The sequence below is a fragment of the Massilia solisilvae genome, from assembly GCF_024753215.1.
GTDB classification, from domain to species: domain Bacteria; phylum Pseudomonadota; class Gammaproteobacteria; order Burkholderiales; family Burkholderiaceae_D; genus Telluria; species Telluria solisilvae.
The window spans coordinates 342,636-387,144 of record NZ_JANUGV010000004.1; the positions used below are offsets into that span (position 1 = coordinate 342,636).

The following is a 44,509-nucleotide window of genomic DNA, read 5'->3' on the forward strand; positions in this document are numbered from 1 at the left end:
CCGGCCAGGCCCAGGAAGTGCATGGGAAAAAAGGTGACGTTCACCCAGATCAGCGAGTTCCAGAAATGGAACTTGCCGCGCCATTCGTTGTACATGTGACCGGTCCATTTGGGCACCCAGTAGTAATAACCGGCAAACAACGCAAACAGCGAACCCGCCACCAGCACGTAGTGGAAGTGGGCCACGACGTAGTAGGTGTCCTGCAGCTGGACGTCGATGGGCGCCACCGCCAGGATGAGCCCGGAAAAGCCGCCGATCGTGAACACCCAGAGGAAGCCGACCGCGAACAGCATCGGTGTTTCAAAGCTTAGCGCACCTTTCCACATGGTGGCCACCCAATTGAACACCTTCACGCCGGTGGGAATGGCCACCAGCATGGTGGTGTACATGAAGAACAGCTGGGCCGTGACGGGCATGCCGGTGACGAACATGTGATGCGCCCAGACGATGAACGAGACGATCGCGATGGCTGCCGTGGCGTACACCATCGACGCGTAGCCGAACAGGGGCTTGCGCGAGAACGCGGGGATGATCTGCGAGATGATCCCGAAGCCGGGCAGGATCATGATGTAGACCTCGGGGTGGCCGAAGAACCAGAAGATGTGCTGGAACATCACCGGGTCGCCGCCGCCGGCCGCATTGAAGAAGGTGGTGCCGAAGTGGCGGTCGGTCAGCACCATGGTCACCGCCGTGGCCAGCACCGGCATCACCGCGATCAGCAGGTAGGCCGTGATCAGCCAGGTCCAGCAGAACATCGGCATTTTCATCAGCGCCATGCCCGGCGCGCGCATGTTGAGGATGGTGGTGATGATGTTGATTGCGCCCATGATCGACGAGGCGCCCATCATGTGCACGGCAAAGATCGTCATGTCCATGCCCGGCCCCATCTGGATCGACAGCGGCGGGTACATGGTCCAGCCGCCCGCGGGCGCGCCGCCCGGCACGAAGAACGAGGCGACCAGCAGCAGCGCGGCCGGCGGCAGCAGCCAGAACGAGAAATTGTTCATGCGCGCGAACGCCATGTCCGACGCGCCTACCTGCAGCGGCACCATCCAGTTGGCAAAGCCGACGAAGGCCGGCATGATCGCGCCAAAGATCATGATGAGGCCGTGCAGGCTGACGAACTCGTTGTACAGCTCGGGATTGAAGAACTGCAGCCCGGGCTGGAACAGCTCGAGGCGGATCAGCATCGCCAGCACGCCGCCGACCATCAGCATCGTGACCGAAAAAAACAGGTACAGCGTGCCGATGTCCTTGTGGTTGGTGGCAAACAGCCAGCGGCGCCAGCCGTGCGGGTGGGCCGCTTCCCCTTCGCCGTGGACGTAATCGGGGGATCTGGTGGTGGTGCCGCTCATCGCGCTCTCCCGCAACTGGGATCGGAACTAGCGATGACTATAGCCGTGGCGCCGAAGGCACGATTGGGGCGGCCTTGGCTGTTTGACGCAGATCAAGTCAGGGGCGGGGCACCGGAACTTCGTGGATGGCGGGCGCAGCGGCATTGCCGCGCCCGCCGTGTGGATCAGTCGGACGAGGCGCAGCTCGGGTTGCTGCCGTACGGGCTCACGTAGCCCGGCGGCGGCACGTTCTTGTCCAGGTAATCCTCGGCGATGCCGGGCAGCGTCAGCGTGGTGCGCGCGTGGCCTTCGGTTCCGGTCACGGTGCCCGAGACCGCCAGCTCGGCATCGACCCAGACTGCGCGGTCGGCCGGGTAGCGCAGCAGTACCGTTGCCATGCCCATCTCGTCGGTCTTGCCGCTCACCGACACCGTCAGCGGCACGCCCGGGTCGAGCACCCCGTTGCCGTTGCGGTCGAGCGCCGCTTCGTAGATGCCGCGCCGCGCCAGGTCCTCGTTCGCGCAGGTTGCGCTGACGCCCACCGTCCAGCTGTCGCCGACCTTCAGCGGCGCCGACATGAAGCCCTTGCGGTAGGTGGTGGCCCAGGCCGACGCGCTGACCGTGACGTCCTTGACCGGATTGCCGGCGTTGTCAGCCACGAACACGGCGAATTCCTTTTGCAGCACGGCCGGCGAGATCCTGGCGGTCTTGTTCCCAGTGCCGACCTGGATCGACAGCGCCTTTTTGTTGACGGTCAGGCTGGCCGCGCCCGTGACCGTCGGCAGGTCGGCGAGCCGGGCCTGGATGACCGTGCTGCCGGCGCCGCCCGCGTTCGGCCCGGCAACGAAGACCACGCGCGCGACGCCGTCGCTGCCGGTCACCGCCGACAGCGGCGAGAGCAGGGCGCCGCCGCTGGGATCGGCCACGATCGAGAACTGCACGGTGACGCCCTTGACGGCGTTGTTGGCGGCCGTGCCGTCGCGCACCATCGCGACCAGTATGCTTTGCTCGCCGCTGCCCACCAGGGCCTGGTCGGCTTGCAGGTCCACGCGCGCGCCGGCCTGCAGGCTGGCGACGAATTCCACGCGGGTGCTGGCCCGCGTGCCGGAAGGCAGCGCGGCGTCGATGGTGGCCACACCGGCCGAGTCCGAACGCAGCCAGGCGCGCGTTGCGCCACCGGAATAGGAGAGCGCGCCGCCGAGCGGCTTGCTGCAGGCTGCGTCAAGGTAGAGCGTGCCGCGCGAGCTCGCCAGGTTCACCGTGCCGCTGGCCAGCGTGGTGCTGGTCGCGTCGACCGGGGTGCAGCTGCCCACCGCGATCTCCTTGAGTACCTCGGCGCCATTGGCGTCCGTGGCCACAGCCGGCGCCAGCGTGAGCTCGCCGCCGGTGACGGTGACGCTGCGTATCACGCTCGCGCCCGCCGCGCTGACGGTGAACTGTTCGCTGCCCCGCACCGATCCGTTCAGCTGCACCGGCACCTGGCCGCGGCTGTCGGTCAGGCTGGCCATGGCCGCGATCTGGTTGCCGTTTTTCGCGCTCACGCTGACCGGCACCCCGGCAAGCGGACGGTCGGCCGCGTCGAACACCGTGGCCGTGACGGTGGCGCTGCTGCCGGCGGCCAGGGTGGCCGGGGCGTTGAAGCTCAGGTGGGTGCCGCTGACGTTGACGACCGCGCTGCCGGCCTGGCTGCCGGCCTTGGCGCGCACCGCGATCTGGCGGTTGGCGGGCGAGCCGCCGGTGCCCAGGTTGGCAACGACCTTGCCGCTGGCGTCGCTCACCGCGTTGGCCACCGACAGGAAGCCGGAGTCGACCGAAAACTCGACCGGCACCCCCGCCACGCCGACATTGGCCGTGTTCCTGAGCAGGGCGGTCACCGTCACCTCGGTGCCGGGCAGCCCGCTGGAGGGCAGGTTGGCGCTGCTGGTGACCACGCTGACCGACGCCACGCTGGCGGCCGGATCGGCCGGCGGCGGGTTCGAGCCGGTCGGTGGCGGCAGGCTGCCGCCGCAGCCCGCCGCGCTGCCGAGCGAACAGCCGGCGCTGCCGGTGCTGCCGCCGCCACCGCAGCCGGCTGCCAGGATTGCAACGAGAAGCATGCATGCACTGGTGCGTTTCGTGTTCAAGGTAACCCCCCTAAAAGAAACCGGCTCCAAGTTCCTCAGCGTATCTTTTTGACGGAGGCAATTCTTGATAATCAGCAATAAGCAACGGCATCCATGCACGACGCGTGGACGCAACGGCTGGGCACGGAAGCGGCGGAATCTGGTAACATTGCCGCCCTTTTTGAAAGTCAGACATGGCCAAGGCTTGCGGCGTCGATTTCGGCACCTCCAACTCCACTGTCGGCTGGGCGCGGCCCGGCCTGCCGTCGCTGCTCGCGCTCGAGGACGGCAAGCCGACCCTGCCATCAGCCGTGTTCTTCAACGCCGACGACAATGAGGTGCGCTACGGCCGTGCCGCGCTGGCGGACTACCTGGAGGGCTACGAAGGGCGCCTGATGCGCTCGCTCAAGAGCCTGCTCGGCACCAGCCTGATCGACGGCCAGACCGAGGTCGCCGGGCGCGCGCTGCCGTTCCGCGTGCTGCTGTCCCAGTTCATCGGCGAACTCAAGCGGCGTGCCGAGCGCGAGGCGGGGCAGCCGTTCCGCCACGCCGTGTTCGGGCGCCCGGTGTTTTTTGTCGATGGCGACCCCGACGCCGACCGGCTGGCGCAGGACACGCTGGCCCAGGTCGCGCAAGCGGTCGGTTTCGAGGAGGTGGGCTTCCAGTACGAGCCGATCGCGGCCGCGTTCGACTATGAATCGCAGATCGCCGGCGAGGAACTGGTGCTGGTGGCCGACATCGGCGGCGGCACCTCGGACTTTTCGCTGGTGCGGCTGTCGCCCGAGCGCGCCCGCCTTGCAGAGCGCCGCGATGACATCCTCGGCAGCGGCGGCGTGCACATCGGCGGCACCGATTTCGACAAGTACCTGAGCCTGGCCGCGGTGATGCCGCTGCTGGGGCACGGCAGCATGCTGGTGTCCGGCGCGCAGGTGCCGTCCAGCTACTACTTCAACCTGGCCACCTGGCACACGATCAACCTGGCCTATACGCGCAAGAGCGCCGCGCAGCTGGCCGAGCTGGTGCGTGACGCCTGCGAGCCGGACAAGCTGGCGCGCTTGCACCGGCTGGTCGAAGACCGCGCCGGTCACTGGCTGGCCATGCGCGTGGAAGAAGCAAAGATCGCCCTGTCGTCCACGCCCGCGATCGCGCTCGAGCTGGACCGGCTGGACCCGCCCGCGCTGCTCGACCTGACGCGCGACGGTTTTGCCGACGCCATCGCGCAGGCCGTCGATGCGGTTGCGGCCACGGTGTCGGCGCTGCTGGCCGATGCCGGCATCGACGCCGACCGGGTCGATACCGTGTTCTTCACCGGCGGCTCGAGCGGCGTGGCGGCGCTGCGCGAGCGGATCGGGGCACTGCTGCCGCAGGCGCGCAAGGTCGAGGGCGACTTGTTCGGCAGCATCGGCGCGGGCCTTGCGCTCGACGCCGCACGGCGCTTCGGGTGAGCCATGAGCGTGTTTGACAAACCGATCGTGATGCTCGACTTCGAGACCACCGGCCTGTCGCCGGCGATGGGCGACCGCATCACCGAAGTGGCGGCCCTGCGCATCGTCGGCGCTCGCGTGACCGAGCGTTACGTTTCGCTGGTCAACTGCGGTGCCCGCATCCCGGCGTTCATCACCGCGCTGACCGGCATTTCGCAGGACATGGTGGACGCTGCGCCGCCGGCCAGCCGGGTGGTGCCGGAGCTGATCGATTTCATCGGCACCGACACGCTGGCCGCGCACAACGCCAGCTTCGACGAAAAATTCCTGAAGGCCGAAGGCGAACGCCTGGGCCGCCAGTGCGCGCACGCCGACCTGGTGTGCTCGCTCAAGCTGTCGCGCCGGGTGTTCCCGGGGCTGCCGAGCTACAAGCTGGGGCAGCTGTCGGGGCGGCTGGGCATCGGGTTTCGCAGCGCCGCCCACCGGGCCGAGGCCGACGCCGAAGTCGCGGCCGAGGTGCTGCTGCACATTGGCCGCCACCTCGGGCGCGAATATGGGCTGGGACAGGTCGAGCCCTCGCTGCTGGCCTCGCTCAACAAGGTGGCCGCGGCCAAAGTGCCGGCCTGGATGGGAAAATACATCGCCAGCCGCAGTGCCGGCGTGAGCGACGCGCCCGCTCGCGACGTTGCCATTTAGCAACTCCTCCCCGCGCCCGACGCGTTTTTTATGCGTCACGGGTCAGCACGATTGTGCGCAGTCAAACTCCCGGTCCCTTCGCACACTTAAAATTTTAGCAATACTTATGAGGCCGCTTGGCCTGGTCGGTCCGATTTTTCTGCGTTTGCAACGGCCCTGGGCCGGAGGAACAGATGAACCGCCAGAATCTCTCTCGCGAGGACTATCAGCAGACCTACGTATGGTTCCGCCAGGCGGCCGAGCGGGGCGATCCGTACGCGCAATTCAACCTGGGCCTGCTGTATAGAAAAGGCGAGGGTGTGGAGCGCGACGAGGCCGTGGCGTTCAAATGGATGCGCCAGGCCGCCCGCCAGGGGCTCGCGTTCGCCCAGAACCACCTTGGCGCCATGTACTACAACGGCCGTGGCGTGGACCAGAACGATGCCGAGGCCGCCTACTGGTTCCGCCGCGCCGCCGAGCAAGGGGACGCCTCGGCCCAGCAGAACCTGGGCCAAATGTACAAGAAAGGGCGCGGGGTCCAGCCCAACCCCGACATGGCGCTGGCCTGGTTCTACCGTGCGGCCGAGCAGGGCATCGCCAGCGCCCAGAACCTGCTGGCCGAATGCTACCTGCATGGGCAGGGGGCGGCCACCAACTACCCGCTGGCCATGGCCTGGTTCCGCAAGGCCGCCGTGCAGGGCAACGCGCCGGCGCAGCTCAACCTGGGTCTCATGTACAAGCGTGGCCTGGGGGTGGAGCCCAACGACGTGCAGGCGTTGTGCTGGTTCCGCCAGGCGGCCGCACAGGGCGACCCGGTGGCGCAGCGCCAGCTGGGCATGGCGTACGCCGAGGGGCAGGGCGTCAAGCCCGATCCGCTGCGCGCAATGGCCTGGCTGCAACGCGCAGGCGAGCAGGGCGACAAGGAAGCCCAGTTCGCGCTGGGCCTGATGCTGGCCAACGGGCAGGGCGTGGAGCACGACGAGGTGCGCGCCATGACGTGGTATCAGCGCGCGGCCGAACAGGGCCACGTGCTGGCGCAGTACAACCTTGGCAACATGTACGCCAACGGCCGCGGGGTGGAGCGCGATGCGCAGCGCGCGCTGGAGTGGTACCTGCGCGCTGCCGAACAGGGCGCGGCCAACGCCCAGTTCAACCTTGGCGTCATCTACGCCAACGGGCAGGGCGTCCCCAGCGACGAAGCGCGCGCTGCCTACTGGTACCAGATGGCTGCCGACCAGGGCGATGCCAGCGCCCAGAACAACCTGGGCGTCATGTACGCCAACGGGCAGGGCGTTCCGCACGACGACGTGATGGCCGTGTACTGGTACCAGAAGGCCGCCGAACAGGGGCATGCGCTGGCCCAGTACAACCTTGGCGGCATGTACGGCAGCGGCCGCGGGGTAGAGCGGGACAAGGTGCGTTCGTACATGTGGATGCTGCTGGCCGCCGACGCCGGAGACGAGACGGCCAGCGCCAACAAGAGCATCGTCGCGCGCCGGCTGTCGCCGGCCGAGATCGGCTGGGCGCTGGACATGTCGCGGCAGTGGCAGCTCACGCATCGCAGGCTGGACGGGGAAGCGAGTTAAGCCGACCGTGGCGCATGCGTAGGGTGGGCAGGTTTCCTGCCCACGCGTCCAACTGGCGTCGGCTTCTCGATGATTCCTCCCGCCACTGAGCGCGTGGGCAGGAGAACCTGCCCGCCCTGCATGAAACACCGCGCCCCCCCGGCCGTGATGCTCGCCCGCTCCAATTCGCGCTATCATGCCCTCCGGCATCGCCCCCGTTCAACGCCTCAAGAAAGAGAACAACATGCACCTGAGACACGCACCCGTCGTCGCCGGCCTGATCGCGGCCGTCGGCGCCGGCGCCACCACTGCGCAAACCTGCCCGCAGTACGGCGCACCGCTGACCTACCCGGTCACGAAGAAAGTTGACCAGACCGACAACTACCACGGCACCACCGTCGCCGATCCCTATCGCTGGCTGGAAGACGCCAACAGCGCCGAAACCCACGCCTGGGTCGAGGCCGAGAACCAGGTCACCCAAGCCTATCTGGCGCAGATCCCGCAGCGCGACGCGATCCGCCGCCGCCTGACCGAGCTGTGGAACTTCGAGCGCTACTCGGTGCCGCAGCGCGAGGGCGGCCGCTATTTCTACAGCCGCAACGACGGCCTGCAGAACCAGTCGGTGCTGTACACCATGAAGTCGCTCACCGACACCCCGCGCATGCTGCTCGACCCGAACACGCTGGCGGCCGACGGCACCGTGGCCCTGTCCGGCGCCGAGGTGAGCCCGGACGGCAAGCTGCTCGCCTACGGCACCGCTGCCTCGGGCTCGGACTGGAACGAGTGGAAGGTGCGCGACATCGCCACCGGCAAGGACCTGGCGGACCACATCAAGTGGGTCAAGTTCTCGAACACCGCGTGGACGCACGACGGCAAGGGCTTCTTCTACAGCCGCTATGACGAGCCGAAGGAAGCGACCAAGCTGGCCGACGTGAACTACTTCCAGAAGCTGTACTACCACCGCATCGGCACCACGCAGGATGCCGACCAGCTGGTGTACGACCGTCCTGACCAGAAGGAATGGGGTTTCGGAGCGCACACCACCGACGACGGCCGCTACCTCCTGATTACGGCGACCAAGGGCACCGCCCACAAGTACCGCATCTTCTACAAGGACCTGAGCCGCGCGGGCGCCAAAGTCGAGCCGCTGATCGACAACTTCGACGCCGCCTACGAATTCATCGACAACGTCGGCCCGGTGTTCTACTTCGTCACCGACCGCAACGCGCCGCGCCAGCGCATCGTCGCCATCGACACGCGCAAGCCGCAGGAAGCGCACTGGCAGCAAGTCCTGCCGGAGAGCGAAGACACGCTGGCGTCGGCCCACATGATCAACAACCAGCTCGTGGTCGAATACCTGAAGGACGCACGCAGCGTGGTCAAAGTGGTGGACCTGAAGGGCAAGCTGGTGCGCGAAATTGCACTGCCGGGCATCGGCTCGGCGGCGGGTTTCACCGGCAAGCGCGGCGACAGCGAGACCTTTTACTCGTTCACCGGCTTCACCACCCCGACCACCATCTACCGCCTCGACATGAAGAGCGGGAAGAGCAGCGTGTTCCGCCAGCCGAAGGTGCAGTTCAACCCGGACGACTACGAGACCCGCCAGGTGTTCTACACCAGCCGCGACGGCACCCGGGTGCCGATGTTCATCGTCTCGAAGAAGGGGCTCAAGCAGGACGGCAACAACCCGACCTACCTGTACGGCTACGGTGGCTTCAACATCTCGCTCACGCCCAGCTTCTCGCCGGCCAACCTGGCCTGGATGGAAATGGGCGGCGTGTACGCGGTGCCCAACCTGCGCGGCGGCGGCGAATACGGCGAAGCCTGGCACGAGGCGGGCACCAAGCTGAAAAAGCAGAACGTGTTCGACGATTTCATCGGCGCGGCCCAGTGGCTGGTCGACCACAAGGTCACCTCTCCAGCCAAGCTTGCGATCGGCGGCGGCAGCAACGGTGGCCTGCTGGTGGGCGCGGCGATGACCCAGCGCCCGGACCTGTTCCGCGCGGCGATCCCGATGGTGGGCGTGATGGACATGCTGCGCTTCCACAAGTTCACGATCGGCTGGGCCTGGACCTCGGACTACGGCTCGTCGGAGAACCCGGAAGAATTCAAGGCGCTGGTCAAGTACTCGCCGCTGCACAACCTCAAGCCGGGGACCTGCTACCCGGCGACGATGGTGACGACAGCGGACCATGACGACCGCGTGGTGCCGGCGCACAGCTTCAAGTTTGCCGCCACCCTGCAGGCCTCGCAGGCGGGCAGCGCGCCGGTCATCATCCGTATCGACACCAAGGCCGGTCACGGCGCCGGCAAGCCGACCACCAAGCAGATCGAAGAAGTGGCCGACCGCTGGGGCTTCCTGGCCAAGAATCTGGGTATGTAAGCCGTAGGGTGGGCAGCTCGCTGCCCACGCGTTCAAGCGCAGGAAGTGCCGACGCGGTGTTCTCGGGACTAGTTGAACGCGTGGGCGAGAAACCCGCCCACCCTACCGATTCTCGCCACGTATTGCGTCAATAAGGGTAGGGTGGGCTCTCGAGCCCACGCGGGCCCGCGCGCCGCCTGGTGTGACGCGTGGGCACAAGTGCCGCCTACGGAGGTCAGCGGTGCACCACCACCAGCAGCGCCTTCGCCTCGGTCTTGCCCGCATTGCGCACCGCATGACTCTGGTCCGCCGGATAGCGCGCGGTGCCGCCCGACTTCACCTTGCGCGTGCTCGACCCGACCTCGACTTCCAGCGTCCCATGCAGCACCGTCAGGTGCTCGCTGGTGCCCGGGTCGTGGGCTTGCGAAGCCAGTTCGCCGCCCGGCGCCAGCGTCAGCTCATACCACTCGTACTTACCCGCCAGTTCCATCGGCCCCAGGATGCGCAGCGCATAGCCTGCGTGATTGCCTGGCAGGGTAGGAGTCTCGTGCGCCTCCACCACGCGGATCGTTTCCACGTCGCGCGGCTCGGACGACAGCAGTTCGCCGATCGCCACCCCGAGCGCATTGGCCAGGCGCCAGGTGATCGCGATGGTCGGGTTGGCCTTTTCGCGCTCGATTTGCGACAGCATCGACTTGGACACGCCGGCGATGCGCGACAGGTCTTCCAGCGTCAGTCCGCGCGCCAGGCGCAGGCGCTGCAGGGTGGCCCCGACTTCTGGTGGCGCGTTGGTGGTAACAGTTGTTTTCATTGGCTACAACGAAAGGTGATATCTGATAGCCTGAGGAACTTGCCAAGTTCAACAGGCGGGCGTAAGATTCATTATATTGAATTCGCGTTCGACATAACGGAACGCGAACAGCAAGCCGAACTGCTGCAGGACTCGGCAAAACGGTACAGCATAGTACAACTGCCGGTCAAGCCGGCTTCCACGGACAAGGGAGATAGAGATGAGCGATCAAGCGTTCTACCAGCAGCTGCAGCAGAACCTGGCCAGCCTGCGCGAGCAGGGCCTGTTCAAGCCGGAACGCGTGCTCGCCTCGCGCCAGGGCGCGCAGGTGGTGTCGGAGGACGGCCGCACGCTCATCAACATGTGCGCCAATAACTACCTGGGCCTGTCGGGCGACCCCGAGACCGCGAAAGCCGCCGCCGCCGCGCTGGACAAATACGGCTACGGACTGTCGTCGGTGCGTTTCATCTGCGGCACCCAGACGGTGCACAAGGAGCTGGAGCGCGCGCTGTCGAACTTCCTCGGCACCGAAGACACCATCCTGTACGCGGCCGCGTTCGACGCCAACGGCGGCGTGTTCGAGCCGCTGTTCGACGAGAACGACGCCATCATCTCCGACGCGCTGAACCACGCCTCGCTCATTGACGGCATCCGCCTGTGCAAGGCCGCGCGCTACCGCTACGCCAACAACGACATGGCCGACCTGGAAAAGCAGCTGCAGGCCGCAACCGAGGCGGGCAAGCGCCACAAGGTGATCGTCACCGACGGCGTGTTCTCGATGGACGGCACCATCGCCCAGCTGGACAAGATCGTTGAGCTGGCCGAGAAATACGGTGCGCTGACCCTGGTGGACGACTCGCACGCGTCGGGCTTCATGGGCAAGACCGGCCGCGGCACGCACGAGCACTGCGGGGTGGTGGGCCGCATCGACATCATCACCGGCACGCTCGGCAAGGCGCTGGGCGGCGCCATGGGCGGCTTCACCTCGGGCCGCAAGGAAGTGATCGAGACGCTGCGCCAGAAGTCGCGCCCCTACCTGTTCTCCAACACGCTGGCCCCGATGATCGCCGGCGCTTCGCTCTCCGTGCTGGAGCGTATCAGCAAATCCACCGAGCTGCGCGACCGCCTGCACGAGAACACCGCCTACTTCCGCAAGGAGATCGAGCGTATCGGCTTCACCATCAGGCCGGGCACGCACCCGGTGGTGCCGGTCATGCTGTTCGATGCCCCGGTGGCGCAGAAATTCGCCGCGCGCATGTTCGAACTGGGCGTGCTGCTGTCCGGCTTCTTCTACCCGGTCGTGCCGATGGGCCAGGCGCGCGTGCGCGTGCAGCTCTCGGCCGCGCACACCCGCGAACAGCTCGACACCGTGCTCAAGGCCTTCGAGCAGGCCGGCCGCGAGCTGGGCATCATCAAACAATAAAACGATTTACACGAAAAAGCACATGGAACGCATCCTCATCATCGGCGCCAACGGACAGATCGGCAGCGAGCTCGTGACCGCGCTGGCGGACAAGCATGGCCTTGACAACGTGATCGCCGCCGACATCAGCCCTGAGAACCGCTTCGGCGCCCGCCGCTACATGCAGCTGGACGTGCTGGACAAGGCGCGCCTGAGCGCCCTCGTCGCCGCCGAAGGCATCACCCAGGTGTACCAGCTGGCGGCGCTGCTGTCGGCCACCGGCGAAAAGGCGCCGCTCAAGGCCTGGACGCTCAACATGGACGGCCTGCTCAATATCCTCGAGATCGCGCGCGAGCGTGGCGAGGCCGGCAAGCCGCTGAAGGTGTTCTGGCCGTCCTCGATCGCCGCCTTCGGCCCCAACACCCCAAACGAAGGCACTCCGCAGTACACGATCATGGACCCGACCACGATCTATGGCATCAGCAAGCTGGCCGGCGAGCGCCTGTGCGAGTACTATCACACCAAATACGGCGTGGACGTGCGCAGCATACGCTACCCCGGCATCATCAGCTTCAAGTCGCCCCCGGGCGGCGGCACCACCGACTACGCCATCGCGATCTTCCATGCGGCGCTGCGCGGCCAGACTTACGAGTGCTTCCTTGGCCCCGAGACCACACTGCCGATGATCTACATGCCGGACGCGATCCGCGCCACGGTGGAACTGATGGAAGCGCCGGCCGACAAGGTGAAGATCCGCTCGTCGTACAACGTGGCCGGGGTGTCGTTCAACCCGCGCGAGCTGGCCGCGGCGATCGCGCGCGCGCTCCCCGAATTCAAGATCGCGTACAAGCCCGACAGCCGCCAGGCGATTGCCGATACCTGGCCGCGCAGCCTGGACGACAGCCGCGCGAGCGCCGACTGGGGCTGGAAGGCCCGCATCGGTGTCGAGGAGATGGTCGCCGACATGCTCAAGAATATCGACGTCAGCGTCAGCGAAGCAGCATAAAACAGCAAAGCCGCACAGACGGCGAGGGCCTGCACAGCGACGGGCCAACCATAAACACATCATGGAGACAGCTCATGGACATGAGCGTATTTGACCTGTTCAAGATCGGGATCGGGCCATCGAGCTCGCACACCGTGGGGCCGATGGTCGCCGCGCGCCGCTTCCTTGTCGATGCCGGGCCGCTCGACACCGTGGTCGCGGTGGAGGCGCACCTGTATGGCTCGCTCGCGCTCACCGGCGTTGGCCACGCGACCGACAAGGCCGTGATCCTTGGACTGATGGGCGAAACCCCGCAGCACGTCGATCCCGATACGGTCGAGGACAAGCTCGCCGAGGCGGAGCTGGACGGCCGGCTCAAGCTGCTGGGCGAGAAGGACGTGCCGTTCACGGCGCGCGCCAATCTCATCTGGCACAAGACCGAGACCCTGCCCGAGCACCCCAACGGGATGCGCTTCGTGCTGCGGTACGCCGACGGCCATACGGCGGAAAAGATCTACTATTCGGTCGGCGGCGGCTTCATCACCGCGGCTGGCGAAACCCAGGCGGCGCCACAGCAGGCCGCGCGCTCTCAGGTGCCGTACCCGTTCGACACCATGACCCAGCTGCTCGCGCATGGCAAGCAGCATGGCCTGTCGATCCCGCGCATGCTGCGCGAGAACGAGTGCGCGCGCATGGGCGAACAAGACCTGGACGCGGGCCTGGACCGCATCTGGCAGGTGATGCGCGACTGTATCGCGCACGGGCTGGTCACGCACGGCCAACTGCCGGGTGGCCTGAACGTGCGGCGCCGCGCCGCCAAGTTGTGGAAGCAGGAGCAGGACGCCGCCGCATCGGGTGTGCACCGCAACGAGCTGCCGCATGACGCGCTGAACCACGTGAGCCTGTTCGCGATGGCCGTCAACGAGGAAAACGCGGCCGGCGGCCGTGTCGTCACCGCCCCGACCAACGGCGCCGCCGGGATCATTCCGGCCGTTCTGCGCTACTACGCGCAGGACTGCCGCCCGAGCGACCCGAATTGCGGCATCCGCGACTTCCTGCTCACATCGGCCGCCATCGGCATGCTCTGCAAGCGCAACGCCTCGATCTCCGGCGCCGAGATCGGCTGCCAGGGCGAGGTCGGCGTGGCCTGCGCCATGGCCGCCGCCGGGCTGGTCGCCGCACTCGGTGGGACGAATGAGCAGATCGAAAATGCCGCTGAAATCGGCATCGAGCACCACCTTGGCATGACCTGCGACCCGATCGGCGGGCTGGTGCAGATCCCCTGCATCGAGCGTAACGGCATGGGGGCCATCAAGGCGATCACCGCGGCGTCCCTCGCGCTCAAGGGCGACGGCACCCACTTCGTGAGCCTGGACGACGTCATTGAAACCATGCGCCAGACCGGTTTCGACATGCAGGCCAAGTACAAGGAAACCTCGCTGGGCGGCCTGGCGATCCATGTGGTTACGGTCAACCACGCAGCCTGCTGATAGCGCCGCGTACGCATGTTGCCCCCGCCCCGGCGGGGGCGCAACTGCCCCGAAAACGGCCCAGCCCCGGTCGAAGCACTATAATAACCCTCGACCTGAGCATCCCAACCCGATTTTCGACCCCTATGCAATACGTCTCGACCCGCGCGACCGCCGAATCGTCCGCCCGTAATCCGAACCACTTTTCCGATATCCTGCTGGGCGGCCTGGCCCCCGACGGCGGCCTGTTCCTCCCGGCCGAGTACCCCAGGGTGACCGGCGCCGAGCTGGACGCATGGCGCACGCTGCCGTACGCCGGGCTGGCGTATGAAATCCTGCGCAAGTTCGCGACCGACATTCCGGACGCCGACCTGAAGGCATTAACGGCAAAGACCTACACCGCCGACGTCTACCGCAACGCGCGCGCAGGCGACAATCCTGCCGACATCACCCCGCTGCGCGAACTCGAGCGCGACGGCGACAAGGTGCTGGTGCTGCAATCGCTGTCCAACGGCCCCACGCTCGCGTTCAAGGACATGGCGATGCAGCTCCTGGGGAACCTGTTCGAATACGCGTTGGCGAAGAACGACGACGAACTGAACATCTTTGGCGCCACCTCGGGCGACACCGGCAGCGCCGCCGAGTACGCGATGCGCGGCAAGCGCGGCATTCGCGTGTTCATGCTCTCTCCGCACAAGAAGATGAGCGCGTTCCAGACCGCGCAGATGTTCAGCCTGCACGACCCGAACATCTTCAACATCGCGGTCGAAGGCGTGTTCGACGACTGCCAGGACATGGTCAAGGCCGTGTCGAACGACCTGTCGTTCAAGGCGCGCCACAAGATCGGCACCGTCAATTCGATCAACTGGGCACGCGTGGTGGCCCAGGTGGTGTACTACTTCCGCGGCTATCTCGCGGCCACCACCTCCAACGACCAGAAGGTCTCGTTCACCGTCCCCTCGGGGAACTTCGGCAATATCTGCGCCGGCCACATCGCGCGCATGATGGGCCTGCCGATCGACCAGCTGATCGTCGCCACCAACGAAAACGACGTGCTCGACGAGTTCTTCCGCACCGGCCGCTACCGCGTGCGCAAGTCGGCCGAGACCTTCCACACCACCAGCCCGTCGATGGACATCTCCAAGGCGTCCAACTTCGAGCGCTTCGTGTATGACCTGGTGGGCCGCGACCCCGAGCGCGTGCGCGCGCTGTTCCGCAAGGTCGATACCGAAGGCGGCTTCGACCTGTCCGGCGCGCCGGGCAGCGACGGCGACGAGTTCGCCAAGGTCGCCGGCTACGGTTTCGCGTCCGGCAAATCGACGCACGCCGACCGCATTGCGACCATCCGCAATGTGTTCGAGAAGAGCGGCCTGACCATCGACACCCATACCGCCGACGGCGTCAAGGTCGCGCGCGAACATGTGCGCGCCGGCGTGCCGATGATCGTGCTGGAAACGGCGCTGGCCGCCAAGTTCAACGAGACCATCGTCGAGGCCCTCGGCCGCAATGCGGACCGTCCGTCCGGCTTCGAGGACATCGAGTCGCTGCCGCAGAAATACGTGGTGATGAAGCCGAACGTCGACGAGATGAAGACCTTCATCGCCGCACATACGGGACTGTAACCATGGCCGAACAACCAGCTCGCAAACCCATGCTGTCCGTGCGCGAGGCGCTCGATTTCCTGCTGTCGGCCGCAAGGCCGGTCGAGGGGATCGAGACCATCCCGACGCTTGAGGCGAACGGGCGCGTGCTGGCGCAGGACCAGGCGTCCACCCTCAACGTGCCGTCCGCCGACAACACGCAGATGGACGGCTACGCGGTGCGCGCGGCCGACTGCGCCAGCGGCAGCGCCCGGCTGCATATCGCACAGCGCATCCCGGCGGGCCATGTCGGCCAGCCATTGGCCAGCGGCTCGGCAGCGCGCATCTTCACTGGCGCCCTGATTCCGGAGGGCGCCGACGCGGTGGTGATGCAGGAACAGTGCGAGGCAGATGGCGAACATGTCATCGTCAAGCACGCGCCCAGACCCGGCGAATGGATCCGCCGCACCGGCGAGGACATCGTGGCCGGTTCAGTGATCCTGCCGGCGGGCACGCGGCTGCGCGCGCAGGAACTCGGGCTGGCCGCGTCGGTGGGGCTGGCGAGCCTGCCCGTGCGCCGGCGCGTGCGCGTGGCGGTGTTTTTCACCGGCGACGAACTGGCGATGCCGGGCGAGCCGCTGGCGCCAGGCGCGATCTACAACTCCAACCGCTTTACCCTGCGCGGCCTGCTGCAGAACTTCGGCTGCGAGATCAGCGACTTCGGCATCGTGCCCGACTCGCTCGACGCCACCCGCTCGACCCTGCGCGAGGCCGCGCGCGGCCATGACCTGATCATCACCTCCGGTGGCGTGTCGGTGGGCGAGGAAGACCACATCAAGCCGGCGGTCGAAGCGGAAGGGCGCCTGAACATGTGGCAGATCGCCGTCAAGCCGGGCAAGCCGCTGGCATTCGGCGAGGTGCGGCGCGAGGACGGATCGGCCTTCTTCCTCGGCCTGCCGGGCAACCCGGTGTCGAGTTTCATCACTTTCCTGCTGTTCGTGCGGCCCTTCCTGCTGCGCCTGCAGGGTGTGAGTAGACCGGTCGAGCCGCGCACCTATCCGATGCGCGCCGACTTCGACTGGCCCAAGGCCGACCGGCGCAACGAATTTCTGCGCGCCGGGATCAATGCCGAGGGCGGCCTCGACCTGTTCCCCAACCAGGGCTCGGGCGTGCTCACCTCGACCGTGTGGGGCGAGGGCCTGATTGACAATCCGCCGGGGCACCCGATTGCGAAGGGCGACACCGTGCGTTTCATCCCGTTCGCCGAACTGCAGCACTAGGAGTCGCATGAAGATCACTTTGCGTTTTTTTGCCAGCGTGCGCGAAGCACTCGGCGTGTCGCAGGAAAGCGTGTCGCTGCCTGCAGAGGTGTCCACTGTCGGCGCGCTGCGCGATTTCCTGATCGCGCGCGGTGGTGCGTGGGCCGAGGCCTTGTCTCACGAACGCGCGCTGCGCATGGCCTTCAACCAGGTCATGTGCGAGTCCGGCACGCCGTTGCGTGACGGGGCAGAGGTCGCGTTCTTCCCGCCGGTGACCGGCGGTTGAGCTCAGCTGGCCTGGCGTTCGATCCAGGCCACGATCCCTTCGATACTCCTGAATTCGGAAACCGAGCGGCACGCCAGGTCGGGATAGCGCGACCTGAACATGCGCGCCAGGGACGCGCCAGGCCCGAGTTCCAGTGCCACCGTGGCGCCCGCTTCGACGGCGGCGTCCATGCACGCATCCCAAACAATCGTCTGCGCGAGCTGGCGCGAGAGGTGCTCCACTGCGCGCGCCTTGTCGTCGACGCGTGATGCATCGATGCCTGACAGGACCGGGCAAAGCGGCATCCCGAACGGCGCGCCCTGCAGCGTTGCCGCGAAAGGCGCGACGGCGCCAGCCATCAGCGGCGTGTGCGATGCGACCGCCACCGGCAGCAACTGGCACCGTCCGCCGCGGGCCGCGGCCGCGCGCTCAACTTCCAGTAACGCAGTTCGACCGCCGCCGACGATGCAGCTGTCCCCGGCAGTGACGATGGCCACCGCGGCGCCATGCTGCTCGGCCAGCGCGCGCGCCTGCTGAACCGGCAATGCGCTCACGGCCAGCATGGCCTGGTCCGGGTGCGCTGCCCCGGCCTGGTCCATCAATCCCGCGCGCGCTGCCGCGAGCTCCACCGCCTGCCCGGCTGTGAAGGCCCCCGCGACCGCGTAGGCGGCCAGTTCGCCGATGCTGTACCCGGCCGCAAGCGAAGGTTGGGGAATGCGGTCGCGTAGCGCTTCCCAGATCGCCAGCGTTGCGGTGACGATCAAGGGCTGGGCCACACGGTTGTCGAACATGTCCGCCTCGGTGAACGCGGGAGCATGCCGGGCGATGAACTCGGCCGCGCGCTCGTCGGCGCGCGCGATGTCGAACATCGCCGGGCTCTGGCTGCCTTGGCCGGGACAGAGGATCAACAGACGCGTCGTCATGGGATTGGCTGCGTGGTGACGCTGTGGACCAGGCAGGTGGCCGCCAGCAGGTCGGCCGCGCCGCCAGGGGAGATGCGGCGGGCCACGAACTGCCGGTGGCAGTGCAGCGCCGCCTCCTTCCATGCCGGATGGGCGGTGCCGCCGAGGTCCAGAAAACAGCGCGCGCGTTCACGCACCAGCGCAGCGCCTTCGCTGCCGGCGCGGTGGAAGACGTTGGTGTCGCTCATGTGCGCCATCAGCGCGAACAGCGTGTCGATCCGCGCGCGGTAGTGGCCGCGCCCGGCCGCAAGTTTGCCGGCCAGCGCGGGCAGGGCGACCTCGAACACGGACGGGAATCCAAGCGCCGCTTCTTCGCGCGCACCGCTTGCGCCATGCAGGGCGGCGGCGCGCAGGCCATTCGAGGCGGCGCCGCATTCGGCGGTGTGGCCGGCCAACTCCGCGCCCCAGCTCAGCAGGAGCACGGCGCGCAGCGTCGAGGGAGTGAGCCGCATCGATTGCGCGCGCGCTCGTCCGATGGCGGCGCACAGCAGTCCCACGCTGAAGATCGCGCCGCGGTGGGTATTGATGCCGCCGGTGGCCTTGAGCATGCGCTTTTCGGCCTCGATGCCGAGCTGCTTGAGCCGCGCGAACGGCGCGCCGTCGATCCCAGCCTGGCAGATCGCGCCAAAGTAGCGGCGCAACGCGAACATGCTGCGCATGAAGGTGGCGGCGTTCATGTCGGTGTGGCTGCCGTTGTCCACCAGAGAGACCAGGCCCGGCTTTGGATAGAGGGCCAGCTCGGTGTACAGGCAGCGCACCGCAACGCGCGCGACCTCGGCGCATAAGCTGCGCTGCCAGAAAGGCGCGGCAGGCCAGGCGGCATGGTGGGCCGTTGCCAGGTGGGTCATCATGCTTCCAACGCCGCAGCCAGCTCGTCGGGCGAGACCAGCCGCACCTCGTCGATGCGTTTTGCCAGTACCTTGCGCCCGCTGCCGCGCGCATCGCGCCACTCCTTCCAGGCCACAGCGGCGCCGCCGGGGAAGACGACTTCGCCGTCCAGCGGCAAGCGTTCTGCCACATGGGACAGCAGCGCGATGCCCGCGTCCAACGCCACCTGATCGGTGGGCGCGAACAGCACGTCGATATCGGAAGAGGGCGTGAGGTAGTCCAGCCCGGTGAAGGCCTGCATCGCCAGCGAACCATAGACGCGCAGCTGCAGGTCGGACAGCAGGCCGAGCGCGGCCCGCCACCCGGCTGGCGCGGCATCGACAGCGCGTGCCAGCGCAAACGCGCCAGTGCGGCGGTCGATCGAGGACAAGCGCAGCCGCAGCGCAACGCGTGGCTTGATGCCGGTCTCACGGTCAGGCGGCAGCGGAATCCCGGCGCAGACGAAGCCATCTGCCAGGTTGGCATCGTTGCGGCGTACCACGGCGGGCCAGTTTGCACGCCGCCAGCGCTCGACCGGCGCGCGCAATGGCGCCGGCACTTGCGCCAGCGCCTCGCTCCATCCGTCCGGAGTCAGCCAGACAATGTCATGACGCGAGTACATCACTACCCGAGACGATTGCATCGGCGACCGGCTTGGCCAGCTTGCGCCCGCCGCGCCACAGGCCGAGGGCCGCGCGCTCGTCGGAGCGGTGCTCGGCAGCCATGGCTGTCTCGAGCTGCTCGGCCAGGTCGCCCGACCAGATCTCCTGAACCCCGCCCATGCGCAGGTAGTTTTCGGCGCCTGGCGCAAAGACCGGGTTGCTGCCCGCGAGCTCGACGAGGCGTTCTTCCGGCACCTTGGTGATGCGCGCCATTGCGGGCAGCGCCATCACGCGGATCGTCGATTCGGGCAGCGCGTAGCATGCGTCGGCCATCAGGCCGCTGGTGATGAAACCGCCCGACAGCGCCTGGTCGTACACCAGGCCGATCACCCGGTGCCCACGGCGGCGTGCGAAGTCCACGCACTTGCCCAGATGCGCCATGTAGCTGTTAATGCCCAACATCTCGTCGCGGTGCCGCAGCCGCTGGCCGACCGTGTCCACCAGCAGCATGATGGCCCGTCCCGGATGCTCGCGCACCGTCTGCAGGATGAAGCGGGCCTGCGCCAGCGCGATCTCCACGCCAATCGGCGCATGCCCGGTCGTGCCGACCACGGCGACCGTTTCGCCAGCCGCCTGCGCCGTCCCGCTCAGGAACAGGTCCTGCTCGCTGATCTCGTAACCGCCCGGGAAAAGCTGGTCCGCCAGGGTTTTCCAGTCCATCAGTTCACTCCCACCCTGGCGTTGGCGGCCAGTTCAACGAATTTTTCCGCATCCAGCATCGGCACCTGCTCTGGCTTGGCGATGCCGAGTGCGCGCCAGATCTCCATCGGTTCCGACAGCCCGCCAAAGCGCTCCAGCCGGTCCGCCAGCATGGCTTGCTCGCGTTCGAGCGCTTCCAGCGTCAGCTCGGCGCTCGCGCTCGCGTAGCGCGCCACGGCCGCAATGGCGGCGGCGCGAAAGGCGTCGGTGTCGTCCGCCACCAGCGCCTGGCAGTCGCCCAGCAGGTAGCGATGCTTGCCGCCCGTGGTGCGCCACACCAGCGCCCGGTCGCGCGAATCGAATTCTTCCACGCCGTTGGTGGTCTCGATGACCTCCGGCCCGGACATCGCAAGACGTCCTTCCTCCGACATGATGACCATGTTGGTGCAGCGCGCGACGATGCCCATGCCGCCGAAGCAGCCGTTGGCGCCGCCGACCAGTGCAATGACGGGGATGCCCGCGGCACGCGCATCCAGCACCGCGCGCATCACCTCGGAAACCGCGACCAGGCCGGCGTTCGCCTCGTGCAGGCGCACGCCTCCCGATTCGAGCAGCAGCACCACGGCTGCCGGCCGCTCGGCAATCGCGCGGCGCAGCAGGCCGGTGAGCTTGGCGCCGTGGACCTCGCCCACCGCGCCGCCCATGAATCCGCCTTCCTGCGCTGCGACAAAGACCGGCGTGCCGTCCAGCCGCCCGCGGCCCACCGCCACGCCGTCGTCGAACGCTACCGGCGCGTCGAGCTGGCCCAGGTGCGGGCTCACCACCCGCGCCGCAGGCGGCAGGAATTCCTCGAAACTGGCGTGGTCGAACACGCGCGCGAGCCGCTCGCGCGCAGTCAGTTCCAGATAGCTGCTCATTGGCCGTCCCCCAGCATGGTCTCGACCGCCTGATCCATGCGCAGGCTCACCACGGCGGGTGTGGCGCCCATGTCGTTGATGGCGATGCGCGTGTCGGCCAGCTGCCAGCGCTGCTGGAAGTCGGCCATCACGGCTTGCCATGTCGCGCCAAAGCCTACGGCAGCGGTGCTGATGTCGATGACACAGCCGCCGCCAAGCGGGGCCGTTTCGATCAGCACTTCCAGGTTGCCGGAGCTGACGACGCCCACCACTTCTGCCTGTTTCGGCAGCTTGCGCGAGCCGCCCTCAAATCGATACGAAAGCTTTTCCATGATGTCCTTACCAGTTCCTGAAGCGGCGCGGCGGGTCGTACAGCCCGTGCGAGGCGCGCACCAGGTCCTTCATGCTGCGCGCGGCCAGCAGGTCGCGCGTAGCCAGGCGCTTGTCGATGCCCAGGTCTTCGGCGCGGCGGATCACGCCACGGTCGCGCAGGTTCTCGACCATGCGCTTGTCGCGGCCGATGCCCACCGGGGTGTAGCCGGCCACGCCTCGGATGGCCTGCTCGCGCTCTTCCTCGCCGCGACACAGCAGCAGGTTGGCGATGCCTTCCTCGGTCAGGATGTGGGTCACGTCCTCGCCGTAGATCATCACCGGCGGGATCGCAAAGCCTGCCTGCTCGGCCAGTTCCCATGCATCCAGCTTTTCGACAAACGCGCTCTGCATGTGTTCGCGGAAGGTCTCGACCATCTGCACCACCAGCTTCTGGCCGCGCGGGATGGCGCTGGAACCGGCGCGCGCCTCGCGGCCGGCCTTGAGCCAGCCGGGGCTGGCATGGCGCCGTCCGCGTGCGTCCGCGCCCATGTTGGGCGCGCCGCCGAATCCGGCGATGCGGCCGAGCGTTGCGGTCGATGAGTTGCCCTGCAAGTCGATCTGCAAGGTGGAGCCGATGAACATGTCGCAAGCATAGTGGCCGGCCGCCTGGCACAGCGCGCGGTTGCTGCGCATGCTGCCGTCCGGGCCCACCGCGAACACGTCGGGCCGCGCGCGGATGTATTCTTCCATGCCCAGCTCGGAGCCAAACGAGTAGACCGACTCCACAAAGCCCGATTCGATCGCCGGGATCAATGCCGGGTGCGGGTTCAGTGCCCAGTTGCGCGCAATCTTGCCCTTCAGCCCAAGCGAGGTGGCGTAGGTCGGCAGCAGCAGCTCGATCGCCGCCGTGTCGAAGCCGATGCCGTGGTTGAGCCGCTCGATCTGGTACTCGGCATAGATGCCCTTGATGGCCATCATCGCCATCAGGACCTGGATCTCGGAGATCTGCGCCGGGTCGCGCGTGAACAGCGGCTCGATGTAGTACGGGCGCGGCGACTGCACCACGAAGTCTACCCAGTCGCCCGGGATGTCCACGCGCGGCAGGTTATCGACCACCCGGTTCACCTGCACGATCACGATGCCGTTCTTGAACGTGGTCGCTTCAACGATCGCCGGCGTATCCTCGGTGTTCGCGCCGGTGTACAGGTTGCCGTTGCGGTCTGCCGCCTCGGCCGCCACCAGCGACACGCGCGGCGGCAGGTCCACGAAGTAGCGGCTGAACAGCTCGAGATAGGTGTGAATCGCGCCGATGTTCAGTTTGCCGGCGGCTGCCAGCTTGGCCACCCGCCCGGCCTGCGGGCCGGAGAACGAGAAGTCGAGCCTGGACGCCACGCCGCGTTCGAACACGTCCAGGTGCTCGGGCAAAGCCAGCACCGACTGCAGCATGTGCAGGTTGTTGATGCGCGCCGTGTCCAGCCCGGCCAGCGCCTGCGCCAGGAAGTCGGCCTGCTTCTGGTTGTTCCCTTCCAGGCACACGCGGTCGCCGCATTCGAGCACGCTGTGCAGCAGGTCCTTGATGCGCGCGGCGGGAAGTGCCTTGCCGTTGAGGTCGTTGCCCAGCGCCTCGCCGGCGCGGGCCAGTCGCGCGCTGCGGTTCTGCTGCAGCGTATTCCACACCTTCGGGGTGGTGTTCATCATGCGGCTCCCATCAGCATGTTCGGCAGCGCGGTCGAGATCGACGGGAACACGCACAGCAGCACCACGGCCAGCGCCATCAGCACCACGAACGGCAGCACGCCCATGATCACGTCGCGCAGCGGGATGTCCGGCGCGATGTTCTTGATGACGAAGATGTTCAGTCCCACCGGCGGGTGGATCAGGCCCATCTCCATCACGATCGTCATCACGATGCCGAACCAGATCAGGTCAAAGCCGGCAGCCTTCAGCGGCGGCAGGATGATCGGCGCAGTCATCAGGATGATCGACACCGGCGGCAGGAAGAAGCCCAGCACCACCACCATCAGCAGGATCACCGCCAGCAGCACCCAGCGCGACAGGTGCATGTCGACCACGAACTGCGCGGCAGACTGGCTGATGTGCAGGTAGCTCATCACATAGGAATACAGCAGCGACATGCCGATAATCAGCAGCAGCATTGTCGATTCCTTGATCGTCGAGGACAGGATCGGCGACAGGTCCTTTGGCTTCCACACCCGGTACACGATCGCGATCAGCACCAGCGCCAGCAGTGCGCCCAGGCCCGCGGTTTCGGACGGGGTGGCGTAGCCGCCGTACAGCGCGATCATCACGCCGATCAGCAGCGTCACGAACGGCAGCACGCGCGGCAGCATCTCCACCTTCTGCGACAGCGTGAAGTGCTCCTTTTCAAGGTAGGCCGACTGCACCCCGCTGCCTTCATAGGCCGCCAGCGCCAGGCCATATTCCTTGCGTGCGCGGTACACCGCATAGCCCGCGAACAGCAGCACCAGCAGCATGCCGGGGCCGATCCCGGCCAGGAACAGGCGGCCCAGCGACTGCTCGGCGGCCACCGCGTACAGAATCATGGTGATCGACGGCGGCAGCAGAATGCCCAGGGTGCCGCCGGCGGCGATGATGCCGGCCGCGAAACCGGGCGAATAGCCGCGCTTGCGCATTTCGGGAATGCCGGCCGAGCCAATCGCAGAGCAGGTGGCGGGCGACGAGCCGGCCATGGCCGCGAACAGGGCGCAGGCGAAGACGTTGGCGATGCCAAGACCGCCCGGCACCTTGTGCAGCCACGCGTGGATCGCCGCGTACAGGTCACGCCCGGCGGGTGATTTGCCGATCGCCGCGCCTTTCAGGATGAACAGCGGGATCGACAGCAGGGTGATCGACGCCATCTCCTCGTACACGTTCTGCGCGATCGTGTCGAGCGACATGGGCGGCATGAAGAAGTACATGAAGCCGGTGGCCACCACGCCGAGCGCGAACGCAATCGGCATCCCGGAAAACATCACCAGCAGGGTGATTGCGCCGTACAGCGCGCCAAGGGTCAAATCGCTCATGCCGTCTTCCCTTTGCCGGCGAAATGCATCAGTACCTGCAGCAGCAGCTGCAGCGTCAGGATCGTCATGCCGGCCGCCATCATCGAATACGGGATCCACAGCGGCGGCGCGAACGTTGACGACGTGGTCTGGCCGTCCACCCACGCCTCATGGCACAGCGCCCAGGCCTTCCAGGCGAAAAACGCACAGAACGCCAGCGACAGCAGGTCCACCAGGAACAGGCGCACCACGTTGACCCGGCGCGGCAGCACCGAAGCGAGCGCCTCGATGCCGATGTGCCCGCGCTGCGACTGGACCCAGGCGGTGCAGAAGAACGTCATCCCCACCAGCATGAACACCGATGCCTCGTCCTGCCAGTCGGTCGGCGACTTGAAGAAGTAGCGCGTCGCGACAGAGTAGGTGAGCACCAGCGAGGTGGCGAGGATGGCCAGCATCGACAGCTTCAACAGCAGCTTGTTGAAGCTGTCGAACCAGCCCGACAATACCGCCAGGGCGGTACCGTCGGGCACAGCAGGCGCGGCGGCCTGCTCGAGCTCGAAGCCATGACTCACAGGAGCTTCTCCGCAAGCGACAGCAGTTTGGCGCAGTTGGCGTTGCGCGCGGCGTAGTCCTTCCATGCCGTATTGCGCGCGATGTCCTGCCACTTCTTCAGCGTGGCCGGGTTCAGGTCGGCCACGCGGGCGCCCGCGCGCTGGTACACGGCGGCTACGGCGGCGTCATCGTCCTGCGCGGCCTTGCGCGCAAAGGTTTCGAGATCGCCGCCCACGGCCATGATGGCGGCTTGCTGGTCCTTCGGCAGGCGGTCGAACACGGCCTTGGACATCATCAGTGGCTCGAACATGAACCAGTATGCGCCGGCGCGGCCGGTGGTCAGCGCCTTGGAGACTTCCTCCAGGCGGAACGAGATCAGCGAGGTGGACGAGGTCAGCGCCGCGTCCATCGCGCCCGTCTGCATGCCGGCGTAGATTTCGTTGGAGGGCAGGGTGACGACGGCGGCGCCGGCTTCCTTGAGGATCAGGTCCATCTCGCGCGAGCCGCCGCGCACCTTCAGGCCGCGCGCGTCTTCGGGGTCGATGATCGGCTTGGAGCGCGAGGCCACGCCGCCCGCCTGCCAGATCCAGCTGACCACCACGATGCCTTTTTCGGCCAGGATGCGCGCGAGTTCCTTGCCCACTTCGCTGTTCTTCCATGCCATGCCCTGGTCGTACGAGGTCACCAGGCCCGGCATCAGGCCGATGTTCACCTCGGGGACCTCGCCGCCGGCGTACGACAGCGGCACCAGCGACATGTCGAGCGCGCCCTTGCGCATGGCCGAGAACTGGGCGTTGGTCTTCATCAGCGACGAGCCCGGGTAGATCGAGAACTTCAGTGCGCCGCGCGTGCGCTTTTCCACTTCCGCCGCGAACATGCGGCACAGGCGGTCGCGGAAATCACCCTCGGCGACGCTGCCGCCCGGGAACTGGTGCGAGATCTTCAGGTTGGACGACTGCGCCCAGACCGGGTTCACCCAGAGTGGACTGGTGGCGAGCGCGCCCAGCAGGGCCCTGCGTGTCATTACCGACATATACATCCTCCAAGATGTTGAATCAGACTACCCAGGCAGATCGTGCTTCGGTCAAGCCGTATGCATCGTCCGCGTTTTGTGTATACAAGAATAAACTCAACAAATACATTGTCAAGCGTTATTTAGCTTCTATAATTACAGCTTATATACAAAAGCTGATAGCAATCTACCATGAAAAGCCGCTCGGAAACATTACGCGATGCAATAGAGGAAATGATCGCGGTAGGCAAGCTGGCCCCGGGCCAGCACCTGGACGAGACCGAACTGGCGAACGCCTTCGGGGTGTCGCGCACGCCCATCCGCGAGACGCTGATCCAGCTCTCGTCGATGGGGCTGGTGGTGATCCGTCCGCGGCGGGGCGCGGTGGTGGCGGAGCTGGGGCCGCAGCAGCTGGTCGAGATGTTCGAGGTGATGTCGGAGCTGGAAGCCGTGTGCGCGCGGCTGGCGGCGCGCCGCATGACCAAGGCCGAGCAGGAAGCGCTGCTGGCCGCGCACGGCGCGTGCAAGCGCGCGGTGGACGATCCCGACGAGTACTACACGCTCAACGAGACCTTTCACCAGGCGATCTACGCCGGCAGCCACAACCACTTCCTGATCGAGCAGGCGCGCAGCCTGTACCGCCGCCTGCGGCCCTACCGCCGGCTGCAGTTGCGCGTGCGCGACCGCGTCAGCAATTCATACGCCGAGCACGATGCGGTGGTGCAGGCGATCGTCAAGGGCGACGGAGAGCTGGCCGCGCAGCTGATGCGCGAGCACGTGATGATCCAGGGTCAGCGCTTCGCCGACCTGATGGCGTCGCTCCCGCAGCTCACTGCCGCTGCCGCCTGATGTCGCGTTCACTCCGGGCATGCACCGCCTGAACGCGTGGGCGGGAGACCCGCCCACCCTACGCATGTCGTCTACTTGGGCCTGACGGAATCGCAGGCACGGCAGGGGGCGCCGCTTTTGGCCTGGTAGTAGCGCGCGCCGATGAAAAATCGCGGCCGAGACGATTGCCCACGCCAGGTTGCTCCTCCAGCCCTCGGCAAACGCCGTGCCGCTGCCGGCATCAACGGCGGACAGGATCGCGAACATCGAGCTTGCGGCAATCAGGTATTGCCCGGCCCAGCGGATAAACTCTTTCATCGTCAGCCTCCCAGTTTGGACAAATAGGTACGCAGCGTGTCGAGCAGCTTTGCGGGCTGGTCGAACATGACAAAGTGGCGCGCGGGCGAGATCGACACCACCTCGACCTTCGGCGCCCCCGCCAGCAGCGACTTGTAGTACTCAAGCTTGGCCTGCTCGGTGATGCCCACCTGGCTCTGGTCGGCCGCAAAGTAGGGCGAGATCTCCAGGATCGGCGCGGTGATCCGCGACAGGCCAGGGCGCAGATCGAGCGCCAGCGCGTCGGCCACCACCCGCCGAACTGTCGCCGGATCGCTGCGCGAGGTGAGCTCGGCCAGCATGTCCGCGCGCGTCATGTCCAGCACACCCTCGCTGCTCATATACGCGTGCTGGCTGGCGGCAAACTGCTCCTTCGAATACTGAACCTGGACTGTGCCGGCCTGTGCGAGCGCAGCGGCGCGCTGCTCGGGCGTGTAGCCTTCGGTGCCTGGCAGCACAGGCAAACCGTCCACTGCCACGACCCCGCCGACGAATCCGGGGCTGTCCTCGGCTACCGCAAGGGCCAGCATGCCGCCCAGGCTGTGGCCGACCAGTACCGGCTTGTCCAGGGCGCGCGCGACGATCAGGTCGCCCAGCGCCTTGCGCACCGCCGCCAGGTTCGACGGCGTCGCGTCGCGGCCGTCAAAGCCGGGCAGGGTCACCACATATACCGCCTGCCGGCCGCTGAATGCGCGTACCACGTCCTGCCACACCCACGCCCCGCTGGCCAGGCCCGGAATGAGCACGAGCGCGCGGCCGCCGTTGCCGTGCCGCTCGACCCGCAGCGGCCCCACCTCGAAACGCTCGGCCGGCGCAACGCGCATTGCGTAGGGGTTGGCCGGTGGAGCCGGTTCGGCCGCGAACGACGGCGCGGCCGCGGCCACGGCCAGTGCAAACAACAGGGATGCCTTGTTCATGCAAGTTCCTCGTCTGGAGTGAAGATCGATTCGATCGGCTGCCCGAACAGCTTCGCGATCGCGAAGGCAAGCGGCAGGCTGGGGTCGTATTTGCCGGTCTCGATGGCGTTGACGGTCTGGCGCGACACCTTCAGCAGGTCGGCCAGGTGCGCCTGGCTCCAGCCCTGGTCGGCGCGCAGCTGACGGATGGTGTTGTTCATCGGCCCAGCACCTTGCGCGCGAGCTGGGTCAGGCCGGTGGCGCCCGCCAGCAGGCACCAGACCGTGAACATCGACAGCTGCGGGTAGCCCGCGGTTTCCAGGAACCCGTAGGTGAAGGTCAGGCCAGCGGTGACCGCCGCGCCGATCGCGATATTTTCCAGCAGGCGGATGCGCAGGTACTCGTCCATGCGCGCCAGTTGCCGGATGATCGCCCACAGCATCAGCACGAAACCGGCCATCGGGCTGACCAGGAGCAGGGTGCGCGCGGCGCCGTCCGGCATTGGTTTGCCGATGCGCAGGGCGAGCACGATCAGCACGCAGTACACAGCCAGCGAGCCGGCCATCTCGGCATAGTAGGTCCTTGCGATCTTCTTCTCGTACGTCACGGCGTCCTCCGGATGTAAAGTGAGCTTTACATCATGCTAGACCGCGAATCTGCCGTTGTCAAGCATCCTTTACATCGGAGTTTGGCGCGGGATCGACTACAATGCGCTCCTCTCATGTCTTTCGTCTGCAACGCCATGTCCACTGCTGTTCCAAACCGTGTTCGCGCCGTCGTCATCGGCGCCGGCCCCGCCGGGCTGATGGCCGCGGAAGTGCTGGCCGCCGGCGGCGCCCAGGTCGACGTGTACGATGCCATGCCCTCGAGCGGGCGCAAGTTCCTCCTGGCCGGCAAGGGCGGCATGAACATCACGCATTCGGAGCCCTGCGAGCGCTTCGTGGCGCGCTATGGCGCCCGGTCGCAAGAGGTGGGCCGCTGGCTGGACGAATTCACGCCGCAGCAGGTGCGCGACTGGATACACGGGCTGGGCATCGACACCTTCGTCGGCACCTCCGGCCGTGTATTCCCGACCGATATGAAGGCAGCGCCGCTGCTGCGCGCCTGGCTGCACCGGCTGCGCGAAGCGGGCGTGCAGTTCCACATGCGCCATCGCTGGCTGGGCTGGCGCGATGGCGCTCTCCTGTTCGCAACGCCGGAGGGCGAGCTTTGCGTGAATAGTCCCGCGACCGTGCTCGCGCTCGGCGGGGCCAGCTGGCCGCGGCTCGGGTCGGATGGTGCGTGGAGCGTCGTGCTGGCGCAAAGGGATGTGGCCATGGCGCCGCTCGTGCCTTCCAACTGCGGTTTCGATGCCGACTGGAGCGAGTACTTCGCGTCGCGCCACGCGGGCGCGCCGCTGACGACGGTGGCCGTCACCTTCGTGAACGCCCAAGGGGAAAAGGAATGGCGCAAGGGCCAGTTCGTGGTCACGTCCACCGGCATCGAGGGCAGCCTGGTGTATGCGCTGTCGGCGCCGCTGCGCGACCAGATCGCCGCGCACGGCAGCACCACGATCTGGCTCGACCTGGCGCCGGACCACGATGCGGATCGCGTGCTGGCCGAGGTAACGCACCCGCGCGGCTCGCGCTCGATGTCCAGCCACCTGCAAAGCCGCCTCGGCATCAAGGGCGTGAAGGCGGGCCTGCTGCGCGAATGCCTGGACGCGGCTGGCTATGCCGACCCGGTGCGGCTGGCTGGCGCGATCAAGGCGCTGCCGCTGGTGCTGCGGCGGGCGCGCCCGGTGGCCGAAGCGATCAGCAGCGCGGGCGGGGTGCGTTTCGAGGCCGTCGACGGCAGCGGCATGCTGCGCGGCGTGCCGGGCGTGTTCGTGGCGGGAGAAATGCTGGATTGGGAAGCGCCGACCGGCGGCTACCTGCTCACCGCCTGCTTTGGCAGCGGACGCGCCGCCGGCCGCGGCGCGCTGGCCTGGCTCAATCGCTGAAGTTCACGTCGCCGTTGCCGCTGCGGCTCACGCTGCGCTGTGACGGATTGCCGAGCACCTCGACGTCGCCGTTGCCGCTGACCGACACCGCCACCGACTTGCGCGCATTGACCGTGCTGCTGCCGGTGCCAAACTGGCGCACGTTGGCCGATTCGGCGCGCAGGTGCCGGGCATCGAGCTCGCCCGAGCCAGTGGTTTCGGCCACCAGCTCCAGGCAGCTGCCCGCCAGGGTGATCGAGCCCGAGCCCATCACCTGGGCCTGGACGCGGTCGCTGTTGCCCACGTCGAGGTCCATGTCGCCGCTGCCGTGCAGGCTGACGTTGGCGCGGCGATAGCGGCCGTTGAACTTGAAGCTGCCCGAGCCATCGAGCTGCAGCTCCACGGATTCGCCCGAGAAGCCATCCACGTTGATGTCGCCGCTGCCGTTGACGCGAATGCTGTCCAGTACCGGCAGCACCAGCTCGACCTGCAGCGGGTGACGGTGCGACAGCAGCAGGCCGCGCGGGGCGATGTGCAGGCGCTCGCCGTCGACCGTTGTCTCGATGTTCGCGAGCAGGCGCTGCTCGCCGCGCACCGTCATGGACGGGGTCGGGCCATAGCGCACGGTCAGGTCGATCGGGCCTGCCAGTTCGATCGCCTTGACTGCCTTGGTAACCGTGCGCGTTTCGCTGGCCTGCGCCCGGCGCTCGACGCTGGCGGCGGTACTCACACCGTGGCCGCGCAGGACGAGGTACATGATGCCGACGAAGATCGCCGCGAGCACCAGCAGGCTGGAACCGATTTTCATCAAGGTGCGCATGCTCAGCTCCCCTTCAGCAGCGACAGGTTCATCTGCAGGTAGCGCTTGATGCCGATGAAGGTGTAGCGCGTGATGACCAGCGCCGCGAGCAGCAGCGCGATGCCGCCGATGACCAGGCCCACGCCGACCGCCGTCTGCGCGGTGCGCGAGTCGCCCTCCATGTCGTTCACGATGCGCACGGTGCCCGATTCCCCTTCCGTCAGGTCCTTGTCGTCGTCCTTGTGGAACTGCACGCCGAGCGGGCCGATCGTCACCGTGCCGGAACCGCCGCGTTCCGCGACCCGGCGGCCGTTTTCGAACACCACGTGCTTGACCGGCCCCTGGAATACGTATTCGTTGGCGCCTGCCAGGCCGGCCGCCGTGACCACGATGCCCGAGACGTAGAACGCGAACGCGCAGGCGTAGAGCGCGGTGAGCAGGGCGCCGAACACCGCCGCCGGCACCACCATGAAGAGGTTGAAGATGGCCAGGCCCACCGCCGAGATCACCAGCCGCACCAGGTTGACCGGCGATTTCTTCTCGGTGAACGCGCTCAGGTGGGTGTTGGCGCGCAGCGTCAGCGCGATTTTCTTCGGATCGTCCAGTTCGCGGCCGATCTCTTCCTCGCTGCGGCCGGCGGCGACGCCGTCCACGAAACGCTGTTCGTAGTAGGCCAGCGTTTTCGCCTGCGTCTCCGGCGGCAGGCCGATCATGGCCCGCTTGAGCGCGTCGAGGAATTCCATTTTGCCCATTGCGGCGGTACTCCGGTTCAGTTATGTGCCACGGCCAGCACCGCCGCGAAGGCCGGCCCGGTGCCCGCGTGCGGCGCGCCAATCAGTTCCGGCTTGACCAGCAGGGCGGTGCTGGCGGCCACGAAGAGCAGCAGGCCCAGGGTGCGCAGTCCAAGTTGCAGGTTCATTGCCATTTCATCCATACCAGTTTTCGATGATGCTACTGTACGGATGGGCCGCCGGCGCCGCCATCGGTTTGCGACAGGCTGCGTTTTTTGCGGGGCAGGGCGCGATAAGACAGGATGGCCGTCGCCGCGGCGCGTGCGCTGCGCACCGCCGATTCGAGCGTGGCGGGGTAGTCGCTGGCCGTGTAATCGCCTGCCACCACCAGGCCGGGGAGGGGTGTTTCGTTGGCCGGACGCACCAGGCCCGGGGTACAGGCGAAGGTCGCGCGCTTCTCCGTGATGACCCGGCTCCAGACAGGCGTGGCCAGCGACGGGTCGCCCAGGGCCGCCGCCAGCTGGGCCGCCACGGCCGTGGCCAGCGCCTGCTGGTCGAGCCCGGACGCGTCGCGCGCGGCGCTCACCACCACTGACAGCAGGCCGGCGTGCCCGGCGTCGAGCTGCCCGCGGTCGAATACGAACTGACCGTAGTGGCCTGCCACCGGGTCGTCCTGCAGGGCGCAGAACGGGAGCGGCAGGCGCAGCCCGGGCGCATATTGCAGGTAGCAGGTGGTGATCGGCTCGTAGCTGAAACCGTTCAGCTGCTCCGCCAGCGGCTGGGCTTCGGGCAGCCCCGCCAGCAGGCGCGCGGCCTGGTAGGGCGGCGTGGTGAGGACGACTGCATCGAAACGCTGCCCGCCGGGCAGGAGCTTCCAGCCATCGGCGTCCCGGGTCAGGCCTTCGATCCGCTCGCCGGTATGCACCGCGCCGCCGCTGCGCTGCACATACCCTGCGGCGGCAGCCGGGAACAGCGCGCCCAGGTTCTGGCGCGGCAGCAGCATGTCCGACGCGGCACGGCGCGCGCCGAGGCTGTCGCGCAGCACCGCGAGGAACACCTTGGCCGAGGCATGCTCGATTGGCGTGTTCAGCGCGGCCAGGCACAGCGGCCGCCACATCAGGCGCACCAGGCGCTCGGTCTGGTCGAAGCGTTCGAGCAGCTCGGCCACGCTGCAGTCCACGTTCAGCTGCCAGCCCATCCAGCGCGCGCTGGTGGTAAAGCGCGCCAGGGCCAGCTTGTCGGCGCGCTCAAGGCCCTTTGCGCGCAGCAGCGCCACCAGCATGTGCCACGGCGCGGGCAGGCGCGGCGCGACGAAGTCCATGCCGCCGGAAGCTTCGGGATAGCGCATCTGCAGGGGCAACCGCAGCAGGCCGGCGGCCGGATCGACGCCCACCAGCCGCAGCATGCGCAGCGTCTCGATGTATGCGCCAAGCATGATGTGCTGGCCGTTGTCCAGGGTGTGACCCTCGACCTCGACCGCGCGCGCGCGTCCGCCCAGCGCGCGCGCCGCCTCGAACAGGGCCACCGTGCAGCCGGCGCGCGCCAGCTCGGCGGCGGCCGCACAACCGGCCCAGCCGCCGCCGACGACGGCGACCGACAGGCTGCTTCTAGCCGCGCACATAGGTCTTCCACGCCAGCCACAGCTTGCGCAGCGGCGTGAGCGAGATGCGCTGGGTCAGGACGTGGAAGCGGTCGCGCTCGATCTCGTCGAGCAGGGTGCGGTAGATCGACGCCATCATCAGGCCCGGGCGCTGGGCGCGCCGTTCTTCCTTGGGCAGCAGCGCCATCGCATCGATGTAGTAGCCGCGCGCGCGCTCGGTCTGGAACTGCATCAGCGCCTCGAACTTGTCGCTGTGGCGCGCGTTCAGGATATCGGCCGCCGTCACGCCGAACTGCTGCAGTTCATTCACCGGCAGGTAGATGCGGCCCTTGCGCGCATCCTCGCCCACGTCGCGGATGATGTTCGTGAGCTGGAATGCCAGGCCCAGCTTCTCGGCGTATTCCAGCGTCCTGGAACTCGTGGCGCCAAAGATGCTGGCCGAAAGGATGCCGACCACGCCGGCCACATGCCAGCAGTAGTTCTTCAGGCCCGCGAAATCCAGGTAGCGGCTCTGGTTCAGGTCCATCTCCATGCCGTCCACGATCGCCAGCAGGTGCTTTTCCTGCAGGTTGTGGGTGCTCAGGTGCGGCTTCAGAGCCTGTGTCACGGGGTGCGTGGGCGTGCCGCGGTACATGGCCGAGATCTCGTTGCGCCACCAAGCCAGCTTGATGCGCGCGACCGATTCGTCGGTGGCGTTGTCCACCGTGTCGTCCAGCTCGCGGCACAGGGCATACAGCGCGGTGATCGCGCGGCGCCGCTCCGGCTCCAGGAACAGGAAGCTGTAATAGAAGCTGGAGCCGCTCTGGACGGTCTTTTGCTGGCAGTATTCGTCGGGGGACATGTAAACACAAACAAATGTGGCGAATCCGCTATCTTAGCCGATGCGGGCGGGTAGCAGAACAGCCGCTTGGCCGGCTACATGCGCATGGCTCGCCAGGCAATGGTCATCCAGTCGCCTGCGGCCAGCTTCGGGCGATGCCGGAACACGTCGCAATCGGCCTGTTCGATCGCTTCCAGGATGCGCAGGCCGCCCTGGACCACCATGCGCAGCTCCCAGCCGATTCGTCCCGGTAGCCGTAGCGGCAGGCCCGCGCCTTTCAGCATCAGCGCACGTGCCCGCTCGACCTCGAAAGCCATCAGGGCGCGCCAGCCGCCGCCGGTATCGCCGCGCATGATCTGGTCCTCTGTCACCCCAAAGCGCACCAGGTCTTCCTGCGGGATGTAGATGCGGCCCTTGGCGATGTCGATCGCCACGTCTTGCCAGAAGTTGATCAGCTGGAGCGCTGTGCAGATCGCGTCCGATTCGCGCAGCCTGGTGGCGTCGATGCAGTCGTACAGGGCCAGCATCAGGCGCCCGACCGGGTTGGCCGAGCGGCGGCAGTAGTCCAGCAGCAGGGCGTAGTCGGCATAGCGCGGGGTGACCACGTCCTGCTTGAAGGCTGACAGCAGGTCGCGCATCGGCTGCAGTTGCAGGCGGTATTGGGCCACCACGGCGGCAAGGCGCGCGAACATCGGGTCGGCCTGCGGCTCGCCGCGCCCGATCGCATCGAGCGCCGACTCGTAGGCCGCCAGCGCCGCCAGCCGCTCGCCGGGCGCGGCATCGCCTTCGTCGGCAAGGTCGTCGGCGCTGCGCGCGAACGCGTAGATGGCCTCGACCGCCGGCACCAGGCGGCGCGGCAGCAGGAACGAAGCGACGGGGAAGTTTTCGTAGTGGTCGACCGCCATGTGGGCTACTTTGCATTCTCGAACTCGCAGCATTATATGGCCGGGCGGCACGGTAGGGTGGGCGGGTCTCCCGCCCACGCGTTCGACCAGCATCTGCGTGTCCGTGCCGCTGCTCGTTGAACGCGTGGGCGGGAAGACCTGCCCACCCTGCATGGCGGCGCGTCTGCAACGCCATCGACAAGATGCGCACACTGCACAGCAAAATTCGCTCCCAATCGTGTCAGAAAATCCAGTAAAATAGCCGGTTGAAGTTGTAGCCCCTAAACAGAGGAGTGCAGGGCGGCCGGTTTCACTGTCGGGCGCCCTTTGTTTTTGTGGCAAGATGCAGCAATCCTGCGCGAGGATGGCGAAATTGGTAGACGCACCAGGTTTAGGTCCTGACGCCAGCAATGGTGTGGGGGTTCGAGTCCCCCTCCTCGCACCACGAACAATTCATTTTTTTGGACGATTTTTACAATGGCAACTGCAGTCGAAACCCTGGGTAAACTCGAGCGTCGCTTGACCATCTCTGTTCCGGTCGCGGACGTGCGTACGGAAGTTGACAAGCGCCTCAAGCAGCAGGCCAAAACCGCCCGCGCGCCCGGCTTCCGTCCCGGCAAAGTGCCCCTGAAGATGGTCGCTGCCCAGTACGGCTACCAGATCGAATCGGACGTGCTGAACGACAAGGTCGGCCGCGCGTTCAACGAGGCAGCCACCGAAGCCCAGCTGAAAGTTGCCGGTTTCCCGAAAATCGAGCCGAAGCAAGACGCGCCGGAAGGTATGCTGGCCTTCGACGCCACCTTCGAAGTCTATCCGGAAGTCGTGCTCCCGGACCTGGCCAACGTTGAAGTCGAGACCGTCAAGACCGAAGTCACGGACGCCGAAATCGACAAGACCATCGACATCCTGCGCAAGCAGCGCGTGCACTTCCACCCGAAAGGCGAGGCAGGCGAGCACGGTACCGGCGGCGAGCCGGTGGCTGCCAACGGCGACCGCGTGACCGTGGACTTCGTCGGCAAGATCGACGGTGAAGAGTTCGCCGGCGGCAAGGCCGAGGACTATGCCTTCGTGCTCGGCGAAGGCCGCATGCTGCCGGAATTCGAGGCTGCCACCGTCGGCCTGAAAGTGGGCGAGTCGAAGACCTTCCCGCTGCCGTTCCCCGAGGACTACCACGGCAAGGACGTGGCCGGCAAAACCGCCGAATTCACCATCACCCTGAAGAAGCTCGAGTGGGCCCACATGCCGGAAGTGGACGCCGAGTTCGCCAAGTCGCTGGGCATCGAGAACGGCGACATCGCCAAGATGCGCGAAGACATCAAGGTCAACCTGGAGCGTGAAGTCGGCGCCCGCGTCAAGTCGCGCAACAAGGAAGCCGTGATGGACGCGCTGGTCAAGGCCACCGAACTGGACGTGCCGAAGGTCATGATCGAGCAGGACTCGCAGCGCCTGGCCGAAATGACCCGCCAGGACATGGCCCAGCGCGGCATGGACGTGAAGAACCTGCCGATGCAGAACGAATGGTTCGCGCCCAAGGCCGAGCGCCGCGTGCGCCTGGGCCTGATCCTGGGTCAGCTGGTTAACGACAACAACCTGCAGGCCACCTCGGAGCAGGTCAAGGCCCAGATCGAGGACTTCGCACAGTCGTACGAGGACCCGAAGGAAGTGTTGAAGTACTATTACAGCGATCGCCGCCGCCTGGCCGAAGTCGAAGCTCTTGTATTGGAAGATAACGTCGTTAACTATGTGCTCGGCAAGGCGAAAGTGGCGACCAAAGACATCGCTTTCGATGAATTGATGGGCAGCAACGCTCAGGCTTAATTGCTGCAGTAAGCTGCTCTTTTCGAGCACAGCGGGACCGGCGAGCTGTTGCCGTCCCGCGCCGCCTGGAAGCTGGGGCAGCGCGGGAGGGCGCATCGCCGGTCTCTAACTTACAAGGAACACAACATGTACCGTAATCCGGCATTGGACACTCAAGCACTCGGCCTCGTGCCGATGGTGGTCGAACAGAGCGGCCGCGGCGAGCGCGCATACGACATCTATTCGCGCCTGCTCAAGGAGCGTGTCGTCTTCCTGGTCGGCCCCGTGAACGACCAGATGGCCAACCTGATCGTCGCCCAGCTGCTGTTCCTGGAAAGCGAGAACCCGGACAAGGACATCTCGCTGTACATCAACTCGCCGGGCGGCTCGGTGTCGGCGGGCCTGGCGATTTTCGACACGATGAACTTCATCAAGCCGGACGTCTCGACCCTGTGCACGGGCCTGGCCGCGTCGATGGGCGCGTTCCTGCTGGCCGCCGGCGCCAAGGGCAAGCGCTTCTCGCTGCCGAACTCGCGCATCATGATCCACCAGCCGTCCGGTGGTTCGCAGGGCCAGGCTTCGGACATCGAGATCCAGGCCAAGGAAATCCTGTACCTGCGCGAGCGCCTGAACCGCCTGCTGGCCGAGCGCACCGGGCAAAGCATCGAGCAGATCCACAAGGATACCGACCGCGACCGCTTCATGTCGGGCGACGAGGCGGTGGAATATGGCCTGATCGACAAGGTCCTGACCAACCGCGCTTGATGCATCCCACAACGTGTTGCTGAAAAACGCCCGGACGCGAGCACGTTCGGGCGTTTCGTTTTTATTTCGGGTAGCATGAGCGTGTCGTGCGCACTTGTTGCGCCCTCGTATTAGCGTTATATTCATAGCAATTCAACAGAATCCTGCCCCATGTCTGACAAAAAATCCTCTAGCGGCGAAAAACTTCTGTACTGCTCGTTCTGCGGCAAAAGCCAGCACGAGGTAAAAAAGCTCATCGCAGGCCCTTCGGTCTTCATTTGCGACGAGTGCATCGACTTGTGCAATGACATCATCCGCGACGAGACCTCGAACGTGGAATCGGTGGCCGGCGCCAAGTCCGACCTGCCGACCCCGCACGAGATTGCCGCGCTGCTGGACCAGTACGTGATCGGCCAGCAAACCGCCAAGCGCATCCTGTCGGTGGCCGTGTACAACCACTACAAGCGCCTGAAGCACATGGGCAAGAAGGATGACGTCGAGCTGGCCAAGAGCAACATCCTGCTGGTCGGTCCCACCGGCTCCGGCAAGACCCTGCTTGCGCAAACGCTGGCCCGCATGCTCAACGTGCCGTTCGTGATCGCCGACGCCACCACGCTGACCGAAGCGGGCTACGTGGGCGAGGACGTCGAGAACATCATCCAGAAGCTGCTGCAAAGCTGCAATTACGAAGTCGAAAAGGCCCAGCGCGGCATCGTCTACATCGACGAGATCGACAAGATTTCGCGCAAGAGCGACAACCCGTCGATCACCCGCGACGTATCCGGCGAAGGCGTGCAGCAGGCGCTGCTCAAGCTGATCGAAGGCACCATGGCATCGGTGCCGCCCCAGGGCGGGCGCAAGCACCCGAACCAGGACTTCGTGCAGATCGACACGACCAACATCATGTTCATCTGCGGCGGCGCGTTCGACGGCCTGGCCAAGATCATCCAGAACCGCTCCGAAAAGAGCGGCATCGGTTTCGCGGCCAGCGTCAAGAGCCAGTCCGAGCGTTCGACCAGCGACCTCTTGATGGAAGTGGAGCCGGAAGACCTGATCAAGTTCGGCCTGATCCCGGAACTTGTCGGCCGTCTGCCGGTCGTAGCTACCCTCAGCGAGTTGACCGAGGAAGCGCTGATCCAGATCCTGATCGAGCCCAAGAACGCGCTCATCAAGCAGTATTCCAAGCTGCTGGAAATGGAAGGCGCCGAGCTGGAAATCCGCCCGGCCGCATTGCACGCCATCGCCAAGAAGGCGCTGGCACGCAAGACCGGCGCGCGCGGCCTGCGCTCGATCCTGGAGCATGCGCTGCTGGACGTGATGTACGAACTGCCCAACCAGCAAAACGTGATCAAGGTCGTGATCGATGAGAATACGATCACGAATGGCGCCAAACCGCTGATGATTTATAGCGAACCAGCAAAGGCTTCCGGCGAAAACTAAAAATTTCCCGGCGCACACACAACAAAAGGGGTTGATCCGTCGAGTTTTGGCGGTACAATTTTCCTCAATAAAAGACGCAGGCTTCAATCGAAAAGCCACTCTCGCGGCGCCGTTCGCGAAGGTGGCTTTTTTCATTCCAGCGGCATCTTTTATTCGAACGACATTTGGTGCGGCAAGTTAATGATCCTTTACTTGTAGAAAATTTTTTCCCTTCCCGGCCCCTTGTTTTTGGCCGCGGGCGCCCAACATCGTCAACAAGCTTTTCTATAAGGTATGCCATGACAACTTCGAAATTAACTGAACAAACGACGCTGCCCCTCCTGCCGTTGCGCGACGTGGTCGTGTTTCCGCATATGGTGATACCGCTGTTCGTTGGCCGGCCCAAATCGATCAAGGCACTCGAAGCTGCGATGGAGCAGGGTAAGAGCATCATGCTGGCTGCCCAAAAGGCCGCCGCCAAGGACGAACCCTCCGCCGCAGACATCTACGAGATCGGCTGCGTGGCCAATATTCTGCAAATGCTCAAGCTGCCGGACGGCACCGTGAAGGTGCTGGTCGAAGGCGCTCAGCGTGCGCGCATCGACCATATCAGCGACACCCCGAGCCACTTCGTGGCCGAGCTGACCCCGCTGCAGTCGGAGATCGGCGACGATTCCGAAGTCGAAGCCATGCGCCGCGCGATCGTCCAGCAGTTCGACCAGTACGTCAAACTGAACAAGAAAATCCCGCCCGAGATCCTGGCTTCGCTGGCAGGCATCGATGACGCCGGCCGCCTGGCCGACACCGTCGCCGCGCACCTGCCGCTCAAGCTCGAGCAAAAGCAAGTGATTCTTGAGATTTTTAACGTCGCCAAGCGCCTTGAGCACCTGCTCGGCCAGCTTGAGGGCGAGCTCGACATCCTGCAGGTGGAAAAGCGCATCCGCGGCCGCGTCAAGCGCCAGATGGAAAAATCGCAGCGCGAGTACTACCTGAACGAACAGGTCAAGGCTATCCAGAAGGAACTGGGTGAAGGCGAAGAAGGCGCCGACATCGAGGAGCTGGAGAAGAAGGTCATCGCCGCCAAGATGCCCAAGGAGGCACTGGACAAGGCGCAGGCCGAGATCAAGAAGCTCAAGCTGATGTCGCCGATGTCGGCCGAAGCGACCGTCGTGCGCAACTACATCGACACGCTGGTCGGCCTGCCGTGGAAGAAAAAGTCCAAGGTCAACAACGACCTGGAAAACGCGCAGAAAGTGCTCGACTCCGACCACTTTGGCCTGGAGAAGATCAAGGAGCGCATCCTCGAGTACCTCGCAGTGCAGCAGCGCGTGGACAAGCTCAAGGCGCCGATCCTGTGCTTCGTCGGTCCTCCGGGCGTGGGCAAGACCTCGCTTGGCCAGTCGATCGCCAAGGCGACCAACCGCAAGTACGTGCGCATGGCGCTGGGCGGGGTGCGTGACGAGGCCGAGATCCGCGGCCACCGCCGTACCTACATCGGCTCGATGCCGGGCAAGGTGCTGCAGTCGCTGGCCAAGGTCGGCGTGCGTAACCCGCTGTTCCTGCTGGACGAGATCGACAAGATGGGCGCGGACTTCCGCGGCGACCCGTCCTCGGCCCTGCTCGAAGTGCTGGACCCGGAACAGAATCACACGTTCTCGGACCACTACATCGAAGTGGACTTCGACCTGTCGGACGTGATGTTCGTGGCCACCTCGAACTCGTTCAACATCCCGCCGGCGCTGCTGGACCGGATGGAAGTGATCCGCCTGTCCGGCTACACCGAGGACGAGAAGACCAGCATTGCGCTGCGCTACCTGCTGCCCAAGCAGATGAAGGCGAACGGGCTGAAGGAAGACGAGATCAAGGTCGACGAGTCGGCGATCCGCGACATCATCCGCTACTACACCCGTGAAGCGGGCGTGCGTTCGCTCGAGCGCGAAGTGTCCAAGATCTGCCGCAAGGTCGTGAAGATGCTGCTGCTGAAGAAGTCGGACAAGAAGGTGGCCGTCAACGCCAAGAACCTGGACAAGTTCCTGGGCGTGCGCCGCTACGACTTCGGCGTGGCCGAGAAGCAGAACCAGATCGGCCAGGTGGTCGGCCTCGCATGGACCGAAGTGGGCGGCGACCTGCTCACCATCGAAGCGGTCAACGTGCCGGGCAAGGGCCAGATCATCCGCACCGGTACGCTGGGCGACGTGATGAAGGAGTCGATCGAGGCAGCCCGCACCGTGGTGCGCAGCCGCGCGCAGCGCCTGGGCATCAAGGGCGAGGTGTTCGAGAAGAGCGACATCCACATCCACGTGCCGGAAGGCGCGACGCCGAAGGACGGCCCGTCCGCCGGTATCGCGATGACCACGGCGCTGGTGTCGATCTTCACCGGCATCCCGGTCCGCGCGGACGTGGCGATGACGGGCGAGATCACCCTGCGTGGCGAGGTGCTCCCGATCGGCGGCCTGAAGGAGAAGCTGCTGGCGGCGCAGCGCGGCGGCATCAAGACCGTCTTGATCCCGGAGCAGAACGTGAAGGATCTGGCCGAGGTTCCTGACAACGTCAAGAACAAGCTCGAGATCATTCCGGTGCGCTGGATCGAGAAGGTGCTGGAAGTGGCCCTCGAGCGCCAGCCGGCGCCCCTGGTCGAAGTGACCCAGGTGCCGGTGACGGCGGCCCCGGAGGCGCAAGCCGAGGTGGTCAAGCACTAAGCGCGGCTAGTTCCGCAAACGAAACAGGCGCCCGCGTGGCGCCTGTTTTTTTGTAGGGTGGGCGGGTCTCCCGCCCACGCGTACAAACGGTGCCAGCCAGGCCAGCGGGCGAACCAACGCCCGTTTGAACGCGTGGGCAGGAAACCTGCCCACCCTACGCGTCAAATGCGTCACGCAGGGCATCTGACAAGCGATGTTGCTTGACACAATCATTTCATCGCTTGTTTAATACGCGCTTGCACTTTTGCGCCAAGCCGAAAGAAGAGGGAAGAGAGTGAACAAAACAGAACTGATCGAAGAAATCGCGAAGTCCGCCGACATCACCAAGGCATCGGCAACCCGCGCACTCGACGCCATGCTCAACGCCGTGACCGAAACGCTGAAAAAGAACGACAGCGTGACCCTGGTCGGCTTTGGCACCTTTACCGTTGGCGAGCGCGCCGCGCGCACCGGCCGCGACCCGCGCACCAAGGAAGCCATCAAGATCAAGGCTGCGCGCGTCCCGAAATTTAAGGCTGGTAAAGCGTTAAAAGATGCTGTAAACTAATGCTTCTTCGCTGCTGTGACAGCAGCGAGAATGTTTGGCGAGCAGAGCCTCGGGCCGCCACCGAACATGCAGCAAGTATTTTTGTGGAGCGGTAGCTCAGTTGGTTAGAGTATCGGCCTGTCACGCCGAGGGTCGCGGGTTCGAGCCCCGTCCGCTCCGCCACAAAATACGACAGAATTTGGAGCGGTAGCTCAGTTGGTTAGAGTATCGGCCTGTCACGCCGAGGGTCGCGGGTTCGAGCCCCGTCCGCTCCGCCAAATTCGAAAAAGAGGGCGAACGAGAGTTCGCCCTTTTTTTTAAGTTATGCTCTGAGAAGCGTGTCCACTCAACGAATGAATGGCTGACCATGTTTGAATTTATCCGTACTCACCAGCGCCTGATGCAAATCTTCCTGGCCTTGCTGATCGTGCCGTCGTTCGTCCTGGTCGGCATCAGCAGCTACCAGGGCCGCGGTGGCGCCGACGACAGCGTGGCGACCGTGGACGGTCAGCCGATCACCCGCCAGGAGTGGGAAGCGGCGCAGCGCAAGCAGATGGACCAGTATCGCCAGATGATGGGCCCGCAGTTCGACCCGAAGATGCTCGAAACGCCCGAAGCCAAGCAGGCGATCCTCGACAACCTCGTCGCCGAGCGCTCGATCGGCCGCGAGATCGCCAAGACCCACATGACGATCAGCGACGCCGCGCTGCAAAAGACCATCCTGGGCATCCCGAGCTTCCGCAAAGCCGACGGCAGCTTTGACAAGGACGCCTACCTTGCCGTGCTGCAGTCGCAAGGCATGAGCCCGCAGATGTTCGAAGCGCGCATGCGCCAGGACATGGCCGTGCAGCAGCTGGCCGGCTCGGTGCAGGCGACCGCCTTCGTGCCGCGCAGCGTGACCACGCGCCTGTCCGACATCAACGACCAGGAGCGTGAAGTCGAAGAGCTGATGTTCCCGGTGGCCGATTACGCGTCCAAGGTCAACGTCACGCCGGAGATGGTGAAGGCTTATTACGACAAGCATCCGGAGCAGTTCCAGGTGCCGGAACAGGCCAAGGCCGAGTACATCGTGTTCGATGCCGCCGCTGTCGAGAGCCAGGTGTCGGTCAGCGACGCCGAGGTGGCCGATTTCTACAACAAGAACAAGCAGCGCTTCGGCACCGAAGAAAAGCGCGCCGCGAGCCACATCCTGATCGCGACCAAGAAGGGCGCATCGAAGGCCGAGATGGACGCCGCCAAGGCCAAGGCCGAGCAGGTGCTGGCCGAAGTGAAGAAGAACCCGAACGAGTTCGCCAGGATCGCGAAAAAGGAATCGCAGGACCCGGGCTCGGCCGAGCTGGGCGGCGACCTGGGCACGGTGGAGAAGGGCGCCTTCGTCAAGCCGGTGGAAGACGCGATCTACGCGCTCAAGGAAGGCCAGGTCAGCGACCTGGTGCAGTCTGAATTCGGCTACCACATCATCAAGCTCACCTCCCTGAAGCCGGCGGCGCAAAAGACGCTGGAAGACGCCAAGCCCGAGATCGTGGCCGAGCTGAAGAAGCAGAAGATGTCGAAGAAGTACTCGGAGCTCGCGGACATTTTCACCAACACCGTGTACGAGCAGGCCGACAGCCTGAAGCCGGCAGCGGACAAGCTGGGCCTGAAGATCGAGACCGTCAGCGGCCTGACCCGCAAGCCGAACCCGGCCCTGGGGCGCGCGCCGTACAACAACGAGAAGTTCCTGACCGCGCTGTTCTCGGTTGACTCGATCAAGAACAAGCGCAACACCGAAGCGGTTGAAGTGGCGCCGAGCACGCTCATCGCGGGTCACGTGGTCGAGTTCAAGCCGGCCGCCAAGCGTCCGCTGTCGGAAGTGGAAGCGCAGATCCGCCAGGTGGTGACGCAGGAAGAAGAGATGCGCCTGGCCAAACAGGCCGGTGAAGCCAGGATGGCTGCTGCCAAGGCATCGGGCGACGCGACTGGCTTCAGCGCGCCGAAGGTGGTCTCGCGCACCAAGGAGCCGGGCATCAACCGCGTCGCGGCCATGGCCGTCATCAAGGCGGACGTGAGCAAGCTGCCGACCTACGTTGGCGTGGAAGTGCCGGGGCAGGGCTACGGGGTGTACCGCATCTCGAAGGTCTCGCAGGCCGCGCAGCCCGACCAGGCGCGCCGCAAGCAGGAAGCCGAGCAGATCGCGCAGGTGCTGGGCCAGGCCGAGATGTACGGCTACATCGAGGCGCTCAAACACAAGGCCAAGGCCAAGGTGACGGCCAAGGCGGCTGACCTGGGCGCCAAGAACGAAGCCGAATAAGCGCTTCTCGCGTGACGTGAAAGAGCCCGGCTGCGTGCCGGGC

The 44,509-nt window shown here is 66.0% G+C and carries 40 protein-coding genes and 3 tRNA genes (1 of these 43 running past the window's edge); 21 read left to right on the plus strand and 22 right to left on the minus strand.

Annotated elements, in window-relative coordinates; translation table 11 throughout:
- Both ctaD and NX773_RS16510 read right to left on the minus strand, forming a co-directional pair.
- A protein-coding gene (gene ctaD, locus NX773_RS16505) for a cytochrome c oxidase subunit I (RefSeq protein WP_258857408.1) crosses the window boundary here: on the minus strand, nucleotides 1–1,355 show its 5' portion. Its footprint begins 241 nt before the window's first position; the window shows 1,355 of its 1,596 coding nt (coding positions 1–1,355); its start codon is at nucleotides 1,353–1,355; its stop codon lies off the left edge, out of view.
- 164 nt (nucleotides 1,356–1,519) lie between these two features.
- Nucleotides 1,520–3,430, minus strand: a complete 1,911-nt coding sequence (locus NX773_RS16510) for an Ig-like domain-containing protein (RefSeq protein WP_258857409.1) — start codon at nucleotides 3,428–3,430, stop codon at nucleotides 1,520–1,522.
- Nucleotides 3,431–3,630: 200 nt separating this feature from the next.
- Here NX773_RS16510 and NX773_RS16515 point away from each other — a divergent pair, with 200 nt between their 5' ends.
- The 4 genes from NX773_RS16515 to NX773_RS16530 all read left to right on the plus strand — a co-directional run bounded on the left by NX773_RS16515 (nucleotide 3,631) and on the right by NX773_RS16530 (nucleotide 9,483).
- A complete protein-coding gene (locus NX773_RS16515; RefSeq protein WP_258857410.1) occupies nucleotides 3,631–4,881 on the plus strand; it encodes an Hsp70 family protein in 1,251 nt (416 codons plus the stop codon).
- Between the two features lie 3 nt (nucleotides 4,882–4,884).
- Nucleotides 4,885–5,556, plus strand: a complete 672-nt coding sequence (locus tag NX773_RS16520; RefSeq protein ID WP_258857411.1) for a 3'-5' exonuclease — start codon at nucleotides 4,885–4,887, stop codon at nucleotides 5,554–5,556.
- 173 nt (nucleotides 5,557–5,729) lie between these two features.
- Nucleotides 5,730–7,121, plus strand: coding sequence for a tetratricopeptide repeat protein (locus NX773_RS16525; RefSeq protein ID WP_258857412.1), 1,392 nt, complete (start codon nucleotides 5,730–5,732; stop codon nucleotides 7,119–7,121).
- 223 nt (nucleotides 7,122–7,344) lie between these two features.
- Nucleotides 7,345–9,483 (plus strand): prolyl oligopeptidase family serine peptidase, encoded by a 2,139-nt coding sequence (locus NX773_RS16530; protein WP_258857413.1) that lies wholly within the window; start codon nucleotides 7,345–7,347, stop codon nucleotides 9,481–9,483.
- A 214-nt stretch (nucleotides 9,484–9,697) separates the two neighbouring features.
- Here NX773_RS16530 and NX773_RS16535 read toward each other — a convergent pair whose 3' ends face one another.
- The gene (locus NX773_RS16535) at nucleotides 9,698–10,273 is read right to left on the minus strand and encodes a helix-turn-helix domain-containing protein (protein ID WP_258857414.1); all 576 of its coding nucleotides are present in this window, start codon (nucleotides 10,271–10,273) and stop codon (nucleotides 9,698–9,700) included.
- A gap of 199 nt (nucleotides 10,274–10,472) precedes the next feature.
- Between NX773_RS16535 and NX773_RS16540 the strand changes: the two genes are divergently transcribed.
- The 6 genes from NX773_RS16540 to moaD all read left to right on the plus strand — a co-directional run bounded on the left by NX773_RS16540 (nucleotide 10,473) and on the right by moaD (nucleotide 17,233).
- Complete coding sequence (locus NX773_RS16540) at nucleotides 10,473–11,675, plus strand: glycine C-acetyltransferase (protein WP_258857415.1); 1,203 nt, start codon at nucleotides 10,473–10,475, stop codon at nucleotides 11,673–11,675.
- A gap of 22 nt (nucleotides 11,676–11,697) precedes the next feature.
- Nucleotides 11,698–12,660 carry an NAD-dependent epimerase/dehydratase family protein gene (locus tag NX773_RS16545; RefSeq protein WP_258857416.1) on the plus strand — a complete coding sequence of 321 codons (963 nt, stop codon included), beginning with the start codon at nucleotides 11,698–11,700 and terminating at the stop codon, nucleotides 12,658–12,660.
- A 74-nt stretch (nucleotides 12,661–12,734) separates the two neighbouring features.
- Nucleotides 12,735–14,129, plus strand: a complete 1,395-nt coding sequence (locus tag NX773_RS16550) for an L-serine ammonia-lyase (RefSeq protein ID WP_258857417.1) — start codon at nucleotides 12,735–12,737, stop codon at nucleotides 14,127–14,129.
- Nucleotides 14,130–14,254: 125 nt separating this feature from the next.
- The gene (gene thrC / locus NX773_RS16555; protein ID WP_258857418.1) at nucleotides 14,255–15,730 is read left to right on the plus strand and encodes a threonine synthase; all 1,476 of its coding nucleotides are present in this window, start codon (nucleotides 14,255–14,257) and stop codon (nucleotides 15,728–15,730) included.
- A gap of 29 nt (nucleotides 15,731–15,759) precedes the next feature.
- The gene (locus NX773_RS16560; protein WP_370662261.1) at nucleotides 15,760–16,968 is read left to right on the plus strand and encodes a molybdopterin molybdotransferase MoeA; all 1,209 of its coding nucleotides are present in this window, start codon (nucleotides 15,760–15,762) and stop codon (nucleotides 16,966–16,968) included.
- Between the two features lie 7 nt (nucleotides 16,969–16,975).
- Nucleotides 16,976–17,233 carry a molybdopterin converting factor subunit 1 gene (moaD, locus tag NX773_RS16565; protein ID WP_258857420.1) on the plus strand — a complete coding sequence of 86 codons (258 nt, stop codon included), beginning with the start codon at nucleotides 16,976–16,978 and terminating at the stop codon, nucleotides 17,231–17,233.
- 2 nt (nucleotides 17,234–17,235) lie between these two features.
- Here moaD and NX773_RS16570 read toward each other — a convergent pair whose 3' ends face one another.
- The 10 genes from NX773_RS16570 to dctP are packed head-to-tail and all read right to left on the minus strand — an operon-like array spanning nucleotide 17,236 to nucleotide 26,158.
- Nucleotides 17,236–18,135, minus strand: coding sequence for an ACP S-malonyltransferase (locus tag NX773_RS16570; RefSeq protein WP_258857421.1), 900 nt, complete (start codon nucleotides 18,133–18,135; stop codon nucleotides 17,236–17,238).
- Nucleotides 18,132–19,022: a triphosphoribosyl-dephospho-CoA synthase MdcB gene (gene mdcB / locus NX773_RS16575; RefSeq protein WP_258857422.1), complete on the minus strand. Its 891-nt coding sequence runs from the start codon at nucleotides 19,020–19,022 to the stop codon at nucleotides 18,132–18,134. The genes NX773_RS16570 and mdcB overlap by 4 nt, the downstream gene beginning before the upstream one ends.
- On the minus strand, nucleotides 19,022–19,663 hold the full coding sequence (gene mdcG / locus NX773_RS16580) for a malonate decarboxylase holo-[acyl-carrier-protein] synthase (protein WP_258857423.1): 642 nt from the start codon (nucleotides 19,661–19,663) through the stop codon (nucleotides 19,022–19,024). The genes mdcB and mdcG overlap by 1 nt, the downstream gene beginning before the upstream one ends.
- Entirely contained in the window at nucleotides 19,647–20,363 is a 717-nt protein-coding gene (locus tag NX773_RS16585) for a biotin-independent malonate decarboxylase subunit gamma (RefSeq protein ID WP_258857424.1), read from the minus strand. Before NX773_RS16585 ends, mdcG begins: the two co-directional genes overlap by 17 nt.
- Nucleotides 20,363–21,259, minus strand: a complete 897-nt coding sequence (locus NX773_RS16590) for a biotin-independent malonate decarboxylase subunit beta (protein WP_258857425.1) — start codon at nucleotides 21,257–21,259, stop codon at nucleotides 20,363–20,365. Before NX773_RS16590 ends, NX773_RS16585 begins: the two co-directional genes overlap by 1 nt.
- A complete protein-coding gene (mdcC, locus tag NX773_RS16595) occupies nucleotides 21,256–21,570 on the minus strand; it encodes a malonate decarboxylase acyl carrier protein (protein WP_258857426.1) in 315 nt (104 codons plus the stop codon). The genes NX773_RS16590 and mdcC overlap by 4 nt, the downstream gene beginning before the upstream one ends.
- A 7-nt stretch (nucleotides 21,571–21,577) precedes the next feature.
- Complete coding sequence (mdcA, locus tag NX773_RS16600; RefSeq protein ID WP_258857448.1) at nucleotides 21,578–23,245, minus strand: malonate decarboxylase subunit alpha; 1,668 nt, start codon at nucleotides 23,243–23,245, stop codon at nucleotides 21,578–21,580.
- Nucleotides 23,245–24,594: a TRAP transporter large permease gene (locus NX773_RS16605; protein WP_258857427.1), complete on the minus strand. Its 1,350-nt coding sequence runs from the start codon at nucleotides 24,592–24,594 to the stop codon at nucleotides 23,245–23,247. Before NX773_RS16605 ends, mdcA begins: the two co-directional genes overlap by 1 nt.
- Nucleotides 24,591–25,145 (minus strand): TRAP transporter small permease, encoded by a 555-nt coding sequence (locus tag NX773_RS16610; protein WP_258857428.1) that lies wholly within the window; start codon nucleotides 25,143–25,145, stop codon nucleotides 24,591–24,593. The genes NX773_RS16605 and NX773_RS16610 overlap by 4 nt, the downstream gene beginning before the upstream one ends.
- Entirely contained in the window at nucleotides 25,142–26,158 is a 1,017-nt protein-coding gene (gene dctP, locus NX773_RS16615; RefSeq protein ID WP_258857429.1) for a TRAP transporter substrate-binding protein DctP, read from the minus strand. The genes NX773_RS16610 and dctP overlap by 4 nt, the downstream gene beginning before the upstream one ends.
- A 171-nt stretch (nucleotides 26,159–26,329) precedes the next feature.
- Between dctP and NX773_RS16620 the strand changes: the two genes are divergently transcribed.
- The gene (locus tag NX773_RS16620) at nucleotides 26,330–26,986 is read left to right on the plus strand and encodes a GntR family transcriptional regulator (protein ID WP_258857430.1); all 657 of its coding nucleotides are present in this window, start codon (nucleotides 26,330–26,332) and stop codon (nucleotides 26,984–26,986) included.
- A gap of 299 nt (nucleotides 26,987–27,285) precedes the next feature.
- Here the strand turns inward: NX773_RS16620 and NX773_RS16625 are convergent, their stop codons facing one another.
- The 3 genes from NX773_RS16625 to NX773_RS16635 are packed head-to-tail and all read right to left on the minus strand — an operon-like array spanning nucleotide 27,286 to nucleotide 28,804.
- Nucleotides 27,286–28,218 (minus strand): alpha/beta fold hydrolase, encoded by a 933-nt coding sequence (locus NX773_RS16625; RefSeq protein WP_258857431.1) that lies wholly within the window; start codon nucleotides 28,216–28,218, stop codon nucleotides 27,286–27,288.
- On the minus strand, nucleotides 28,215–28,418 hold the full coding sequence (locus tag NX773_RS16630) for a helix-turn-helix transcriptional regulator (protein WP_258857432.1): 204 nt from the start codon (nucleotides 28,416–28,418) through the stop codon (nucleotides 28,215–28,217). The genes NX773_RS16625 and NX773_RS16630 overlap by 4 nt, the downstream gene beginning before the upstream one ends.
- Complete coding sequence (locus NX773_RS16635; RefSeq protein WP_258857433.1) at nucleotides 28,415–28,804, minus strand: hypothetical protein; 390 nt, start codon at nucleotides 28,802–28,804, stop codon at nucleotides 28,415–28,417. Before NX773_RS16635 ends, NX773_RS16630 begins: the two co-directional genes overlap by 4 nt.
- 135 nt (nucleotides 28,805–28,939) lie before the next feature.
- Here NX773_RS16635 and NX773_RS16640 point away from each other — a divergent pair, with 135 nt between their 5' ends.
- Nucleotides 28,940–30,178 carry a TIGR03862 family flavoprotein gene (locus tag NX773_RS16640; protein WP_258857434.1) on the plus strand — a complete coding sequence of 413 codons (1,239 nt, stop codon included), beginning with the start codon at nucleotides 28,940–28,942 and terminating at the stop codon, nucleotides 30,176–30,178.
- On the opposite strand, the gene NX773_RS16645 is transcribed toward NX773_RS16640, so the two are convergent.
- From NX773_RS16645 to hpnC, 6 genes are all read right to left on the minus strand, one after another.
- The gene (locus NX773_RS16645) at nucleotides 30,168–30,977 is read right to left on the minus strand and encodes a GIN domain-containing protein (protein WP_258857435.1); all 810 of its coding nucleotides are present in this window, start codon (nucleotides 30,975–30,977) and stop codon (nucleotides 30,168–30,170) included. The genes NX773_RS16640 and NX773_RS16645 overlap by 11 nt on opposite strands.
- Before the next feature lie 2 nt (nucleotides 30,978–30,979).
- A complete protein-coding gene (locus tag NX773_RS16650) occupies nucleotides 30,980–31,708 on the minus strand; it encodes a DUF1700 domain-containing protein (RefSeq protein WP_258857436.1) in 729 nt (242 codons plus the stop codon).
- 17 nt (nucleotides 31,709–31,725) lie between these two features.
- On the minus strand, nucleotides 31,726–31,875 hold the full coding sequence (locus tag NX773_RS16655) for a hypothetical protein (protein WP_258857437.1): 150 nt from the start codon (nucleotides 31,873–31,875) through the stop codon (nucleotides 31,726–31,728).
- 32 nt (nucleotides 31,876–31,907) lie between these two features.
- On the minus strand, nucleotides 31,908–33,308 hold the full coding sequence (hpnE, locus tag NX773_RS16660; protein ID WP_258857438.1) for a hydroxysqualene dehydroxylase HpnE: 1,401 nt from the start codon (nucleotides 33,306–33,308) through the stop codon (nucleotides 31,908–31,910).
- The gene (gene hpnD / locus NX773_RS16665; protein WP_258857439.1) at nucleotides 33,295–34,128 is read right to left on the minus strand and encodes a presqualene diphosphate synthase HpnD; all 834 of its coding nucleotides are present in this window, start codon (nucleotides 34,126–34,128) and stop codon (nucleotides 33,295–33,297) included. The genes hpnE and hpnD overlap by 14 nt, the downstream gene beginning before the upstream one ends.
- A gap of 74 nt (nucleotides 34,129–34,202) precedes the next feature.
- Nucleotides 34,203–35,012 (minus strand): squalene synthase HpnC, encoded by an 810-nt coding sequence (hpnC, locus tag NX773_RS16670; protein WP_258857440.1) that lies wholly within the window; start codon nucleotides 35,010–35,012, stop codon nucleotides 34,203–34,205.
- A gap of 337 nt (nucleotides 35,013–35,349) precedes the next feature.
- Here hpnC and NX773_RS16675 point away from each other — a divergent pair.
- From NX773_RS16675 to NX773_RS16715, 9 genes are all read left to right on the plus strand, one after another.
- Nucleotides 35,350–35,436, plus strand: a tRNA-Leu gene (locus NX773_RS16675).
- Nucleotides 35,437–35,468: 32 nt separating this feature from the next.
- Nucleotides 35,469–36,809: a trigger factor gene (gene tig / locus NX773_RS16680; RefSeq protein ID WP_258857441.1), complete on the plus strand. Its 1,341-nt coding sequence runs from the start codon at nucleotides 35,469–35,471 to the stop codon at nucleotides 36,807–36,809.
- A gap of 126 nt (nucleotides 36,810–36,935) precedes the next feature.
- Nucleotides 36,936–37,553, plus strand: coding sequence for an ATP-dependent Clp endopeptidase proteolytic subunit ClpP (gene clpP / locus NX773_RS16685; RefSeq protein WP_258821506.1), 618 nt, complete (start codon nucleotides 36,936–36,938; stop codon nucleotides 37,551–37,553).
- Between the two features lie 150 nt (nucleotides 37,554–37,703).
- Complete coding sequence (clpX, locus tag NX773_RS16690) at nucleotides 37,704–38,972, plus strand: ATP-dependent Clp protease ATP-binding subunit ClpX (protein WP_258821505.1); 1,269 nt, start codon at nucleotides 37,704–37,706, stop codon at nucleotides 38,970–38,972.
- A gap of 278 nt (nucleotides 38,973–39,250) precedes the next feature.
- Nucleotides 39,251–41,650, plus strand: coding sequence for an endopeptidase La (gene lon / locus NX773_RS16695; protein WP_258857442.1), 2,400 nt, complete (start codon nucleotides 39,251–39,253; stop codon nucleotides 41,648–41,650).
- Between the two features lie 274 nt (nucleotides 41,651–41,924).
- Nucleotides 41,925–42,197, plus strand: coding sequence for an HU family DNA-binding protein (locus tag NX773_RS16700; protein ID WP_258822715.1), 273 nt, complete (start codon nucleotides 41,925–41,927; stop codon nucleotides 42,195–42,197).
- Between the two features lie 85 nt (nucleotides 42,198–42,282).
- Nucleotides 42,283–42,359: transfer RNA gene (locus NX773_RS16705), tRNA-Asp, on the plus strand.
- 18 nt (nucleotides 42,360–42,377) lie between these two features.
- Nucleotides 42,378–42,454: transfer RNA gene (locus NX773_RS16710), tRNA-Asp, on the plus strand.
- 89 nt (nucleotides 42,455–42,543) lie between these two features.
- Nucleotides 42,544–44,466 carry a SurA N-terminal domain-containing protein gene (locus NX773_RS16715; protein WP_258857443.1) on the plus strand — a complete coding sequence of 641 codons (1,923 nt, stop codon included), beginning with the start codon at nucleotides 42,544–42,546 and terminating at the stop codon, nucleotides 44,464–44,466.
- Nucleotides 44,467–44,509 lie beyond the last annotated feature (43 nt).

Bases quoted from the DNA above. Each gene is read 5' to 3' on its own strand.
- hpnC (WP_258857440.1), bottom strand. From the start codon at position 35,012: ATGGCGGTCGACCACTACGAAAACTTCCCCGTCGCTTCGTTCCTGCTG.
- clpP (WP_258821506.1), top strand. From the start codon at position 36,936: ATGTACCGTAATCCGGCATTGGACACTCAAGCACTCGGCCTCGTGCCG.
- NX773_RS16550 (WP_258857417.1), top strand. From the start codon at position 12,735: ATGGACATGAGCGTATTTGACCTGTTCAAGATCGGGATCGGGCCATCG.
- tig (WP_258857441.1), top strand. From the start codon at position 35,469: ATGGCAACTGCAGTCGAAACCCTGGGTAAACTCGAGCGTCGCTTGACC.
- dctP (WP_258857429.1), bottom strand. From the start codon at position 26,158: ATGTCGGTAATGACACGCAGGGCCCTGCTGGGCGCGCTCGCCACCAGT.
- NX773_RS16510 (WP_258857409.1), bottom strand. From the start codon at position 3,430: ATGCTTCTCGTTGCAATCCTGGCAGCCGGCTGCGGTGGCGGCGGCAGC.
- NX773_RS16585 (WP_258857424.1), bottom strand. From the start codon at position 20,363: ATGGACTGGAAAACCCTGGCGGACCAGCTTTTCCCGGGCGGTTACGAG.
- moaD (WP_258857420.1), top strand. From the start codon at position 16,976: ATGAAGATCACTTTGCGTTTTTTTGCCAGCGTGCGCGAAGCACTCGGC.
- NX773_RS16515 (WP_258857410.1), top strand. From the start codon at position 3,631: ATGGCCAAGGCTTGCGGCGTCGATTTCGGCACCTCCAACTCCACTGTC.
- clpX (WP_258821505.1), top strand. From the start codon at position 37,704: ATGTCTGACAAAAAATCCTCTAGCGGCGAAAAACTTCTGTACTGCTCG.
- NX773_RS16535 (WP_258857414.1), bottom strand. From the start codon at position 10,273: ATGAAAACAACTGTTACCACCAACGCGCCACCAGAAGTCGGGGCCACC.
- mdcB (WP_258857422.1), bottom strand. From the start codon at position 19,022: ATGACCCACCTGGCAACGGCCCACCATGCCGCCTGGCCTGCCGCGCCT.
- hpnD (WP_258857439.1), bottom strand. From the start codon at position 34,128: ATGTCCCCCGACGAATACTGCCAGCAAAAGACCGTCCAGAGCGGCTCC.
- NX773_RS16640 (WP_258857434.1), top strand. From the start codon at position 28,940: ATGTCCACTGCTGTTCCAAACCGTGTTCGCGCCGTCGTCATCGGCGCC.
- NX773_RS16520 (WP_258857411.1), top strand. From the start codon at position 4,885: ATGAGCGTGTTTGACAAACCGATCGTGATGCTCGACTTCGAGACCACC.
- NX773_RS16645 (WP_258857435.1), bottom strand. From the start codon at position 30,977: ATGCGCACCTTGATGAAAATCGGTTCCAGCCTGCTGGTGCTCGCGGCG.
- NX773_RS16545 (WP_258857416.1), top strand. From the start codon at position 11,698: ATGGAACGCATCCTCATCATCGGCGCCAACGGACAGATCGGCAGCGAG.
- NX773_RS16620 (WP_258857430.1), top strand. From the start codon at position 26,330: ATGAAAAGCCGCTCGGAAACATTACGCGATGCAATAGAGGAAATGATC.
- mdcG (WP_258857423.1), bottom strand. From the start codon at position 19,663: ATGTACTCGCGTCATGACATTGTCTGGCTGACTCCGGACGGATGGAGC.
- NX773_RS16655 (WP_258857437.1), bottom strand. From the start codon at position 31,875: ATGAACCTGCAACTTGGACTGCGCACCCTGGGCCTGCTGCTCTTCGTG.
- NX773_RS16625 (WP_258857431.1), bottom strand. From the start codon at position 28,218: ATGAACAAGGCATCCCTGTTGTTTGCACTGGCCGTGGCCGCGGCCGCG.
- NX773_RS16525 (WP_258857412.1), top strand. From the start codon at position 5,730: ATGAACCGCCAGAATCTCTCTCGCGAGGACTATCAGCAGACCTACGTA.
- lon (WP_258857442.1), top strand. From the start codon at position 39,251: ATGACAACTTCGAAATTAACTGAACAAACGACGCTGCCCCTCCTGCCG.
- NX773_RS16650 (WP_258857436.1), bottom strand. From the start codon at position 31,708: ATGGGCAAAATGGAATTCCTCGACGCGCTCAAGCGGGCCATGATCGGC.
- thrC (WP_258857418.1), top strand. From the start codon at position 14,255: ATGCAATACGTCTCGACCCGCGCGACCGCCGAATCGTCCGCCCGTAAT.
- mdcA (WP_258857448.1), bottom strand. From the start codon at position 23,245: ATGAACACCACCCCGAAGGTGTGGAATACGCTGCAGCAGAACCGCAGC.
- hpnE (WP_258857438.1), bottom strand. From the start codon at position 33,308: ATGTGCGCGGCTAGAAGCAGCCTGTCGGTCGCCGTCGTCGGCGGCGGC.
- NX773_RS16605 (WP_258857427.1), bottom strand. From the start codon at position 24,594: ATGAGCGATTTGACCCTTGGCGCGCTGTACGGCGCAATCACCCTGCTG.
- NX773_RS16630 (WP_258857432.1), bottom strand. From the start codon at position 28,418: ATGAACAACACCATCCGTCAGCTGCGCGCCGACCAGGGCTGGAGCCAG.
- NX773_RS16570 (WP_258857421.1), bottom strand. From the start codon at position 18,135: ATGACGACGCGTCTGTTGATCCTCTGTCCCGGCCAAGGCAGCCAGAGC.
- NX773_RS16530 (WP_258857413.1), top strand. From the start codon at position 7,345: ATGCACCTGAGACACGCACCCGTCGTCGCCGGCCTGATCGCGGCCGTC.
- NX773_RS16590 (WP_258857425.1), bottom strand. From the start codon at position 21,259: ATGAGCAGCTATCTGGAACTGACTGCGCGCGAGCGGCTCGCGCGCGTG.
- mdcC (WP_258857426.1), bottom strand. From the start codon at position 21,570: ATGGAAAAGCTTTCGTATCGATTTGAGGGCGGCTCGCGCAAGCTGCCG.
- NX773_RS16540 (WP_258857415.1), top strand. From the start codon at position 10,473: ATGAGCGATCAAGCGTTCTACCAGCAGCTGCAGCAGAACCTGGCCAGC.
- NX773_RS16560 (WP_370662261.1), top strand. From the start codon at position 15,760: ATGCTGTCCGTGCGCGAGGCGCTCGATTTCCTGCTGTCGGCCGCAAGG.
- NX773_RS16715 (WP_258857443.1), top strand. From the start codon at position 42,544: ATGTTTGAATTTATCCGTACTCACCAGCGCCTGATGCAAATCTTCCTG.